Consider the following 57,671-nt stretch of genomic DNA (forward strand, 5'->3'; position numbering starts at 1 on the left):
ATAGTTGCAACAGATGTAATCTGTTCAGGAGATAGTAACGGTACAGTTACAGTAACGGCTTCAAATGGAATCTTGCCTTACCAATATAGAATCGACGGAGGAGTTTTCCAAACTTCTAATGTATTCAAAGGATTGGCAGCAGGTCCACATAATGTTGAAGTTAAAGATGCTAAAGAATGTATTTCAGTGTTAATTCCAGCAGCAGTTGGTACACCGGCAGCATTATCAGCAACTTCAGCAATAACAACCAAATTGTTGTGTACTACTAACAATGCACCAACAAAAGCAGAAGTTACAGTAACAGGATCAGGCGGAACTACACCATACCAATTCAGTTATGATGGAGGAGCTAATTACTCAACTGATAATACTTTTGAAACATACGCAGGAATAAAATTCGATGTTTATGTAATGGATGCCAATGGATGTAAATTCACATTGACAGATGGAGTTAATGTTCCGGCATTAAACGCTCCAACAGCGATGAACATTACAGGAACATTAGTATTCTGTCAACCAGTTGGTAGACAAACGAGTACAGTTACAATTAATTCAGTAACAAACGGAGTTGGTACACTTCAATATGAGATTTTATCTCCAATTGTAAAAGTAAAACAAGGATCAAATGTATTTGCAGGATTGGCACCAAGTGCAGATCCTTATGTATTCCAGGTTACAGATGCAAACGGATGTACTTATCAGGATTCTTATATTGTAAAACCAGCTGTAAACATTACAGTCTCGGGAACAGTAGTTAGCGATGTAACTTGTAACCCAGGTGCTAACGGAGAGGTATTATTTACAGTAGGTAACTTTACAGGAACTTACAGTTATGTACTTAACGGAGGAGCTCCGGTAACAGGACAAACAAGTAAAACAATATCAATTACAGGATTAAGTGCTGCAAGTACACAAAGTATTGTAGTTACTGATGAAGTTACAGGTTGTACAGCTCCTGCTTCAGTAAATGTTATTCAAAACCCGGCATTATCATTGTCAGTTATTGCCAATGTACCGGAGAATTGTGATAATAAAGCTAAAGTTCAAGTATTAGCTTCTGGAGGAGTTGCACCTTATGAATATTCATTTGTACTTGCAACAGCAACAGGACCTGGTACATATACAACGTCAGATACAGCATTTTTAAGTACTGCGGGTTCTTCATTCAATTGGAAAGTTTATGTAAAAGATGCCAATGGTTGTGTAATTACAACACCATTTGCAGTATCAATTACTAAAGATGCCGCGCCAACAATTGCGATGCCAGCATCAATATGTTATGTTGGATCAGATGTTGTAATAGATTTGGCAGCATTATCTACAGTACCTGTAGGTCCGGCTAAATATACACTAGGAGGAGTTACCTTACCAGGTTCTACTTATACAGTTAAAGGTGCGGGAACTTATGTTTTTGGTATCATTGACGGTAACGGATGTATATCAAACCAAGTAAGTTTTGTAGTTAAACCACAAGTATTATTACAAGCAGACTTAGATCAGGATTTAACATGTGCTAAAGATGCTTCTATTAGATTAACTCCAACAGGAGGAACAGGAACATATAACCTTTATGAGGTAAAAATCAATGCAGGTGGATATACTGCATTCACAACATTGCCTTACGTTGCAACAGTTGATGGAACATATACTTTTAGAGTAACAGATTCTCAGGGATGTCCTGCAGTATCTAATGCTGTAATCGTAACTCCTAAAACAGTTCCAACGGCTGGTATAGTTGCAACAGATGTAATCTGTTCAGGAGATAGTAACGGAACAGTTACAGTAACGGCTTCAAACGGAATCTTGCCTTACCAATATAGAATCGACGGAGGAGTTTTCCAAACTTCTAATGTATTCAAAGGATTGGCAGCAGGTCCACATAATGTTGAAGTTAAAGATGCTAAAGAATGTATTTCAGTGTTAATTCCAGCAGCAGTTGGTACACCGGCAGCATTATCAGCAACTTCAGCAATAACAACCAAATTGTTGTGTACTACTAACAATGCACCAACAAAAGCAGAAGTTACAGTAACAGGATCAGGCGGAACTACACCATACCAATTTAGTTATGATGGAGGAGCTAATTACTCAACTGATAATACTTTTGAAACATACGCAGGAATTAAATTCGATGTTTATGTAATGGATGCCAATGGATGTAAATTCACGTTGACAGATGGAGTTAATGTTCCGGCATTGAATGCTCCAACGGATATGGACATTGCAGGAACTCTTGTATTCTGTCAGCCAGTTGGTAGACAAACAAGTACCGTTACAATTAGTAATGTTAAAAATGGAGTTGGTACACTTCAATATGAGATAGTATCTCCAATTGTAGTAGCTAAACAACCATCAAATGTATTTGCAGGATTAGCATCAAATAATGCTCCTTATGTATTCCAGGTAACTGATGCAAACGGATGTAGTTATCAAGAATCATACATTGTAAAACCAGCAGTAATTATTACAGTTTCTGCAGGATCAACGACAGATCCTTCTTGTAATGGTGGAGCAAATGGTTCAGCGAAATTCAATGTTGATAGTTTCACAGGAACTTATTCAGCAGTACTTATTGCAGGAACAGGAACAGTATCTCAGGCTGGTAAAGTAGTTACAGTTACAGGACTTGTTGCGGGAACTTATACATTAGAAGTTACAGACAATGTTACAGGATGTAAAAACACTGCAACAATTAAGATTGGCGAGCCAGCTGTTCTTGATGTTAAACTAATTTCTCAAACTGCAGCAAATTGTTATTCAGGTGCTATAGTTAAAGTACAAGGAATTGGAGGAACACCGGCGTACAAATATGCGTTTGTTGTTTCTGGAACAACACCAGTTGCGGGAGATTATTTTGCTGATGACTTTGCTGTTTTAGATTTTGCAAAAGGTTCTAATTGGGATGTTTATGTACAAGATGCAAACTTAATTTGTACTGGTAAATTAGCAATAACAATTACAAAAGATGACGCACCAACAATAGATGTTATTACAGATAAATATTGTTATACAGGTGGTCCGGTTCCAATTAAAATTAATGGAACTACTGACCCGGATATCGTAAATCCACCAATGTACAGCATTGGAAACGGTTATTATGCAAGTCCTAATTTCACGTTGAATGCACCAGGAACTTACGACTTCTATATTAAAGACGGTAATGGTTGTATTGCACATGCAAAATATACATTAAAACAAGAATTATTATTACAAGCAACACTTGTACAAGATTTGAATTGTACAACAAATGATGCTACAATTACATTATTAGCAACTCAGGGAACAGGAATATATCCTACTTTCCAAGTGTCTAAAGATGGAGCTGCTTATACTACAGTTACTTCGCCTTACAAACCAACAGTAGCAGGAACTTATACGTTCAAAGTTAATGATGGTCAATGTGATGCAGTTTCTATACCAGTAGTTATTACACCAATTACAACTTCAACATTTACAACGACTCAGATTGATGTAAGATGTAAAGGAGATTCTAACGGTAGTATTACTGTTACAGCTTCAAATGGAGTTGCACCTTATGAATATAGTATTGATGGAGCAGCATTTGGTTCATTGAATGTTTTCTCTGGATTAAAAGCAGGTACTTATTCTATCGTAGTTAGAGATGCAAAAAAATGTCCATCGCTTCCGGTTAATGTTATAATCAACGAGCCTGAGACATTGAAAGTATCAAATGTGGTAACACCATTTACATGTAGTACAACAAATACTGCACAAGATGCTTTCATCACACTAACAGCTACTGATGGTACATCGCCATACAGCTATAGTTTTGATAATGGAGTAACTTTTGGAAGTTCTCCGGTTCATACAATGAATACTGCAGGAACAATTAATTATGTAGTAGTAGACATTAATGGTTGTAGAGCGTCAGGATCAGCAACAGTTGTTCCTTATACTCCGCCTACTAAATTTGTTATTGCTGCAACACCAATTTATTGTAAAACTGCAGGTGGTGTGACAACAATTTCTGTAGATCCAACAACTATTGTTGGAGGATTTGCACCATACAAATATGCTATAATTAGTCCGGCTGCTTCAGCAACCGTACCAAGTGCAGTAAATAGTTTTGCTGGTTTATTACCTGATACATATGTAATAGAAGTTACAGATGCTAATGGTTGTAGCACAACAAATTCGATTATTGTTAAAAAAGCAAGTGAAATTAATGTTGAAGCTCAATTATTAAGTGATGTATTATGTAATGCAGGATCAACAGGATCAGTTGCATTTACAGTAAGTAATTACATTACAGCTAATAATTATGATTTCGCATTAAATCCAAATAATGGAACATTTACACAAACTGGTGATGTTATTACATACACTGGACTAACTGCCGGTAAATATACTTTCACAGTAACTGACAGAACTTCAGGATGTACAGACAGTGTAGTTGATTTTGAAATCAAACAACCAAGTGCAGCACTTACATTTACTACTGTTGCAACAAATATTAGTTGTGACAATAAAAATGCGACAATTACTGTAACTGCTACAGGTGGAACACAGGCTTACAGTTATGCAGCGGTTGTTGCAGGTAGACCAGCTCCAACAACTTTCAGTGCAGACAACAAAATTGTGGTAGACACTAATAACGGTACAGATCTGGTTTGGGATGTTTATGTGAAAGATCTTAACGGATGTTCACCAGTTGCACAACAGCAAAGTATTTCAGTAGATCCACTACCAAGTGCTATTACTGCAAATGTTACAAGCCAATGTGCAAGTCCGGCAGGAACATATGAATTTATAGTTTCGGCTTCGGGAGTAGCTCCTTTACAATATAGTATTGGTGGTGATTTCCAAACAGATCCTAAATTTGTTGTAACAGCGGCAGGAACTTATGATATAACAGTAAAAGATGGTAACGGTTGTACAACAACTGCGACAGCTGCTGTTAAAATCGAAGGAGCTTTAGATTTACAATACACGGTGAAAGCATTGCCAAGCTGTGATTTCCAAGACGGACAAATTGTTGTTACAGCAACAGGAGGTTCAGGGAATTATAAATATAGTTCGGCTGCGTTTATTCCAGTTGTTGTGGGAACTACTGCAACATTCAACAATATGCCTGCAGGAACTCATACAATATTAGTAAGAGATCTTACTTATGGTTGTACAGATACTGTAATTGTTGAGTTGAAAAAAGCAACACAAATTACAGGTTTAAGTTTAACTGGTAATGATGTTTCTTGTAATGGAGGTTCTGATGGATTAATTATCGTTAACCTGGATCCGGTTAAAGACGGAGTAAATGACAATCCGGTTTATACCTATACTTTAACAGGAACTACTGTTGGTGGTACTGCAGTAAGTAAAGGTCCTCAGGAATCAAATGTATTTGATAACCTTGAAGCAGGAGATTACACAGTATTGGTTACTTCAGGAAGAGGTTGCCATGCTCAGGTAGATAAACGAATCAAACAGCCTAAAGCGATTGTAGTGAATGCTCCGGTTGTGACAACATTTAAATGTACAACAGGTTCAAACACAGTAAACTTTGCTACAATTACTGTTAATTCAGTTGTTGAAGGTTCTGGAAAATATGTTCGTTATGAGTTTAGTAGAAACGGAGTAGTGGTTCAAAACACTGATTCTAATGTTTATACAGAATTTAATCTTGCTGGTGGTTCTTATACCGTAAGAGTATTTGATGATAAAGGTTGTGAAGGTTCTTGGACAACTCCAATTATTATTGACTCATTCATAACAATGGATAAAGTTAACGTGGCAATTGTTAAACCAATTACTTGTCTTGCAAACGAAACAATTCAGGTTTCTGTTGCGACAACTGGAGGTACACCAACTTCACTAAGCTATACGCTAACTGGAGTAAACGGAACAGTCTTTAATGAAACAAATTCAACAGGATTATTTAAAGATTTAGCAATTGGTAACTATAAAATTACTGTCTTCAATCCAGCGACAGGTTGTACAATAACTGATTTCCATTATATATCTGATCCAAACACTTTCGTGATTGATGTTAAACCATTGAAAAACGGACTATGTTATGGAGATGCAGACGGAAGTGTTAATTTGACTTTTGTTGATAACCAATTAGTTCCAACAAATGACGCAGGACCATTTACTTATGTAATTACAGGTCCGGTACCAAGTACAGGAACAACAACTTCTGCGGGACCAATTTTGGTTTCAGGATTAAAAGCGGGAGTGTATACAGTTACAGCTACATTGATCGATATTAATGGTCCTTCTTGTACAGTAACAAATACATTTACGATAGATCAGGCAGCAGCTCCTTTAGTAGCAACTAAAACGCAATCAGAGATTACTTGTCTTGCAGGTAATAAAGATGGTGTGATAACTGCATCAGCAACAGGAGGATGGCCAGGTGACTATTTATATGAGTTAAGATTAGGTACAGCAATTGTAAAAGCTTATAGTTCTTCACCGGTATTTGAGAATTTAACAGCAGGAGATTATACTGTTTTTGTTAAAGACGGTCATGGTTGTGAAGCATTCGTTGATGCTAAACTAGTAAACCCAACACCGATAAAAATTCAGATAAGTGCAACTCCAATGTTAACTTGTTTTGATAATGAAAACGGAGTTGTGACTATTGACTTAGTAACTGGAGGTTCAGGAAATTATACTTATACATTAAACGGTGTATTAGCTGATGGAACTGTAATCGTTGCACAATCACAAGGAACGAATCAATTTACAGGATTAAAAGCAGGAACTTATACAGTAACTGCAAATGATACCTGGAGTTGTGAGAACATTTCTAACAAAGTAGTAATTGATCAGCCAACAGAAGTAAAACCTTCGTTAACTATATCTAGAAATGAAACTTGTCAATTAGTACCAATCTTGAAACTTACAGTTACAGGTGGAAATGCACCATATTACTATAGTGAAGATGGAACAAATTACTCAGCTTCATTCAATGGAAGTATAGATATTACATTGCCAAAAACAACTGTAAGTAAAGATTACCAATACTTTGTAAAAGACCAAAATGGTTGTGTTAGCACTGTATCAAACATCGTTAACGTTCCGGTAGTGCCAAAATTAGATTTTACAACTCTTGTAGATGTAGATATCAAATGTAAAGGAAGTTCTGAAGGTACAATTACAGCTATCGCAACAGGTGGTTTAGGAAACTATGTTTATACATTGCTAGACGCTGCTGGAGCTAATATTACACCAGCACCAGCACAGGTTACTCCAGGAGTATTTACTGGATTGCCAGTTGGAAAATACATAGTAAAACTAGAAAGTTCTGATTGTTCATTGAACTCAGCAGTAGTTGAAATATCAGAACCTAACGTAGTATTATCAGCAGAAGCAATACCAACAAATGTTACATGTAATGGTTTCAATAATGGAAAAATTACTGTAAACGCGGCAGGTGGAACAGGAGTATATAAATATGCTATCGAACCTGAATTCAGACAGTTCTTTGACAAAAACGTATTTGAAAACTTGAAACCAGGTTTCTATGATGTATTAGTTCAAGACGAAAATGAATGTTATATCTTCATCAAAGATGTTGAAGTAAAAGAACCAGCGCCATTAACAGGTGCATTAGTAGACGGTACTTTATTCCCAGAAACATGTGCTGGTGAGAAAGATGGTGCATTTAGTATTATACTTTCAGGAGGTACATTAGATTATAGTGTAAGTATTGATTCTGAAACTGGACCATTTGTTAAAGGTACTGCAGGTCAGACGACATTTGATTTTGATAATCTGTCAGGAGGTCCTCATATTGTTTACTTCGTAGATGCATCAGGTTGTAACGGTCAGGTAGACATCGCAATGGATAAAGCAGTAACGCTTAACCCAACAAACGAAGTTAACTATGACTGTGTGAACAATGCAGCTTCAAATATGGTGACAGTAGATCCTGGTTATGACGGAGATCATTCTGAGATTGATTACAGTTTAGACGGTGGTCCATGGCAAATGAATAACATCTTTACAGGGATTACTCCGGGTAATCACACAATCAAAGTGAGACATACAAACGGATGTACTGCAGATACAAGTTTTATTATAAAAGTTGTTAATCCATTAGTATTAACTTTATCTGAAGAAAAAGGTGTTTGGAACGTGATCACAGCAACTGCCACTGGCGGAAGCGGAGATTATGAATACAGTATAGATGGTATCAACTTTAGTTCTGAAAATAAATTCACGATCTACAAGACAGATACCTATACAATCATTGTTAGAGATAAAAACGGTTGTACAGATACTAAATCTATTCCGGTTAAATACGTAGATGTATGTATGCCTAATTATTTCACACCAAACGGTACTTATTATACTGGATGGGGTCCTGGATGTACAAACATTTATACAAATTTAATATTCTCAATTTTCGACAGATACGGACGTGAAATCGCTAAATACCACTACGGTCAAAAATGGGATGGTAAGTACAATGGCGAAGAATTACCATCAGGTGATTACTGGTATGTTCTTAAACTAAATGACGAGAAAGATGCAAGAGAGTTTGTTGGACATTTCACTTTATACAGATAACAAAATAATTGCCCCTATGATGTTATCTAAAAAAATTATTACAATGAAAAAATTAATTTTATCCTTAGTACTCATGGCTGTAACAACAAGTTACAGCCAAGAGTTAAACCTACCAGTGTTTACTCAGTATTTAGCTGATAACCCTTTTGTGCTTTCTCCCGCCTACGCAGGTATTGGTGATAATCTTAGAATTAGAGCCAATGGATTAACCCAATGGGTTGGAATTAAGGATGCGCCTGAGAATCAATCGCTATATGTCGATTTTAGAGTTCTGGATCGTTCAGGAGTTGGTATCTCGCTGTATAATGATAAAAACGGATATACCAGACAAACCGGTGCTAAAGTCTCTTTTGCTCATCATATTATTCTGGATTACTATTCAAAGCAATATTTGTCTTTTGGACTTTCGTATAACTTTAATACTTTCAAAATTGATACAGATGAGTTCAATACAGATCCGTACGAACATCCTGTAATCGATCCATCAGTTACAGATAATCGTTATAATGCAAACAATAACTTTGACATTAGTGCTTTGTATCGTAATAAAGACTTCTTTGTAAGTTTTAATGCAAACAACGTTCTAAAGAAAAACACCAATAAGTACAGAGGAGTTGAGCCTAATTTGCTTTCCAACTATCAGGTTTATTCAGGTTTTACTTTTAGAGATAAAGAAAACAGTCGTATTGAATATGAACCATCAGTGTATTTTCAATACTTTGCAAGTGATAAACGATCTTCAACCGATTTAAACTTTAAGTACAGACGTTACAATCGTTATGAAGACTATTATTGGATAGGAGTTTCATATCGTTTCCTTAACGATCAATTCCCAAAACCATTATCAGTTGGACCAATGGCAGGATTCATGAAATCTAAATTCTATTTTGGATATTCATACCAGGTAATGTTCAATGATCTTGGAGCTTACAATACCGGTACACACGTAATAACTATCGGATTTGATTTCCTACAATCGATCAGTAATTGTCCTTGTACACAAGGTCCGGTTCATGATTAATTAGATCTGTAAGCATTTTTAGCAATTTTAAGACTTAATTTGTTTATTTTGATAAATTACAACGTTTTCGTTGTTAAAGGTGTATTATTTTTAGATTTTTCAAATTTATTACTACTTTAAAAGTTCTATATTTGTTTTTCTATCAGAAAAATTAAAAAATTATCAAAATGAAAACTTTAAACGATTTCGATTTTAAAAATAAGAAAGCAATTATCCGTGTTGATTTTAATGTGCCACTGGATGAGAATTTTAATGTAACAGATGCAACGCGTATCGAAGCTGCAAAGCCAACAATTGATGCAATTTTAGCTCAAGGCGGAAGTGTAATTTTAATGTCGCATTTAGGAAGACCAAAAGGTGCTGAAGAAAAATATTCATTAAAGCATATTTTAAAAACAGCTTCTGAAATTTTAGGAGTTCAGGTTAAGTTTGCTGAAAACTGTATTGGAGAAGTAGCTCAAACCGCTGCTAAAAATTTACAACCGGGAGAAGTTTTATTATTAGAAAATTTACGTTTTCATGCAGAAGAGGAAGCTGGAGATGTTGCTTTTGCAAAAGAATTAGCGTCACTTGGAGATATCTACGTAAACGATGCTTTTGGAACAGCACACAGAGCACACGCTTCGACTACAATTATTGCGCAATTTTTTCCAAACGATAAAACATTCGGAACATTATTGGCAAAAGAAATCGAAAGTTTAAATAAAGTTCTTAAAAACAGTGAAAAACCAGTAACAGCAGTTTTAGGAGGATCAAAAGTTTCTTCAAAAATTACAGTTATCGAGAACATACTTGACAAAGTAGATCATATGATCATTGGTGGCGGAATGACTTTTACATTTGTTAAAGCGCTTGGTGGTAAAATTGGAGAGTCTATCTGTGAAGATGACAAACAAGAATTAGCACTTGAAATTTTAAGACTTGCTAAAGAAAAAGGAGTACAAATTCACATTCCGGTTGACGTAATTGCTGCAGATGATTTCTCAAATACGGCAAATACACAAGTAGTTGACGTAAGAGAAATTCCTGACGGATGGCAAGGTCTTGACGCAGGTCCAAAATCTTTAGAGAACTTCAAGAAAGTAATTTTAGAATCAAAAACTATTTTATGGAATGGTCCATTAGGAGTTTTTGAAATGGAAACTTTCTCAAAAGGAACAATTGCATTAGGTGATTATATCGCAGAAGCTACTCAAAATGGAGCATTTTCACTAGTTGGTGGAGGAGATTCAGTTGCAGCAGTAAAACAATTTGGTTTCGAAGACAAAATGAGCTACGTTTCCACTGGTGGCGGGGCGATGCTAGAAATGTTAGAAGGAAGAATTTTACCTGGAATCGCTGCGATTTTAGACTAAAATATCACAATTAACATTTTTTTGCGTATTTTTCATCGTTAATCTGTTTAAGTTTGCAAAAGTAAGGCTTCTGTAATTATTTGAATTATAGGATTTTAAAAAAATGTTATATGATTGTAAAAAAATTATCAATAGTGGTTTCGGCTTTTTTTTCAATGTCGATGTTTGCGCAGGAAGTTTCAACAACATCAACAGTAGAAATTAAACCAGAAGTAAAGTTATCTTATCTGGATTCCGTTAAAAGCACTTTCAAAAAAGACGATATGGCTACTCGCGTAGACAGTCTTTGGATGAAAGAATTAACAAGTTTAGACATTTATGACGATCTGACAAAAGACATTCAAACCATCAACACAGACGTTACTGTCGATGAAGAATTGCCAACAGAGTTGCTAAAACAACGGCTTACGGCAATGAATGAGAAATCACCTTTTGAGATTGAATACAATCAAGGATTAGAAAATATAATAAAGTCATTTCTTAAGAATCGTAAAAAATCGTTTTCTCGATTAATGGCTTTATCAGAATATTATTTCCCAATTTTTGAGGAAGCTTTTGCCAAACAAAATGTTCCTTTAGAAATTAAATATTTAGCCGTTGTAGAATCTGCTTTAAACCCTAAAGCAGTTTCTAAAATGGGCGCCACGGGACTTTGGCAATTCATGTACGGAACCGGAAAACAATACGCACTTAAAATAGATTCCTATATTGACGAACGTAGCGATCCACTTAAAGCTACAGCTGCAGCATCAGAATATATGACCAAAATGTTTAATGTTTTTGGTGACTGGGAGCTGGTTTTAGCATCTTATAATTCAGGACCGGGAAATGTTACTAAAGCAATTCGTCGTTCAGGCGGAAAAACAAGCTACTGGGACATTCGCAATTATCTTCCAAAAGAAACACAAGGTTATGTTCCAGCTTTTTTAGCAACAATGTATCTTTTTGAATACCATAAAGAACATGGCATAAACCCGGAAAGAGCAGTCGTTAAAAACTTTGAAACTGACACAATCAATATCAAAAGAGAAATGACATTCAAGCAAATCGCAGATTTGTTAGACATGCCACAATCTCAAATACAACTTTTAAATCCTTCTTATAAATTAAATGTTGTGCCTTATTATCAGGGAGAACCGCATTTCTTACGTTTACCTAAAGATAAAATTGCCACATTCGTTTCAAATGAAGACAAGATTTATAACTACGTTGCATATCAATCAACAAGAAAGACCTTACCAGCACAATTAGCATTAAAAGTAGCTCCAAAAGCAAGACCTTTTGCAAAAGAGAAACCAGAATTGGCTAAAGATATTCAGTTTTATAAAATCAGAAAAGGGGACAATTTAAGCACCATTGCTGAAAAGTATAATGTAAATGTTACCGATTTAAAAAAGTGGAACAATCTTAAATCAAATGCAGTTGCGTTAGGAAAAACATTAAAAATTAAATCAGACGTTGATCCAATTGCTAAAAATACTGAAGACATAAAATCAAATCCTGTAGTTGAAAAAAATGTTGAAACAGCAGTGGCATCTACTGATGTTAATGAAAAATCAAGTACAGTAAATCAGGAATATGTTGTTGTTGCCGGAGATAATTTAGGAAGCATTGCCAAAAAATTTGGTACGACTGTTGCAGACTTAAAAGATCTGAACAATCTAACATCAAACAACGTTGGATTAGGAAAAACATTAGTTATCTCTAAAATTGTTACTATAACCGAAGGAAACAATGTTTCAACGGCTGTCGTAGTAAATAATATTGATCCGTTTAAGAAAAAAGCAGTTTCTGCAAAAAGCTTAGGAGAAGATTATTACGTTAAAAAAGGAGATTCGTTATATAGTATTTCTAAAAAGTATCCTGGAATAACAATTTCAGATATTAAAAAATGGAATAATATTAAAGATGGAGATATTAAACCCGGAATGAAGCTTAAAATAAACGGATAATAAAAAATCTTATTTAAATTTGGGTTTTATTTCATAAATTAATAAAATGAATAAAACCCATTTTTTTTTGTTGCTATTACCATTCGTGCTGATTTCGTGTTTTAAAAACGAAAGACAATCCCAGCCAGTATCCGGTAAAACAAATACAATTTCCATAATCATAGACGATCAGTTATGGTATGGAGAAGTGGGCGATACCATTAGAAATAAATTTGCCTCGCCGGTTTGGGGACTTACCCAGGAAGAACCGCTATTTACAATCAATCAATATCCTGCCAAATTACTCGAAGGCTTCGTTACAGACAGCCGAAGCATTATTGTAGTAAAAAAAGCCGCCGCAGACAAATTCGAAATCATTCGAAGTAAAGCTTTACCTCACAATACATTTCGCATTTACGGAAAATCAATAGATGATATTATTTGCAGTATAGAAATGAATTCGGCGCAAATAATAAAGATTATTCGGGATTCTGAAATTCAGAAGATCCAGGACGATAACAGCAAATCATTATTGCATCCCGCCATTATCAAAAACAAATTTCATATCGATATACAGATTCCAACAGGATATGAATACATGTTGCACAAAAAGAACTTTATCTGGCTTAAAAAAGATATTATAAGCGGCAACACGAGTTTACTTATTTATCAGATTCCACTTCATGATTTCAAGACAGGTTCAAACGTTGTTGGAAGCATTGTCAAAATGCGGGATTCAGTAGGTTATTATATCAAAGGCCGCGAACCCAATACTCGTATGATCACTGGAGAAGCGTATGCGCCTTATTTTTCAACAACAGAATTAGATGGTAAAAAAGCCTATGAAACCAAAGGAAGTTGGGAATTAAAGAATGATTTTATGGCTGGTCCATTTATAAATTATGCAATTGTCGACAAAACTTACAATAGAATTTTGGTCATAGAAGGATTTTGTTATTCACCATCAAACGAAGAACGAGATTTGATGTTAGATCTCGAAGCGATTATAAAATCCGTAAAAATTGATAAAAGGTAGTTTGTCAATTTTTCATAATTTGGCTTTTTTAAATTAATTTAGGGACTTTAAATGTCAACAATAGATTACAATGGAATTAAAATGGAAAATAAAGCCGTTTGAAGCACTAACGGTTCATGAGTTATATGATTTGCTTAAACTAAGAAGTGAGATCTTTGTATTGGAGCAAAATTGCGTTTATTTAGATCTTGACGGCAAAGACAAGAAAGCATTGCACCTGATAGGAGAATATGATGGTAAAATAGTTGCGTATTCGCGTTTATTTGATGCCGGAATTAGTTTTGATAATAGTTCAATTGGTCGAGTAGTAGTTGATGCCAATTACCGTGATAAAAAATGGGGACACGATTTAATGCGTGAAGCTATTGCCGGAATAAAAACACATTTCGATAAAGAGAAAATAACAATCGGAGCACAATTATATTTGAAGAAATTCTACGAAAGCCACGGTTTTGTTCAATCAAGCGAAATGTATCTTGAAGATGATATTGAGCATATTGAAATGGTAAAACAATAATATCTAATTTTATTATTGTTTTGAAAATTAAAAAAACCTAACAGGTTTCTAAAACCTGTTAGGTTTGATCTTTGTGCGATTCTTCAAGCTCTAATTTAATGTTACGATGTTGCGATAAATAAAATTAAGCACTATTGTTTTTTAAGATAACACATTTTAAAATAGCCGTTTACTAGTTATGGTTAGAGTGAAACTTTAAGTAATTTTTTGCGGAAAAGGATCTAAACTTTTGTAATCACAAACTCAACACGACGATCAAGAGCATCTCCTTTTTTAAGCGGATATTTATTGCCGCAGCCTAAATAAGTCATTCGGCTTTTGGAAACTTTCTTAGAAATCAGATAATAGAAAACGGTTTTGGCGCGATTCCAGGAAAGTCTTCTTTCCTTAGTATCTCTGTCAATTGCGTCGCTGTATATTTCCGGAGTACAGCAAACATGTCCTCTGATTTCAAATTGATAACTTCTTTTCTCAAGTAGTTTTTCGGCAATTTTATCTAATTCTTTTTTAGAATTATTGGTGAGTTTTGCACTTCCAAGATCAAACAAAATGTTTTCAAAATAGATTTTGTCGCCAACCTTTAAATCATTTCTTAAAGAGTTATAAATCCCTTTTCCAAAACTGTTTCGTTTTACAACGATCAAATCCACACGACGGTTTTTGGATCTTGTTTCATGAAGATTTTCGATAGTATCAGGGCGCACAACAACACGTCCTTTTCCTTCCAGAATAACAATTCTACTTTGGTTAAAACCTTTTGAAATCAATAATTCCTGAATTGTATTTACACGATTGTTTGATAAACGAAAATTATATTCGTCGTTACCACGATCATCGCAATAGCCATATATCTGTATCGACTCCACTTTTGAGGTGTCAATAGTTTTAATAAAATTAGTTACAACTTCGGTTTGCTGATCCGTAAGATCATACTTGTCGAAATCAAAATAGATAGTTTCGATAGGTTTTTGCTGCGCCGATAAATTGTAAATAATAAACAGAAATAGGGCTCTACAAATCTTCATTATTTTTTTACATTTTTAAAATCGTCTTATACTCAGTTTGATTATTTAAAACGCTCACTGCTTTCTTAATTTCTGAATTGTTTTTAATGTAATATTGATATAAACCTTCCTGATATTGGTATCTTTTTATAAGCTCTTCCTGAATCAGGTTTCTAATTTCTTTTTGATTTTTGTCTAGCAAAGTCGTTTCGCTTTTTTCAAGAGCGTTTAACAATTGCTGATATTCCGGAGCAATTGTTTCGTCTATCTTTTCAGTTTTGGCTGCAGCCAAAGTATTCTTCAACGCAACCTCAGTTTCTGTATCAAAAGTAATTTTGTTCGTTTTAAGATATTGCTTGAAGCTAGTATAATCAGCATCTGTAACCGCTGGAATCTTATCTCCTAAATTTGGATTTTTGTAGTAATAAGAAGTTGCGTAGTCAAAAATACCGTCGTTTTTAAGCAAAGCAGTTGTAATTGGACTCATTTTAGTTTCATCCAATTCAATATCCGGTAAAACTCCGCCGCCATCATAAACCGTTCTTCCTTTTCTGGTTTTAAAAGCATTGAAATTTTTAGCATCAGTTTTTTGAGCTACACCATTTTTGTCTTTATGAGCATAATCCAAAGCCTGAATACAACGTCCCGAAGGCGTGTAATAACGTGAAATTGTTACTTTTAGCTGAGTTCCGTAAGTCAAATCAACAGAACGCTGAACAAGACCTTTACCAAAACTACGGCTTCCTAAAATCACGGCGCGATCTAAATCCTGCAAAGCTCCGGAAACAATTTCTGACGCAGATGCACTTCGCCCATTCACCAAAATAGCCAACGGAATTTCAGTATCTACAGGTTCTTTAGTCGTTTTATAAGTATTATTATGTTTTTCGATTCGTGATTTTGTAGTTACAATAACCTCATTTTTCGGAACAAATAAATTACAGATATCAATCGCTTCGTTTAGCAAACCACCCGGATTTCCTCTTAAATCAAGTACGATTTGAGTTGCTCCATCAGCTTTTAGTTTTTCAAGAGCATCTTTTACTTCATTTGATGCCTTTCGGCTAAAGTGTGCCAGAACGATATAACCCGTTTTTTCGTCTATTTTTCCATAGAAAGGAACAGATTTAATATCAACTTCGTCCAGAACCAATTCTGTGGTCATAGTTTTACCCTGACGAATGTATTTTATGCTGATTTTTGTGTTTTTTGTTCCCTTCAATAATTGAGAAGCGTCATCTTTAAAATCGGCAATCAAAACATCACCAATCTGAATAATTTCGTCACCCGCTTTAAGTCCGGCTTTGTCAGCAGGATAATTTTTATAAGGTTCTCGAACAATTAAACGATCTTTCTTTCTGGCGATCATAGCACCAATTCCGGTGTATTCGCCCGTATTGTTGATCTTGAAGTTTACAACATCTTGCTCATTAAAGTAAACCGTATAAGGATCTAAACTTCCTAACATACTTTTAATCGCTTTGTCCATCAAATCACCCGGATTTGTTTCATCGACATAATTGGTGTTTACTGCTTTGAATAATGTCGTGAAAATCTCAATTTGTTTGGCGATCTCAAAGAAGTCATCTTTGAAACTGGTTCCAACAAATAAAAATCCAGCTGCAACGGTTGGAATAATGAACTTCTTTTTGAAATAAGGATACATGATTATATTTTTTTTCTTTTAAATCTTTTTCTAATAAAATAGGCAAGCACGCAAAATAAGATAATAAACGGCCAAACACTAATAAGCGACAGTAAAAAATCTGATAAACTAAAAAATCCGGATTGAATTGAGTTCCAAATTTTTGATCCATAAGATATTTTTACGCCTTCTTTTTGAGCAATGGTTTTATAGAATTCAATTGTAACGGTACTTTCAGAAACTCTGCTTTCTAAATATTTAAGCTGACCTTCTTTTGCTTCAATTTCTTCTCTAATCTCCGAAATCTGTTTTTCAATTTCCAGAATCTCGCTGACTTTAGAAGCTTTTTGTAATATTTCGATATAACGTGCTTCGAGTTTGCGTTTTGTCTGTAATCTTGATGTTAAGTCAATATATTGCTCGGTTACATTTTGAGACGAAATGTTCTTTTCATCAAAATAAGAAACGCCTTTGGATATCGATTCCAGAAAAACATCAAAATTCTGACTAGGAATTCTTATCGTTAATCTTCTGGTGATTGTACCATAATCTTTTTCCTGAGAATCATTTTGAATACTTGCTTTATTAGCGGCAATGGCAGTTTTAATTTGATTGTAAGTTTCCTCTAAATCGTTAGTTTCAAATTTAAGAAAAGCTTCTTTGATTATTTTTTGAGGAATTACAATGTTTTTATCTTCATCTGGTTGGCTTGGTGATGAAAGTTTTACAGCAGAAATTGACATGTCTGCAACAGCAGCACTTTCGGTTCTTTTTTCACAACTTATGAAAGTAAGAGCAGCTAGAAATATAAAGAAAAATTGTCGCATAAATATTTCAAATTAAGTCTAAAACTACAATTTTTTTGTAATTTTTCGTATAATTTGATAAATAAAGTTGCTTTTGGGAATTTATGACTCTGTTTTATTTTCAGAATCAGGAGTTTTATTCACCTGAGATAAGAATTTCTCAAACAACTGAATTGTTTTGGTATTGATTTCTTCGTACGATAATCTGTCTTTGGTTTGATAGAAAAACATTAACGAATAAGATTCCTGAATGTTGTCCAAAAGTAAATGTTTATTTAAACGATAGGTTTCTCTCAAAACACGTTTGAAATAATTGCGATCGACAGCTTTTTTGAAGTACTTTTTAGAAACAGAAACGCCAATTTTGATTTTTTCTTGCTGATTAACTTCCGCTTGACGGTAAACCAGACGCAAAGGATATTTAGATACCGATTTTCCTTCAGAAAACAGTAAACCAATTGTCGTCTTGCTCTTTAGGCGTTCATTTTTAGGGTAAGTGAAGTTCATTTAATTCAGAAAAAATTTGCAATTTCAAGGGCAAAGGTACAATTAAACAAGAAAATCGGTTATTGTTTTCAATTTTTATACCGCTAAAAATTTATTTATTACTTTTGGCCTTTAATTTTCAAAGCATGCAAAAAATAATTTCGTATCCCATATCCGTAATTTACTATTTGTTTTTTAGTTCGGTTTTATTGGTATTTCATCCAATACAATGGTTTTGCCTAAATGTTTTTGGATATCAGGCTCATAAAAAAAGCGTCGATTATTTAAATTTTTGCCTTCTAAGATGTACAAATCTGGTAGGAACAACGTATAAAATTGAAAACAGAGAGTCAATTCCAACTGGAGTTCCTTTGATTTTTGTTTCAAATCATCAAAGCATGTACGATATTATAACAATGATTTGGTACTTTAGACGTTTTCATTGTAAATTTGTAAGTAAGAAGGAGTTAGGAAAAGGAATTCCAAGTGTATCGTACAATTTACGCCACGGAGGTTCTGTACTAATTGACCGAAAAGACCCTAAACAAGCGATTCCTGTAATCAAAGGCTTGTCTGAATATATCGAAAAAAACACAAGATCTGCTGTTATTTTTCCTGAAGGCACAAGAAGTAAAACAGGAAAACCTAAAGAATTTGCTCAAAGTGGTTTAAAAATCCTATGCAAATATGCACCTTCGGCATATATTGTACCTGTGAGTATTAATAATTCGTGGAAAATGGTAAAGTATGGCCTTTTCCCGGTAAGCTTAGGAAATCATCTTACCTTTACCGTTCATGAAGCAATGGCGGTAAAAGATTATGATTTTGCCGAGTTAATGAGATTGACTGAAAAGGCAGTTGTAGAAGGAGTAAACGAGTATAAATAGATTTTTGATTCAGAAATAATCTGAAATGAAAATCCCAATCTTAAATAAGTAATGTCTATAAAAAACATTAGATTAGAAGTAATGCAGTTTTTGGAAAAAAACGTGGATAGCTTCGTAGAACAGTATTTAATTCCAGTGGAAAAAATTTGGCAGCCGTCAGACTTTTTGCCTAATTCTGAAGGAGATAACTTCTTTGAGGAGGTAAAAGAGTTGCGTGAAATTGCCAAAGAATTACCATACGATTTCTGGGTAACGCTTGTTGGTGATACAATCACTGAGGAAGCTTTGCCAACATACGAATCGTGGTTGATGGATGTAGAAGGAATAGATCAAATCGAAAATGGTGGAAATGGCTGGTCTAAGTGGATCAGACAATGGACCGGAGAAGAAAATCGTCACGGAGATTTGCTTAATAAATACTTGTATTTGTCAGGTCGTGTGAACATGCGTGAAATCGAAATGACGACACAGCACTTAATCAACGACGGATTTGATATTGGAACCGGAACTGACCCATACAAAAACTTTGTATACACTAGTTTCCAGGAATTAGCAACTTATGTTTCGCACAATAGAGTAGCGCAAATCGCAAAGAAATTTGGCGATAATAAACTATCTAAAATGTGTAAAATGATTGCTGGTGACGAAATGCGTCATCACCACGCTTACAGCGAATTTGTTACACGTATTTTTGCAGTTGATCCAAGCGAAATGATGTTGGCTTTTCAATACATGATGAAACAAAAAATCGTTATGCCGGCGCATTTCCTAAGAGAATCTGGTCAAAAGATAAGTTCTGCTTTCGAACAATTTTCTGATTCTGCCCAACGTATTGGTGTTTACACAGCAAATGATTACGTTGATATCATGCAAAAGTTAATCGATAAATGGGAAATTGACAAGGTTTCTAACTTAACAGATGAAGCTGAAAAAGCACGTGATTATTTAATGAAATTACCGGCTCGTATGGCGAGAATCTCAGAAAGATTAGTAATTCCGCAAGAAGGACATATCTTTAAATGGGTTGAACCTGCAAGATTGTAAATAATTTTAGATTGCAGTCCCGAAGCTTCGGGATAGATTTTAGATTGTTTTGAAACTAAATTTCAGATTTAAAATTGATTTTTGCAATTGTCATTGAAATTTAAAACATATTGTTGATTGTTGAAGCTTTAAAACTTTGACAATCAACATTTTTATTTAAAAGAAATTTTACAAAGAACAAATTAGAATATAATCTGTGTAAACCCGTTTAATCCGTTAGATCCGTGTGCCATTTCTCAATTCAAAAACACAACTATGAATAATACTGAATTAATAAACAAAACAATTGCCTTCGTAAAAGAAAAACTAAACGATGCCGAAGGCGGACACGATTGGTTTCATATCGAAAGAGTTTATAAAAACGCGCTTTTAATAGCAAAAGGAACTGAATGTGATTTGGTTGTTGTGCAATTAGGTGCTTTACTTCATGATATTGCCGACAGTAAATTTCATAACGGAGATGAAACTATCGGACCAAAAACAGCACGTTTGTTTCTGGAATCTGAAAGTGTTTCAGAAGATATTATTAAGCATGTTGTAAATATCATCGAAAACATCTCGTATAAAGGCGGAAATTTCGAAAAGAAGTTTTCTTCTGTAGAATTAGATATCGTTCAGGATGCGGATCGGTTAGACGCAATAGGAGCAATTGGAGTAGCAAGAGCGTTCAATTACGGTGGATTTAAAAATCGTACCTTACATGATCCTGAAATTGCGCCAATAACCAATATGACAAAAGAAGAATATAAAAAGAATAATGCGCCAACGATAAATCATTTTTACGAAAAGCTTTTGCTCTTAAAAGATAAAATGAACACAGAAACCGGTAAACAAATCGCTGCCGAAAGACATCGCTTCATGGAAACGTTTCTTGCTCAATTCTATGCAGAGTGGGAAGGAGTGAAGTAGTTTTTTAGTTTTCTTTTAACTTTAAATAGATTATTACTTTATCCCGTAGGGATTTTATGTCGGTACTAATATATTAAGTGTTATGATCATTTGTCGCGTTAGGGACAAGACAAATCTAAAGGAAAGGTATAGTCCCTAACGGGACAATAGAGCGGGTTTTTGTTCTTTTTACCAATATGTAATCCCTACGGGATTTATAATTTTACTCAGGGTTTTAATGGTTACTGTGACTGAATATTATCAAAAAACGGCTTCATGATTTGAAGCCGTTTTTGTTTTTAAATATATAGGAGTTGATTTTTTGTTTCAAAATCTTCGTATAAACTAGATTCTAATAATCTAAGTCAGTCTAAAAATTAAAGAGAATTAATAAACGCTAATAAATCATCACGATCCGCTTTGGGTAATTTCTTGTATTTATCTTTTGCGTTTTGAGCTTCGCCACCGTGCCATAAAATAGCTTCTTCAACATTTCTTGCTCTTCCGTCGTGTAATAGATTTGTGTGTTTATTTACAATTTGTATCAATCCAATTCCCCAAAGAGGTTGTGTTCTCCACTCAGATCCGGTTGCTTTAAAATCAGTTGCATTATCAGACAAACCTTCTCCCATATCATGTAACAATAAATCCGTATAAGGACGAATAGTCTGATTGCGAAGTGAAGTTATAGAATGCGTATTTCCGGTTTGAATCTTCGGAATATGACACGCTGTACATTGTATCGTTTCAAAAGTCTTTTTTCCTTTAAGAACATTTTGATCTGTAAAGTTTCTGCGAGCCGGAACAGCCAATGTTTGTGCATATAAAGCCATTCGGTTCAGGTTAATTTCTGAAATTTCAGGAGTTCCGCCATTTGGAATTTTTGTTAAATCAACTCCAAAAGGTCCGCTTTCATTTGGAAACAAAGTAGAAGTAATTCCCATATCACCAGACAAAGCTCCAGCAACTTGCTGACGTACATTTGGCTGATTGGCTTTCCATCCAAAACGTCCCATTTGTGTTGTATTGGTTGCAAAATCATGAACATAATTTGGTCTTCCTGAAACGCCATCTTTATTAGAATCGTTTTCATCGGCAAAACCAAGAATAGTGGCTTCAGGAATTGCTTCCAATAAACCTAATCCAATAATCTGATTTGCAATACGAGGTGAAATGTTCACATTTGCCAATGATCCGTAACCAAGATTAGTAACCGTATAAGTTGGTTTTTGTAAAGTAACAATAGTTCCATCAGCCAGAGTTTCTGAAATTTGCTGGTAAGCAATTCTATATTCGCCTTCAGGAGTTAATCCTAAATTCGAATTGTCTTGTAATTGTCCGCCATAAATAGGATCAGGAAAAGCAAGTCCGTTTGCATCTTGTCCGTTTAGCGAAAAGCGTAAAAGTAATCCTTTGCCTAATTCTCCGTCAAAAGCCGGTGGTCTTCCTCTACCATCTTTAAAGTGACAGCTTGAACATGAAATAGCATTAAAAAAGGGACCTAAACCGTCTCTTGCCGTTGTTGACGAAGGCGCAGAAACCCAGCTTTGTCTGAAAAAAGAATTTCCAACTCCAAAATCTGTTTGTTCGTCCAAATTCAAAGATGCTATAGAAAAGCCAAATGCCTCTTCGCTAACATTAAAAACGGTAGCATCTCCTCCAGAAAACTGTTCGCGATCTTCGGCCGTTAGCGGTGTATAATTATCATCATCGTTATTATTACTGCAGCTATAAAAGTTAAGGCTCAGAATAACAAGAAAATAAGTGGTAAAATTCCTCATGATATAATGCTAAAAAAGTGCTCCCGCAAAGGAACACTTTTGGTTTTAATTTTGTCTTACTATTTGATTAACCGTTTACAGTTATTCCAATTTTTGAAGCTCCTTTTAATAAAGTAGCGCCAAAATTAAGTAATTGCTGAACGGCAGTTTTTACTTTTGCACCTTCTGGAGAATCTGGTCCGCCAGAAATAGCCAAGTCAAACGGTGTCAAAATTGCAGCTACTTTTGTAGTAGAAGAATTTAATGAAGTTAAAGTCTCGTCGTAAGTTGCAGCATCAGCTTGTTTTACTAAATCTTCTAAAGATGGTCCTTCAACATTTCCGTATTTTCCTTGATAAACATTGATAACTCCTTGTAAATTCAAAGCAATATCTCTGTGTGTATTATCACTAAAACAAGAATGTTCGTCTTCCTGATCAGCATTTTGTAAAGCAACTTCCATACGCTCAATTGGTAATTCAGCAGTAACAAGAGTTGTAATTCCTAAATAGATATTTTTAATAGCAGTATCTTCTGGCATAGCAAGAAAAGCTTTTCTATAAGAACCGCCAGATTTCCATTGTTGAACTAAACTATCTAAATCATCAATCAATATGCTAGCACATGCCTTTAAGTAATCTGCTCTTCTACCTTGATTTGCAGCAGTTCCGCTTGCACCAGTTACATAATCAGTATAAGGCCTTTGTCCAGGTAATTTTGCAGATGGAGCAGTTAAATCTTGTCCCCACAATAAAAATTCAATAGCGTGATATCCAACACTAATGTTTTTTTCAGGGTTACTTCCTCCTGAATTTGCTTCAATTAAAACAGTTTTGTTGATCAAAGGAAATTCAGTTAAACTATTTATTATTCCTGCATTTGCAGAACCATCAACATAATCAATATAATTTTCGTCTAATGGCCAAGAATTCATATATGCTTCCGGTCCGTCTAATTCTTCATTATCAATTGGTCCATTTGCAAAACGAAAAGCTTCAGTAGTACCATAGCTCTCTCTTGATGCTTTCCAAGCAGTTTTAGCTGCTGTGAAATTTGCATTAGTTGGAGTTGCAGTAAATGTTTTGATAGCAGTTTCTAAAAGTACAGCGTCATCATAAGCTTGTTTGTAGTTAGCGTAAACGATGTTTGAGTAATTTTCAATAACTTGTTTTTTAGTAGCAGGGCTGTTAGAATCATTGTTGTCATTACTGCTGCAAGCAAAAAAAGTAAGTCCTGCGAATAACGCAAAAGCTACCTTTGGATATAGGTTTTTCATATTTCGGTTTATTTAGAATGATTAAATTCAAGCAAAAGTAACTATTTCTTACATTCTCCCAAATTTTATTTAGAATAAATATGCTTAAGTTAATTGCGCTTTTGTATTTTTGTCAAAATTTATATCAAAATGAAAAAAATAATTTTCCTTTTAGCTTTGATAGGAACTGTAATTGCTTGCTCATCAGGTGATAGTGGTGGAGATAATTCAGGTGGAAAAAATTATGATCGCGGTGCTCTTTTAACCAATTGGGCAGACAATATCATTATTCCGAGTTATGAAAATTACCAGTCAAAAGTGGCAACATTGTCAACAGACGCTGCAAATTTTACAGCTTCACCTACTACAACGACATTGCAAACCCTTAGAACAAGTTGGTATGAAGCTTATAAAGCCTATCAATATGTTGCGATTTACGGTTTTGGAAAAGCCTTAGATGTTAACTTGAAAGAAATCGCAAATACTTTTCCAACAAGTAAAACAGGCATCGAAGATAATATCACTTCAGGAACTTACAATTTAAGTCTGCAAGCACAATACGCTAAACAAGGTCTTCCAGCTTTGGATTATTTACTAAATGGTTTAGGTGCCGATGATGCGACAATCGTTACTTTTTATACTACAAATGCAAAAGCATCAAATTATAAAAAATATTTGGTTGATGTAACCGGAAAACTTAAAACCACTATTGACGCAGTTGTTACAGACTGGAAGTCGGGAGGTTACAGAGCAGCATATATTGCCAACACAGGAACTTCTGTAAGTGGTGCAGTAAATGTAACGACGAATAATTTTGTTAAGAATTTAGAGAAAGATATTCGTACGCTAAAACTAGGAATTCCGGCAGGTGTAGATTCAGAAGGAGTTAAATTCCCTGAAAAAACAGAAGCTTTATATAAAGGAAATGCTTCTACAGAATTGCTTAACATCTCACTAAAAGCTTCGCAAGATTTCTTTAATGGAAAGCATTTTAATTCAACGACAACAGGCGAAAGTTTAAAAACATACTTAGATTTTGTAAATGCTACTGCTGACGGGAAAAAATTAAGTGAGATAATCAACACACAATATGCGGCCGTTTTTACTGCAAGTAATAGTTTGAATGCAAGTCTGGCCGATCAGATTAATACAGATAACACCAAAGTTATTACAGCATATAAAGTTTTACAACTAACTGTAGGTTCTACAAAACTGAATATGCTGCAAGCGCTTAACATAACGATTGATTATGTAGATGGCGATGGCGACTAATAATGAAAAATAGCATTACAAAATATTTAGAAACGAATACTCATGCCGCAACGCTAGCTTTTTTTAGGCTGGCGTTTGGTTTTATGATGAGCCTCAGTTTGATTCGTTTTTTGAGTTATAATTGGGTTGAAAAGTTTTATATCGAGCCTGTTTTTCATTTTACCTATTATGGTTTCGAATGGGTGAAGCCTTTCGGGACGCCCACTTACCTGCTTTTTGTGGTAGCAATGCTTTCATCAATTGCTCTCGCAGTTGGTTATCGCTACAAAGTTGCATCAACGTTATTCTTCCTTAGTTTTACTTACGTTGAACTAATGGATAAGACAACTTATCTTAACCATTATTATTTTATTTCGGTGATAAGTTTCGTCCTAATTTTTCTACCGGCTAACGCTTATTTTTCAGTTGATGCTTATCGAAATCCTAAAATCGCCTTTCAAAAGATTCCGCGTTGGACAACTGATATTTTAAAACTGCTTTTAGGAATCGTATATTTTTACGCAGGTTTGGCAAAAATCAATTCCGATTGGCTTTTGAAAGCAATGCCATTAAAAATTTGGCTTCCAACAAATCATACCTTGCCAATAATTGGGAGTTTCTTAAATCAAAACTGGGTACATTTTGCCTTTAGCTGGAGCGGAATGATTTACGATTTAAGCATTCCATTTCTTTTACTTTACAAACGAACACGAACATTTGCCTTTATATTGGTTGTTATATTTCATGTATTAACCAAAATCTTATTCCCAATTGGTATTTTTCCCTATGTAATGATTGTAAGTTCATTGTTGTTTTTTGAAAGTGATTTTCATAAAAAATGGCTGAATTATATCGCCGGACTTTTTCATTTTAGTTTGAATATATTCGAAAACGGAAAAGAAAAAGTAACAGAGTTTACAGGACTTTACAAAGCCAAATTGGCAATTTTAGCTTGTTTTCTTATTTTTCAATTGACATTTCCATTTCGTTATTTATTATATCCCGGAGAATTATTCTGGACCGAAGAAGGTTTTCGTTTTTCATGGCGCGTAATGCTCATGGAAAAAGCGGGTTATACCCAATTTACAGTAAAAGACAGCAAAACCAAAAAACAGATTAAAGTAAACAACGGAAATTTTTTGACCGCTTTTCAGGAAAAACAAATGTCATTTCAACCTGACTTTATTTTAGAATATGCCCATTTTTTACACGATTATTATCAAAAACAGGGCTTTAACGATCCGGAAGTTCACGTAGAAGGCTACGTCGCACTCAACGGAAGATTGAGCAAACTTTATATAGACCAAAACATTAACCTCGCAAAAGAAAATGAATCATTCGATCACAAAACCTGGATCTTACCTTTCAATGATGAAATTAAAGGATTTTAGTTTTATTATATTTTTACTTTTTTCACTAAATGCCATTTCCCAAACCCACATTTCCGGAGTTTTAGTGGGAGAATCCGGTGAGAAATTATCCTATGTTGAAGTTTACAATAAATCAAACGGAAATAAAACTACCACCAACAAAGAAGGAAGTTTTGATATTGTATTGGCTATTCCAGGGATTTATACTTTCGTTTTTTACAAAGATGATTTCTCCGTTTTAGAACAGGAAATTTCAGCTCCAAGTTCTGGTTTGGTAATTACTTTGAACAAGATTACCAATTTGTCTGAAGTTGTTGTTAAGAATGAAAGAGATAAAGTTTTTGCACTTAATAAACTAAAAGACATTGAAGAAACGGCAATTTATGCCGGTAAAAAAACAGAAGTTGTTAAGGTTGATAAACTTACGGCGAATAAAGCGGCAAACAATCCGCGTCAGATTTATGCGCAAGTTGTGGGATTGACCATTAACGAAAGTTCAGATGGAGGTTTGCAATTGAGTATCGGTGGTCGTGGTCTGGATCCAAACCGAAGTGCCAATTTTAATACACGTCAAAACGGTTACGATATTAGCGCCGATGTTTTGGGTTATCCTGAAAGTTATTATGCAACGCCAACAGAAGCTTTGGACGAAATTCAGATTGTTCGTGGAGCGGCTTCTTTACAATATGGAACTCAGTTTGGAGGTTTGATTAATTTTAAAATCAAAAGTCCAAGTACAAAACCAATCGAACTTGTAGAACGCAATACCGTTGGTTCATATGGTTTGTACACCAATTTTACGAGTTTAAGCGGTACAAAAGGGAAGTTTAGTTATTATACGTTTTTCAATTATAAACGCGGAGATGGTTTTCGTCCGAATTCCGGATTTCATAGTACAAACTACTTTGCCAATTTGAATTATCAGTTTACTGAGAAAACATCCGTGCATTTTGATTATACGCGTTTTGATTATGTTGCACAACAAGCCGGTGGTTTAACGGATCAAATGTTTGAGCAGGATCCAACGCAAAGTAACAGAACCCGAAACTGGTTTGCTGTCGATTGGAATTTATTTGCATTGCGTTTCAAACACCATTTTGATAATGATGCCGATTTCTCTCTGCAATTATTTGGTTTGGATGCAAGTCGAAAAACAGTTGGATTCCGTCCAAATCGTGTTGAATTAGCAGATCCGGGTGGAGCGCGTGATTTAATTCTGGGTGATTTCGTCAATTGGGGAGCAGAAGCTCGTTACTTGAAAAAGTACAATATCAACGGAAATTCAAATGCTTTTCTGATTGGAGCTAAATATTATCAAGCGCAAAATACGGGAATTCAAGGTCCGGGAAGTTCAGGAAGTGATGCTAATTTTAATTTGGCTACAGCCGAATTTCCTCAATATGCTAATCAATCCGATTATAAATATCCAAATTTGAATTTTTCGGTTTTTGGAGAAAACATCTTTAAAGTATCTTCAAAATTCTCAATTACACCGGGATTTAGATATGAGAATATAAAAACGAAAGCGAACGGAAGTTATCGAAAAATTAATTTTGACGGCGCTGGAAATGTTATTTTAGATAAAACGGTTGTAGAAAATACTGTTAGAAACCGTGATTTCTTTTTGTTTGGAGTTGGTTTAAGTTACAAACCAAAGAACGGAATTGAGCTTTACGGAAACATTTCGCAAAACTATCGCTCCGTAACTTTTAGTGATCTTAGAACCGTTTATTCAAGTTATGCGATTTCAGACGATATTACCGATGAAAAAGGTTTCACCTCAGATATTGGGATTAGAGGTCAGATAAACTATAAAATCAGGTTTGATTCGAGTGTTTATGCTTTATATTACAATGATAAAATTGGAGATTACTGGACGAAAAGTGCTGCCGGAGTTCCAACTATGTTAAGAGATAATATCGGAACCGCCATTACATACGGTTTCGAAACCATGATTGATTGGAGTTTAAGCAAAACATTCTTTGAGGCAAACACTAATTTAATCTGGAATGTGTTTTCGAATGTTGCAATCACAGACTCTGATTATTTAAAATCTCAGGCTTTTGGTGTTAAAGGAAATAAAGTAGAATTTGTGCCGCTTTTTAATATCAAAACTGGAACAGGAGTTGGTTACAAAAATTTCATGTCGAGTATTCAGCTTACTTATGTAACATCGCAATTTACCGATGCAACCAATCAGACAGAGAGTACAAACTCAATAAGTAGCGGAATCGCAGGAAAAATTCCAACTTATTATGTTGCTGATTTTTCTTCTTCATACAAATGGAGAAATTGGAAGTTAGAAGCGGGAGTAACCAATTTTACAGATAACAAATATTTTACAAGACGTGCCACAGGTTATCCTGGTCCGGGAATTATTCCATCAGATACCAGAACGTTCTACACTACACTAGAATTTATATTTTAAAAGTATAGAGAATTCTAATTTTTACTTTAACGCCTTAATTCTGAAACTTCAGGATTAAGGCGTTAAAATTTTTAAGGGAGATCTTAAATTTAGTGATTTCACACAGAGAAATAAAAAATGATTGAGGCGGAAAAGAAGCCTAACATAAACCATAATAAGCGAGACACTCTGTTGTCACGGATTATCTCCATTTTTTCAAATTGCGGCATTTTTTTGGATTTTAAAGTTTCCTAAAATTATCCTTTATATTGCGTTTTAAGTACCTGTAGAGGCTATTTTTATATCAAAATAAGTCAAGAGTTCTTTTGTGAAATTTTAAGAAACGTTCTTTTTACAGCAAGCATTTTTAGAGCATTCTATAATAATACCACTATTAAATTACATCTTTAAACATAAAATTTTACACATAAAAAAGGACGGATAAAAATCCGTCCCTATAATATAATTGTAGCTTCAAGCTTTTCTGAGTAAAGTTCCGGAGGAACGATTTATTTTGTAGCAACGGATTTTAATCCGTTGAAGAATAATAATGGAATTTATTCCATTTAGTAAAAAGAGAAAAAACTTAGCCCCTTAGAATCTCAGAACCTTAGAACCTCAAAACTACGAACACCCGCAATTTCCGTCGCCGCAATCTTTCTTCTTTTTAGACTTCCAGAAGAACTTTTTTATTAAAAATCCAACGGCAATAAATAATATAGCAAAGGCAATAATTTCTTGTACCATGATTGTTTATTTTAAAAGTTGAAAGGTTATAAGCGCAACAAAATAGGCGAGTCCGCTCATAAGAACAAGTTGCATTGCCGGCCATTTCCAAGAGTTGGTTTCTTTTTTTGTAATCGCAAGTGTACTTGCACATTGCATTGCAAAAGCATAGAAAAGCAGTAATGAAATCCCAGACGCAAAATTAAAGATCTTTTTACCCGTTTGCGGATTTATTTCTTCTTGCATTTTGCTTTTTATAGTCGCTTCGTTATCACTGTTTCCAACGCTGTAAATTGTAGCAAGAGTTCCCACAAAAACCTCACGTGCAGCAAAAGAACTTATAATTGCAATTCCAATTTTCCAGTCGTAACCTAATGGCGCAATCGCAGGTTCGATTACTCGGCCCATAATTCCAATATAAGAGTTTTCCAGTTTTTGAGAAGCAACTTCATTTTCGAATTCTAATTCGGTTAGAGGTTTGTCTACAAAACGTTCTTTTACAATAGTTTCAGCTTCATTAAAGTTTTCTCCTGGACCAAAAGAAGCCAGGAACCATAAAATAACTGATATTGCCAAGATGATTTTACCGGCTCCAACAACAAACGCTTTCGTTTTTTCGACCACATTAATTCCAACATTCTTGAAAAGAGGCAGTTTATAACTTGGCATTTCAACAACGAAATACGTTTTGGCACTTATTTTTAGTATTTTATTTAAGATATAAGCAGAAAGAATTGCAGTTCCAAAACCTAAAAGATACAACAACATCAAAGCCAATCCTTGCATATTTAATATTCCGAAAAGGCGTTCATCCGGTATTACCAAAGAGATAATAATTGTATAAACGGGTAATCTTGCAGAACAAGTTGTAAACGGAGTAACTAAAATTGTGATTAAGCGTTCTTTCCAGTTTTCGATATTTCTTGTCGCCATAATTGCCGGAATTGCACAAGCCGTTCCTGAAATCAAAGGCACAACGCTTTTTCCGGAAAGACCAAACTTGCGCATGATTTTATCCATCAAAAAGACAACACGACTCATATAACCGCTTTCTTCCAGAATAGAAATAAACAGAAACAAGAAGGCAATTTGCGGAATAAAAATTATAACTCCACCAATTCCCGGAATGATTCCTTGCGAAAGTAAATCTGTTAGAATTCCGGTTGGTAATTCCTGAGCAGTCCAACTACTTAAGGATGCAAAAGTACTGTCGATAAAATCCATCGGGATCGTTGACCAGCTAAAAATCGATTGGAAAATCAAAAATAAGATGGCTAAGAAAATTACATAACCCCAAACTTTGTGCGTCAAAACACGATCAAGCTTGGCTCTGATGTCTTTTGCCATTGTTTCATCAACTTGTAAACCTTGTTTTAGAACATCATTTATAAATTGATAACGTTTTATAGTTTCTTTTTGCTGTAAGCGTTTTAATTCAGAATGCGATTTGGTAAAAGTGCTTCTGATTTCATTTCGATCTAAATTCGAAAAATTCACATCTTGCGTAATAACCAACCATAATTTGTATAATAATTGATTTGGAAAAGCATGTTGTAATTTCTCAAAATATTGAGCGTCAATAACCGAAGCATTCAGACATGGTTCATGCGGAATTGTTTTATAAGAGACAATTAGTTCTTTTAAATAATCAATTCCTAAACCTTTACGCGAGCTTACTAAAGCAATTTTGGTTTTTAGTTTTTCTTCCAAAAAAGGAATATCAAGCGTAATTCCTTTGCTTTCCATACGATCAGACATATTAATGACTAAAATCGTCGGAATTTCAAGGTCTTTTATCTGCGTGTAAATCAGTAGGTTTCGTTTCAGATTTTCAACATCTGTAACCACAACTGCCACATCAGGATATAATTTGTCGTTTTTATTTAGCAAAAGCTCGATTACAACACTTTCGTCCATAGAACTGGCATTCAAACTATAAGTTCCCGGTAGATCCAGAATATTAGCTTTGATGTTGTAAGGTAATTTACAGAAACCCATTTTTTTCTCAACAGTAATTCCGGGATAATTCCCCACTTGTTGATTTAATCCTGTAAGTTGATTAAAAACAGACGTTTTTCCAGTATTTGGATTCCCAATAAGGGCAACATTGATATTTTGAATGCTCATTACAAATTGGTTTTGATAAGTTCAACTTCAATTTCACGAGCAGTTTCAACACGAATGGCGACATGCGAACCATTAATATCTAAATATAGTGGATCTCCAAAAGGAGCAACTTGAAGTAATTGAACTAAATTACCCGGCAAACAACCCATCTCAAGTAGTTTTAAGGGAATCAAATCGATATCAAAATCTTTGATAATGGCTTTCTCGCCTTTTTTGAGGGTATGGATTGTATTTTGCAAGCTTATTTAGATTGAATTTAGATTGCAAAAATAGACAATTATTCTTTATTTCAAGGCATTTAACACTTTTGTAAATGCTAAATCTTTCTAAAAATAAGGGATTTTACTCCTGACACAAGAAATTGATGTCTTCTATAAGACGTTTAATTTCTTCTTTATTCGTTCCGTCATAAAAACCACGAACGCGTCTTTTTTGATCTACTAATACAAAATTCTCCGTGTGAACCATATCATACAATTGATCTGGTCGACCTAATTTTACGGCTAAATAAGATTTTCTTGCCATCGTATAAATCTCTTTTTTGTCACCCGTAACCAAGTTCCATTTGCTGTCTACAACATGATGTTTTATCGCGTAAGCTTTTAAAACCGGAATGCTGTCAACTTCAGGAAAAACAGTATGTGAAAGCAACATTACCTTCGGATTGTTTAAAATCTCTTTTTGAACTTCCTCCAGATTCGTTGACATTTTTGGGCAAATTGATCCGCACGTTGTAAAGAAAAAATCAGCTACATAAATCTTTCCTTCGTAGTTTTTCTGCGTAATCGTATCGCCGTTTTGGTTTACAAACTTAAAATCGGCAATTGTATGGTATTTGCTTTTGTATTGAATTGTACTATCTACCAATTCAGGATTTACATCGGCAGGATTGTAAATTGGTAATGTTTTTTGTGGCTTTAAAGCCGAATAAAATAAGGAAATTGTTACAGCAGAAAATACAATTAAAACAATAAAGAATTTTCGGTATTTATATAGAAGGGATTTCATAAATGCAATTTGGCGCAAAAATACGAAAAGAGGTTTTTAAAAAGCTAATTGTGTGTTGTTTTTAACAGAAGGTCCAGAAGACAGGATTGCGAAATGGTACGCGGATGACACGGATTCGCTATCGCGAAGACACGGATTTATGCGGATTTCTTTATTGTATAACTTTAATAAATTGGCGATTTACTTTGTGGGTCTTCGACTTCGCTCAGACTGACAATAGGAGTTTAAAAAACTTTGCGTCTCTGCGACTTTGCGAGATTAAAAAATAAATCCGTAATAAAAAATCCGCGTCTTCGCAAAGCGAATCCGTGTCATCCGCGTGCAATTCCGTAACTACTTCAACTTAGATTTTCGAATAGATTTATTCACCAGATACAATCCCATTAAAGTTACGGCAACGCCAATAATAATTGATTGTGTAAGCGGTTCTCCGAACATGAAAAACGCCAGAATAATTGCAACAATCGGATTCATGTAAGCATAAATACTACTGACTTCTGTGGGAAGATGTTGTAATGTATAAATAAAAGCAACAAAAGTCAGGATAGAACCAATGATTACCAAATAAGCAATTGCCCACCAAGATGTTAGTGGAATTTCGGATAATGAGATATTCATTCCTGCAGTTTCTGTTATTCCGAAAAGGATAAAACTTGAAACTAACATTTGTAATCCTAAACTAAAATACGGATTGAAACTTGCCGCTTTTTTCTTGGTATGCAAAATTCCAAAAGCCCATGTAATAGTGGAAGCGACAGAAAGAAAAATTCCAAATTGAAAATCTGGTCGCAGGAAATCACTAAGATGATCCGCAAAAATTATACAGATTCCGCCAAAGCAGATTAAAAGCCCTGTAACCGCCAATTTTGCAATACGTTCGCCTTTAAAAAAACAAATGATAACAATCCATATTGGGAAAATGGCACCAATTATAGCGCCCAATCCGCTGCTGATATATTTTACTCCCCAAGTACTTAAACCATTACTGCAACAGAAATTCAAGATTGCCAAAATCAGAATTGTGCTCCATTGTTTGCCTTTTGGCCAAGGTTCTTTTTTGATGATGAAATAACCAACATACATTATTCCGCCCAAAAACTGACGAATTGTTGCCAATTGTAAAGCCGGCATATGTTTTACTCCTTCTTTTGAAGCCAACCAGGTTGTTCCCCAAAAAAAGCTAACCCAAAATAAAGCCAGAATCGGAAGTCCGATCGCTTCAACTTTTCCTGAAAAGGCAGTTTGTATCCTAGTTTTCACGGTGTTATTTTTTTTAACAAATATTCTAAAAACAATTCCAATTAAAAAGGAAAACACGAACATATATTCATGAAAATATTAGGTGGTTTCAATGATGTATTTTCATCAAAAATGCGAGAATATTATTGCGGAATTTTAACATATTTTTTAGAATATTAACAATAAGTTTGTATGTACACAAAAAACACACTCGAAAATGAACAAACAGCTTGCTAAACCTTTGTTTTTTGCTTTTTCTGCAATACTTTCCTTTACTGCAGTTCAAGCTCAAAGCACAGCTACAAAAGAACCAGGGATTAATGTTTCGTATATGAATACGAAAATTAGCCCAAGCCAGGATTTTTTCCAATTTGTAAACGGAACCTGGTTGGATAAAACTGAAATTCCAGGTGACAGAACAACTTGGGGAAGTTTTAACGAATTAATCAAAAAAACAGATAAAGATGCAATGGCAATTTTGAAGGAAGCTTCAAAAAATCCAAAGTATAAATCGAATACCGATCAAGGTAAAGCGGTGAACTTATTCAATACAATTTTGGATACAGTTGGAAGAAACAAAAGAGGGATTGCGCCACTTCAGCCTTATTTAAAGAAAATCGATGCTATTAAAAACATCGCTGATCTTCAGAATTATTTGGTTGAAATGGAACCAGAAGGAGGAAATGACTTCTTTGGAATTTATATTGGTGCCGATGATAAAAACAGTTCTAAGAACTCTGTAGCTCTTGGTACAAGCAGATTAGGATTATCTGATAAAGATTACTACAATTCTGAGGATAAAGATTCTAAAGAAAAACGTGCAAAATATGAGGTTCACGTAGCAAGAATGATGCAATTTATTGGAGAAACTCCAGCAAAAGCAAAACAAAGTGCTGCTGAAATTTTAGCATTAGAAACTGCTTTATCAGCTCCAAGATTAGACCGTGTTGAGAGCAGAGACAGCCGTTTACAATACAATCCAATGACAGTTGCTGATCTTCAAAAGTTAACTCCGGCGATTAAGTGGGATGCTTACTTTACAGGTTTAGGTTTGGCAAAATTGGATAGCGTTATTGTAACAGAACCACGTTATATGAAAGCTGTACAAGTTATTCTTACTGAAAACAAAGTTGCACAATGGAAAGAATACCTGAAATGGACTTTATTAAACAGATCAACTTCACAATTAACAACAGATATTGAAACTGCAAATTTTGACTTTTACAGCAAAACTTTAAGAGGAGCGATTAAGCAATTACCTCGTGAAGAAAAAGCGTTATCAGTTGTAAACGGAAGCATTGGAGAAGCTCTTGGTAAATTGTACGTAGAGAAAGTATTTCCTGCTGAAGCAAAAACTAAAGCTTTGGATATGATTCATAATGTGATTTTGGCTTACCAAAACCGTATTAATAATTTAACCTGGATGTCAACTGCAACAAAAGCAAAGGCAATCGAGAAATTAAATAAAATTACCATTAAAGTAGGTTATCCTGATAAATGGAAAGATTACTCTGCTCTTGAAATTAAAAGTGTTGCTGAAGGCGGAAGTTATTTTGAAAACGTACGCAATTTATCAAAATGGACTTTTAAAGAAGACGTAGAGAAATTGAAAAAACCGGTTGATAAAACAGAGTGGGGAATGTCACCACAAACTGTAAATGCTTATTACAATCCATCTTATAACGAAATTGTTTTCCCAGCGGCAATCTTACAATCTCCATTTTACAACTACCAAGCTGACGAAGCTGTAAATTATGGTGGAATTGGAGCTGTAATCGGACATGAGATTTCTCATGGTTTTGATGATTCAGGAGCACGTTACAATGCCGAAGGAAATCTTGTTGATTGGTGGACTGCTGAAGATTTAAAACAATTTACAGCATTAGGAACTGCTCTTGCAGATCAATACAGTGCCTTAGAGCCTTTACCAGGAATTCACGTAGATGGAAAATTTACTTTAGGTGAAAACATTGGTGATTTAGGTGGAATAAATGCTGCATTCGATGGTTTGCAATTGTATTTAAAAGCACACGGAAGACCAGCTTTAATCGACGGATATACTCCTGAGCAACGTTTCTTTATTTCTTGGGCTACAGTTTGGAGAACTAAATCTAGAGACGAAGCGATTAAGAATCAGGTAAAAACAGATCCACATTCTCCTGGAAGGTACAGAGCTTATGTGCCGCTTCAGAATGTTGATGCGTTTTATGATGCTTTCGGAATTAAAGCCGGAGATAAAATGTATGTAAGTCCAGACAAACGAGTTAAAATCTGGTAATCTTTAAAATGATAAAAAAACGGCGCTAATTTTAGCGCCGTTTTTTGTTTAAGAAATTAAAATAGATGCTTTACTTTTATCATAATCTTTCAAATCAATTAGTTAAAATTGTAACATAAATTTTAAATGAATACTAATCGTTTATATATACTAAATACTATAAATAAAAATGATAAAACAGCTTAACAAATCTGTGTTTTGTGCATTTTCAGCAATGCTTTGTTGCATAACTATAGAAGCGCAAAATGCAAAACCTAAAGAACCGGGTATCAATCTTTCTAATATGGATACAAAAGTTAGTCCCGGACAAGATTTTTTCCGTTATGTAAATGGAACTTGGTTAGACAAAACCGAAATTCCAAGCGATCGAAATTCATGGGGAAGTTTCAATGAATTACGTCAAAAGACAGATAACGATGCGCTTGCAATTTTAAAAGAAGCGTCAAAAGATCCTAAGTACAAATCGAATACCGATCAGGGAAAAGCAATCGCTTTATTCAATACGATTATGGATACGGTTGGTCGTAATAAAAATGGAATTAAACCGCTTCAGCCATATTTAAAGAAAATCGATGCGATTAAAAACGTAACCGATTTACAAAACTTCTTTATCGAAATGCAACCTCAGGGAGGAATTGGTTTCTTTGGAGTTTACGTTGGTGCCGATGCAAAAAACAGTAATAAGAACTCCGTTAATTTAAGCCCGGGCGGTTTAGGATTATCGGATAAAGATTATTACAATTCTGATGATAAAGATTCAAAAGAAAAACGTGAAAAATATGAAGTACACGTTGCAAGAATGCTTCAGTTTATTGGAGAATCTCCAGCTAAAGCAAAAGAAAGCGCGAAACAAATCCTGGCTTTAGAAATTGAATTTTCTGCTCCAAGATTAGATCGTGTTGAACGCAGAGATCGCAGAAAACAATATAATCCAACAGCTGTTGCTGATTTAAAAAAGAATACACCTTCAATTCAATGGGAAAAATATTTCGCAGGAATTGGTATGTCAAAACTGGATACGGTAAATGTAGCGCAACCACGTTACATGATCGCTTTAGAGAAAACTTTCACTGAAAAGAAAGTAGAAGCATGGAAAGAGTATTTAAAATGGTCGATATTAAACAGAGCAGCTTCGACTTTATCGACAGATATAGAAAATGCTAATTTCGATTTCTACGGAAAAACATTAACAGGAGCTTTAAAACAACGTCCGCGTGAAGAAGTTGCACTACAAGTAATCAACGGTGCAACCGGAGAAGCTTTAGGAAAATTGTATGTAGAGAAGTTATTTCCTGCTGAAGCAAAAGAAAAAGCAAAGAATATGATTGCTAATGTAATGTTAGCTTACGAAAACAGAATCAATGCTTTGACTTGGATGTCAACTGCAACAAAAGCAAAAGCAATTGAAAAGTTGAAGAAGCTTACCATTAAAATTGGATATCCTGATAAATGGAAAGATTACTCTAAATTAGAACTTAAAAATGTTGCTGAAGGCGGAACTTATTTTGATAATTCAAAGAGTATCGCAAAATGGGCTTATGCTGAAAGTTTAGAAAAATTAGGCAAACCAGTTGATAAAACAGAATGGGGAATGTCGCCACAAACGGTAAACGCTTATTTTAATCCGTCTTATAATGAAATTGTTTTTCCAGCAGCAATTCTGCAACCGCCTTTCTACAATTACCAAGCTGATGAAGCAGTAAATTATGGTGGAATTGGTGCTGTAATCGGGCACGAAATTTCGCATGGATTCGATGATTCAGGTGCGCGTTACAACGCAGATGGAAATCTTGTTGATTGGTGGACACCAGAAGATCTAAAACAATTTACAGCTCTTGGAGCTGCTCTTGCTGCACAATACAGCGCTTTAGAGCCTTTGCATGGAATTCACGTAGATGGTAAATTTACTTTAGGTGAAAACATTGGTGATTTAGGTGGAATTAATGCTGCTTATGATGGATTACAATTGTATTTGAAAGCAAACGGAAATCCTGGTTTAATCGACGGATTTACTCCAGAGCAACGTTTCTTTATTTCATGGGCGACAGTTTGGAGAACTAAATCAAGAGATGAAGCTATCAAAAGTCAAGTAAAAACAGATCCGCATTCACCGGGAATGTACAGAGCGGTTGTGCCTATCCAGAACGTAGATGCTTTTTACCAAGCTTTTTCAATCAAAAAAGGAGATGCAATGTATGTTGAACCTGATAAGAGAGTTAAAATCTGGTAATTTTTTAAATTATAAAAAAACGGCGCTAAGATTATTAGCGCCGTTTTTTGTTTTATCGATTTATTGCGATGAAAATATCAACTTCGGCATTTTCAGGATTCTGAGCTTTTTCTCCGTAAATTTCAAAATCAGAAGTAAAGCTTCTGTCCAGATTTGAATTCCAGATTTTCATCCATTCCTTGTAAACAGCGCCTTCAGTTAGATTTCCTTTTGCAACAAATTTCTCGTAATGAACACCTTCAATTGTTTTACCAGTCATTTCTGCCGGAATTGAATCTAAACCTTCTACCGGACATCCTAAAATGGTTGTATAAGGTTTTGTATGATCCTTTTCGTAATCCGTATAAACGAAAATAATATCGTTGCTTATTTTATTCGGAATCTTTTCAGCAATTCCTTCTCCTATAAATTTCTTCAAAAGCGCAGGAATATCTTGTCCTGATTGCCCGTTTTCGTTAGTTGTTCTAACCGAAATTCCAATAATGTTGAATTTTTGAATATCCATTGTAGCTAAATTATTTATTTGAATTCAAATGTATAATCTGTTGGTGACAACAGTATGTCAGCAGTGAATTTCAAAAGACAATTTAAGTCGGTATTATTTCAAATTACTGTAGATATAAGTTTCAATAGCTTTTAGTTCTTCATCAGACATTGCTTGAGTTATCGGAATATTGGTTTTCATAACCGCAAACTGACTTGGATCAACGATTGGTTCTGCATTTCCTTTTAAGAAAGTAACTAAATCACCTTTTTTGTCTTTGTAGGTTTTTGCAATTTCCTGAATGCTTGGTCCAATTACTTTTTGATCGACTTGATGACACGAAATACAGTTTCCTTGTCCTTCAAAAATTTCTTTTCCTAAAGCTTCCGGAGTTTTGGCTTCCGCCGAATGTCCTTCCGAATAATTTTCTGTTGGGTCTTGAACGGCATCTTCGGTTGCTTCTTTTTTACAAGAGGCAAATGCTAAAACGGCGGATAAGAATAATACGTTTTTCATTTTTATTTATTTAAAATTACTGCCGCTTCTTTTGCAAAATAAGTAGAGATAATACTTGCTCCTGCACGCTTAATGCAATAAAGTTGCTCTATCATAATTTTGTCATGGTCTAACCATCCTCTTTCGGCTGCGGCCTTTACCATAGCGTACTCACCAGATACTTGGTAAACAGCAACAGGCACATGAACGGCATTTTTTACCTCACGAACAATGTCTAAATATGCCATTCCTGGTTTTACCATAACGATATCTGCACCTTCTTCAACGTCTAATAATGCTTCACGGATTCCTTCAATTCGGTTTGCATAATCCATCTGATAAGTCTTTTTATCTTTAGGAATATTTTGAGAATCGACCGGAGCAGAATCTAAAGCATCACGAAATGGTCCATAAAATGCCGAAGCATATTTAGCACTATAACTCATGATTCCCACGTTATGATGTCCGTTTTCTTCCAATGCTTTTCTAATTGCCAAAACTCTTCCGTCCATCATGTCACTTGGCGCAACAAAATCGGCTCCAGCCTCAGCATGACTTAAACTCATTCTTGTCAAAGCGTCAACAGTTGCATCATTTATTAATTGACCGTTTTCGATAATTCCGTCATGACCATAAATTGAATATGGATCAAGCGCCACATCTGGCATAACAATCATTTCCGGAACTGCATCTTTAATCGCACGAATAGTTTGTTGCATTAAACCATCTTTATTCCAGGCTTCAACGCCTTTATTGTCTTTAAGACTGTCGCTAACTTTTACGTAGATATTCACCGCTTTGATTCCTAAATCCCAAGCTTCTTTTACTTCTTTAATGGTATTGTCTAAGGAATGACGATAAATTCCTGGCATTGAAGGAATGGCAACTTTTACATTTTTTCCTTCTGCAACAAACATTGGAAGCATAAAGTCTTGTGGGCTCAAACTAGTTTCACGAACTAATGAGCGAATAGATTCATTGGTTCTTAAACGACGGTTTCTTTGTAATGGGAACATATTCTTGAATTTTAGATTTTAGTCCCGAGGCTTCGGGACAGATTTTAGATTTTTCTGTAATCTTGTTTTTTTGATTTGTAAAGTCCTTTGACTTTAAGACTTTTGACTTTCGACTTATTTATGTTATTGAAGCTTCGTAAATCTCCTTTATTGTTTTGCCTATTTTAGTGTCAAATTCTTCTTCAGATTGATCTGCAAAAAGTCCTTCAGATAATGCTCTTGAAAAACTGGCGATCAATCCGTGATTCTGTGATAGTTTATCATTGGCTTCATTTTGTCCATATCCGCCAGATAAAGCAACAACACGCACAACATGTGGATCTGATATTAACTCTTTGTAAAAGTCATTCACAGTTGGAATAGACAATTTCAGCATTACTTTGACATCTTTGTCTAATAAGCTAAGTTGTTTCTTGATTTCTTCTTTTAGAATTGCTTCCGATTTTTCTTTATTAACGCTGTAAATATCAACTTCAGGTTCAATAATTGGTACAAGTCCTTTTTCGAAGATTTGTAAACCAACCGCAAATTGCTGTTCTACAACTTCGCGAATTCCAGTTGCATTTGCTTCTTTAATAACAGAACGCATTTTGGTTCCAAAAACATTTCTTTCTACAGCTCGTGTCAACAATTCGTCTAAATTAGAGATAGGTTTCATTAGTTGAACACCATTTGCAAGATCGGCAAGTCCTTTATCAACCTTTAGAAAAGGAACTATATTTTTCTTCTCCCACAAATAGTCCGCAGTCCATTGTCCGTCTATTTTGCGATCCATAGTATTTTCAAATAAAATTGCTCCTAAAATATATTCACTATCAAACGCAGGACTTTTGATAATTCGAGTTCTCATTTCATGTACAAGAGTATACATTTCTTCGTCATTCGAAAAACTGCTTTCCTCTATGCCGTATTGTGCTAAAGCTTTTGGAGTGCTTCCGCCACTTTGATCCAGTGCGGCGATAAAACCTTTTCCGGAATGCATACGATCTAATTGTACCGTGTTTATATGTCTCTTTTCCATAACATTTTAGTTTAAATTGTAGAATAAGATTTTAGATGAATTGAAATAATTATAAGCCTATTTTCTGATTTACTTTGTCATAAACTTCTTTTACTTTTTTAGGAGGATCAAATCTATAACCTGCAGAAATTTTCAAAGTAGCAATATTATCATTTAGTCGCGGAGTGATTTTTTCGTCCTGAGCAAAACCTGTTGTATTAATACTTGCAAAAGCAAAGAAACGATCATTATTATACGCTAGTTTTAAATTAAAATCAGCTTGATATAAAGCAGATGAATCTCCGTTAATATCATTAATTCCAACTCCTAAAGCAAGTCCGGCGCCAATTAAAACCCGATCACTAATTACAAAATTATAGAAATAAGATGGAGCTAAAGTAAAAACATAAATGTCTCCAGGTGTTGAATCAGGTGTGTTTAAGTCTATATTCGTGTAGTAAAATGAGAAAGTTGGAATAAAACTTCCGGAACTTTTGGTCTGCCATTCGTTTTGACTTACTAATGTTTTAAAAGAGAATTTATCATTGAAAACATAAGCCGTCGTTCCGCCAATTTTCGTGGTACGCATATTTGGCAATTGTGCCGTTATATTATCATCACTGATATAAAATCCTTTTTGATTGATGAAAGTAAACGATTGCATCCATTTTTTATAATAAAAACGGGTATTAAAATTAAAATGCTTGGAATTTGAATCGCCTTTGTTACCGCCAAGAAATTTTGGTGCGAAACCAACAGAAACATCTATGATTCTATAATTCAGATTAAAACCAATTTGTTCTCTTCTATTCGGAATAAGACTGACAAATGTTTCTGTATTCTGAGCGTCTGAAGCAATCTGAAAACTGTTTGAAGTATCTAAATAATAAATACTCGCGGTAATTTTATCATTATAAGATTTAAAATAGGGATTTTGTAGCGAATCTTTCTGAGAAAAACACCCAAAAACGCCTCCAAAAAACACTATATAAATCAGTTTTAGATCCATTCAACGGGATTTTCTAACACATTTACTAATTTCTCTTCTTCGCTTCCTGCTTCTGCATGATGATCATAAACCCATTGCACGTGCGGAGGTAAACTCATCAAAATACTCTCAATTCTTCCGTTGGTTTTTAAACCAAATAAAGTTCCTTTATCATGAACAAGATTAAACTCAACATAACGGCCACGACGAATTTCCTGCCAATTTCTGTTTTCCGGAGTATATTCTAAATTTTTTCTTCTTTCTACAATTGGAACATAAGCTTCAAGGAAACTATTGCCAACTTCTGTTACAAAATTGTACCAATCATCCATTGACATTGTTTCGCTTGCTTTGCAATAATCAAAGAACAAACCGCCAATTCCGCGGGCTTCGTTTCTATGCGCATTCCAGAAATAAGCGTCACATTGTTTTTTATATTTTGGATAAAACTCCGGATTGTGTTTGTCACAAGCCGTTTTACACGTTTGATGAAAGTGTTTTGCATCTTCTTCAAACAAATAATAAGGTGTCAAATCTTGTCCGCCACCAAACCATTGTTCGATCACTTTTCCAGATTCATCATACATTTCAAAATAACGCCAATTAGCATGAACTGTTGGCGTCATTGGATTTTTAGGATGTAAAACCAAACTTAATCCGCAAGCAAAAAAATCTGCTTCGCCAACGCCAAACATTTTTTGCATCGCTTCCGGAAGTTTTCCATGAACGGCCGAAATGTTTACACCGCCTTTTTCAAAAACAGCACCGTTTTCAATAACACGTGTTCTTCCGCCACCGCCTTCAGGACGTTTCCAAAGATCTTCACGGAATTTTGTAGTTTCGTCAACGGCTTCTAATCCGGCGCAAATCTGATCTTGTAATTTTTGTATGTATGCGTAAAATTGATCTTTCATTGTTATTCTAATTCTTTTTTATTCTCCAAATAATCAATAGCATTTAATTTATTGACTACTTTTTTACCTATTTTTTCTTCAATTTCTTTACGTGTATTTCCGGCAATTGTTCCACCTTGATTAGCAATTATTTTATTTTCTATAAAACTTTCAGGTTTCTTTTCTTTGCTAATTTCTGTTGTGGTAGCTTCAGCCAACATATTGAGTACTAATTCTAAGTTACTCATATTATCACGTAGATTTTCCTTTTTTAAGCTTTTATGATTTTTATATTCTTTTACAGATAAACCACTCCAGGCTTTGGTGATTTCATCCGTAAGAATAGCATATTCTTGTCCTTTTTTTACACCTCGTTTATCCCATTCATCAGTAAGATCTTTTCTTACTTCAATACTTTTTAAACGCTGATTTACCCATTCTTTAGAATATCCTTTCTTTAAATAGGTTTCCATAAGTCTATCAAAACCAAGTTCAGGATCTTCAATTTCGTCAATTCTTTCTCGACCAACTTGAGCCAGCCATAGTTTAAAAGGTTCCGCTTTTTTAGATGGAACCGATTGAATTAGTCTGAATAATTGTTCTGTATCAGCAACATCTGTTTTGTAGAATTTACCATCTTTAGATTCCATTTTCAGTTGGTTACAATCTGTAACCAACTGACTTCCCTCTTTTTTTAGACGATTTTTTAGTACTTTCCAGTAATTATTAGGGTTTTCACTATCTGAAAGAACTCCAACAACATCTACAATAGAAAAAAACCACTTTTCTTCTGCATCGCTCCAAATGGAGCGTATTTGTTTTTGTTCAAATAATTTTATGGCAGTTTCTTTAGTCATGATGTTTTCTAATTCTGATAGAAGGATTTATCTTTCAAGTGTATTATATTCTGATTTAAGCAATCCGAAGTAAACGACATCTTCTAATATTCCATCACCATTTTTGAATTCGTCTCTTAAAATTCCTTCTTGTTTAAAATGATGTTTCAAGGCAATTTGCTGACTTGCTTTATTGATTTTTGAGGTACAAATAAAAACCTTGTTCATTTTTAAAGTATTGAAACAAAAGTCTAAAGTTTCAGAGACTAATTTTGAAGTAATTCCTTTTCCTTGATAATCTTCATCAACAAAATAACCCAATTCACATTTTGCTTTATTATTATCGATGCTTTTTATACATAAATAACCAATCAAATGATTAGTTTTTAAATCTCTGGGATAGAAATAATATCCTTCTTTATAATTTTCTTTATCCTGATTGAAAGCAATAAATTGTTTTGTTTTTTCAAGATCTTCACAATAGGAAAGTGTCACCGGGAAAGTTTTTTCAATGTGTTTTTTATTCTTTTCGATGAGGTTGTAGAACTCTTCGGGAAGAATATTGCTAATTGATTCTATTTTCCAATCGATGCTATCCATTGCTTATTTGTTTTTAGCCGAAGCTATTTTGGTATTTATTCCAAAGGAAAAAACTTTGCTTTCCTGCTGAATATACTGGTAAATGGCTAAAGCTTTGTCTTCAAAATTATAATTTTCTTCTTTTGAGAATTCTATTAAAATATCACCAAATTGTTCTAACTGTTCCCAATCAAAATGAAGACGATTTAATAAGGTAATTAATTCTTCATTGGAGTAATCTATTAATGTTTGAATATTTAGCCCAAACTCTTTTAATTGATTTTCGATATCTGATTTTTGCAAATGGCCCAAAGGATAAGGCACAAAAATGAGTGTTCGCAATGTTTTTAGAACATTGTCAATTCTGATTTTTTCTTCGTCTCTTAAACCTTTATTTAACATGATTGTACGTTTTCTAAATCGGGATGTTTTGGCATTATTCACAAACCCCGGATTAAAATCCGAGGCTATAAAATGAATCGTTCCTCCGGAACTTTATTATTGGTATTTAGTAATAGCTACAGACAAACTGAAAACTGCGACTGAATACTATGTATTAATTCCCGTATTCCTTAACCGCGTCAATAAACGCTTTTGCGTGATCTACAGGTATATTTGGTAAAATTCCGTGACCTAAATTTACAACATATTTATCTTTTCCGAACTCGTCGATCATTTCGTGAACCATTTTCTTGATAGTCGGAATTGGAGAAAGCAATCTTGACGGATCGAAGTTTCCTTGCAAAGTGATGTTTCCACCAGATAAATAACGAGCATTTCTAGCCGAACAAGTCCAGTCTACACCAAGTGCTGAAGCTCTACTTTTACCCATTTCGCCAAGAGCAAACCAACATCCTTTTCCGAAAACGATAACCGGAGCGTGATCAGCCAAAGCTTCAACGATTTGGTTGATGTATTTCCATGAAAATTCCTGATAATCAACTGGAGAAAGCATTCCTCCCCAAGAATCAAAAATCTGAACAGCATCAACACCGGCTTTTACTTTTTCTTTTAAATATAAAATAGTAGTGTCTGTAATTTTTTGTAATAAAGTATGTGCTGCTGCTGGATTTGAAAAACAGAATCCTTTTGCAGTATCAAAACTTTTAGAACCTTTTCCTTCAACAGCATAACAGAAAATTGTCCAAGGCGAACCAGCGAAACCAATTAATGGCACTTCATCGTTCAGCATTTCTTTAGTCAATTTAATCGCATCCATTACATAACCTAAACTTTCCTGAATATCCGGAACGTAAACTCTATGAACATCAGCAAGTGAGCGAATTGGGTTTGGTAAAAACGGACCGAAATTTTCTTTCATTAAAACTTCAATTCCCATTGCTTGCGGAACAACCAGAATATCTGAGAACAAAATAGCTGCATCCGGAGCAATTCTGCGAATTGGCTGAACGGTGATTTCAGCAGCCAATTCCGGAGTTTGACAACGTGTGAAGAAATCGTATTTATCACGCAAAGCGATAAATTCTGGCAAATATCTTCCGGCTTGACGCATCATCCATACTGGCGGACGTTGAACAGTTTCTCCTTTTAATGCTTTTAAAAATAGGTCGTTTTTTAACATGTTTTTTATTTTAGGTGCAAAGTCACAAAGTGACAAAGTTGCAGAGGTTTTTATTTATATTCTTCAATTACATCTTCGATTACGTCTTCAACCGTTGGCTGATCTGCAATGATGATGTTTTTTGTAATTTTATGTAAAGCTTCTGCGGTTGTTTCTCCTATGCAAAAGCACTTTTCTTTCTTAATTGTATTGTCTTTCAAATAACTTTCAACGCCAGAAGGACTGAAAAACAAGATTCCGTCAACTGCATTTTTTATTTTCTGAGGTGTCAATGACGTATCATAAACCTGAATCTCATTAAATTTTACTTCGGCATCTTTTAATGCTTGTGGCAAAGTTTCTCTGCGAAGGTTTCCGCTAAAAAAAGTATAGCTTTCACTGCGGTAAATCAAAGTGATGATTTCTGCTAAATCAGCAGCATATCCTGTATAAGCCACAACATTAAATCCATTTTCAGATAAAAGAATTTTGGTTTTTAAGCCAACGCAAAACACATTTTTGCTTTTTAATTCTTCAATTTTTGGGTCTAATAAAATGCTTTGAACCGCATTCTGACTTGTAAAAATCAGATTTTCGTTGAGGTCTTTTAATTCGAAAGGTTTGTTTTGTGTCTGAATAAAATCAGCTTCGACAACTTCAATATTGGCTTTTACCAATGCTTGTTTTTGTTCGCTCGATAGCTTTTTTGTAGATAATATTTGAATTGATTTACTCATTTATTTTTTTAAAGATTCTTTAATAGATGCCATCAATTCGGCTCCGCCATTGTTCAGAATTTCCTGAGCAGCGAAGAAACCTAGTTTTTTCCATTCAGAAATGTCAACCGTTTTGTCGATTTCCAGTTTTTGTTTTCCATCAACAGAAAGTAAAACTCCCTGAAAATGTAAAGTATCTTCGTCTTCATTATAGTTTACCAAAGCTCCAATTGGCGCTGTACAACCACCTTCCAGCGTTCTCAAAAACTGACGTTCGATATAGGTACAAATTTCAGTTTCGATGTGGTTCAATTGCGAAAGTGCGTCTAAAGTATAATTGTCATTTTCCATCGCCACAACAAGCATTGCGCCTTGTGCCGGTGCAGGAATCATCCAATCTAGATCGATATAGTTTCCGGGTTTTAGGTTAATGCGCTCTAAACCTGCAGCAGCAAAAACAGCTCCGTCCCAATTATTGTCTTGTAGTTTTTGCATGCGCGTATTCACGTTTCCGCGTAAATCAACCACAGTATGATTAGGATATTTGTTAAACCATTGAGCCTGACGACGTAAACTTCCGGTTGCAATCGTACTTGGATTTGCAAAATCTGGATTTCCTTTGTGAACTAAAATGTCTAAAACATTAGCTCTTTCTAAAACCGCAGCCTGAACAATACCTTTTGGTAAAGCTGTTGGAACATCTTTCATGGAATGCACTGCAATGTCAATATCGCCATTGATCATAGCAATATCTAAGGTTTTTGTAAAAATTCCTGTAATGCCAAGTTCATAAAGAGGTTTGTCAAGAATAATATCACCTTGAGATTTTACCGCAACAATTGAAGTTTTATAACCTAAGTCATTTAGTTTTTTCTCGACAGTATGTGCTTGCCAAAGTGCTAGTTCGCTATCGCGAGTTCCAATTCTGATTGTTTTTTCTGCCATTTTGTTGAATTTCACCATATAAGTTATTTAAGTACATTTAAGAAGTTTGGGTAAAAACAGCAGTTTTATAAATGAACTTAAATAACTTATGTGGTTTAAAATTTTATTTTTAAGATGCTTTTATCTTGAAGACTTTTTCGATCCATTCGATGCTTTCATCGACCATGGTATCGTCGTCTTTTAAATGATTTGCAAAGTGTGTAGTGATTTTTTGAATGATTCTGTTGCTGATAATTTCAGCTTGAGCTTCATTAAAATCTGCAATTTTCCTGCTTTGAAAATCTAATTCCGAAACTTTGATCTCGTTTAGTTTTTCTTTTAAAGCATTAATAGTTGGAGCAAATTTTCTTCCTTTTGTCCAGGTAACGAATTCCTCTTTTACTTCTTCGATAATAGCTTCGGCAGCAGGAATGTGTAATTTTCTGTTTTCAAGAGTTTCATCTGTCAATTGCGACAAATAATCCATGTGAATCAAAGTTACGCCTTCTAAATCCTCTACGTTTTCATTAACGTTTTTTGGAATTGATAAATCTAAAATCAATAAAGGTTTTTTTAGATTTAGAATTGCTTTGTCAACTGTTGGGTTTTGGGCACCTGTAGCCACAACCACAACATCAGCTTTTTGAAGTTCCAGATGTAGCTCTGAATAATCTTTAACAATCAGATTTAATTTTCCAGCTAATTTCTCCGCTTTATCTTTTGTTCTGTTTATTAAAGTAATATGTTCGTTTTTGGTATGTTTTACAAGATTTTCACAAGTGTTTCTTCCGATTTTCCCTGTTCCGAAAAGTAAAATATTCTTATTACCAATATCCTCTACATTTTTAATAATGTATTGTACCGATGCAAATGAAACCGAAGTTGCGCCTGAACTGATTTCAGTTTCGTTTTTGATTTTCTTGCTCGCCTGAATTACCGCATTTACTAATCTTTCTAAGAAAGCATTGGCTAAGCCTAAAGATTTTGAATGTGCAAAACAAGTTTTTATTTGAGATATAATTTCAAAGTCACCTAAGATCTGGCTGTCTAAACCGGTTCCTACGCGAAACATATGATTAATTGCTTCCTGATTTTTATAAACGAATCCAACTTTCTGAAAAGCATCAACTGATCCGTTACTATTATCGCAAATTAGCTTTATTAATTGAAAAGGGTGTTCTGCAAAACCGTAGATCTCGGTTCTGTTGCAAGTCGAAGTGACAATTAAACTTTCTATTCCCTCTGTTTTAGCTTGTTCCAGTAAACGAGTTTTCGCAGCTGCATCCAAACTAAATTGACCTCTAACCTCAGCATCAGCTTTTTTATAACTCAATCCAACGGAGTAAAAATATAGGTGTTTCGGTACGTTATTGTTTTCCATAAAATTCACTTTCATAAAAGTGCAACAAAATTATTACTATACTAGCTATAAAAGTAACGCTCAAAGTACTTTTTGTATCGCTACAAAAAAAAATGATTCAAATAAGTAATTTTAGAAGGTATTTTCTCTTACTTATAGTGATATCAGGCATTCGAAAGATTGTTATATATATTTATTCTAAATAACGAGATTGTTTTTTGTTTAAATAATATACCAAAAAATATCGCTTTGAGTTCAGAAAATTGAAATTGAATTTTATGATGTTTCTATTTCTTAACTTAATGAGAATCTATAACTTAAAACGGTTGTGTTTCTAAATAAAAACGCTGCCTTTATTAAGGCAGCGTTTTTTTAAGACAAGAAATTACTTTTGTACAATTGGAGTTCTCAGTGACTCTAAAACAGCAACAATGTCAGTATAAAGTTCTGTATTTGAAGCAACACCATTTGCATTGGCTGCAGCGCCAACATATCCTTCAAATTTTGTGTAGTCAGCAGTACTTGCTTTTGTTCCCATTCTTGGGTTTTTTGCAGGATCATGAGCAGCTACCATATTCAAACCAGAATACGTATTTACGGCATTAGTTCCTCCGGTATTAAAAGAGAAGAAATCAGTTAAATTGTCTGATAATTTTGCAATATTAGTAGCTTGTGTGTTACCAGTTTCTGCTAAAAGCGGAGCAAAATGAGCTTGTAAATTACCAGAAGCGTTTGATTGAATATCAGCAACAATTAATCCGATAGTTGAGTTTACCACTTTACGGAAGCTCAAACGACCTTTTTCAATCATTTGTCCTGAATTATCTGGGTCCGAAACCATAGTAGTTCCTCCTAATCTAGTATAAATACTAGCTTTTTCAACTGGTTTTTCATCATCGCTACTGCAAGAAGCTAAAGTTGCCGATGCAGCAATTAATACACTAAGTGTAATTTTCGAAAAATTTTTCATTGTAAAATATTTAAAGATTAATTAAAAAAACGATTTATTTTTTGAGATAATTTATAGCTAAAGCTATTTTGATCTATAGGACAAACTTCTTTGCTTGCTAAATTTGCAGGTAAAATATAACGTTGAGCTTCATATGTATGTTTACTCATTAATTCGTCATATACTTTTTTAGAATTGGTAATCTTGTTATTGTGGAAATAAACCACAACATTTCTTTTTATAATTATAGAATCAGAAGTTAATCCTTTGATAGACCTTAAGTCGGCACATATTTTTTTAGCAGCAGCTGAATCAATGTTTTCTTTGAAATCAATTCTGCTTACTTGCAAATTTGGACTTTCATAAACGGCAGGTTTTGCAGTAATAATGTGGAAAACTAAAATGGCAAAAAATAACACAAAGGTTATCGTTGTTGCCCAAAGTACTTTTTTTATTGTTTTGTTAATTTTCATGGCGATATCTTAAAAATTAGTTAAGTTTTTTTGATACTTACGAGTACTTTCTAATGTAGGTTTTGTTAAAAAGTGGCAATTCTGCTGTTTAGAATTGTTTTAAATACTTGTGAGTTGGAAGTCAGGATAGTAGCACTAAAAAGAGAAAATGTAGCTATACAAATTAAATTTATAGCTTAATTTACAGGCTTGAGCAGTGTTTTAATGATTATTGATGGTTATTTGGTTTAAAATCAGAGGCTTGCTGAGAAATAACAATGATTCTAAATCCGAATTGGTTTTGAAAGAAGAAATTGGGAAATGATAGCTATAGAAAGCTAAAAACAATAAAGAATTTATAAATTTAGAAGCAAGTAAACGATAAACCATCAAAAAGATTTAATTTTGAAAGGTCAAATTATTCGTTTCCTAAAAAATGATATAGTAACTTGAATAAAGTAAATTAAAAGATGGAGGAAGAAATAAAAATAGAAGATGAGTTTACACTAATCAGGTTTCAAAACGATAGTCCGGAACCTTTCATTGCACAGCATGAAATTGGTACTGGTTTGATACAGTTTCACTTTGGGCTAAAAGGCAATGCCAAACTTTTGTTTAATCAAGGTAATTATGCTTTGGATTTAAAGGAAGAAAAATCATTGCTTTTGTATAATCCGCAGAAAGAATTGCCGCTGAATTTAGAATTATCTCCAAATTCTTGGGTAATCTCCGTAATTGTTTCGATCAAGAAATTTCACGCGTTGTTTTCTGCAGAAGCAGATTACATTACTTTTTTAAGTGCTGATAATAAGGATAAAAAATATTATAATGAAGGAGATATTAGCCCTTCTATGGCTATTGTGTTAAGTCAGTTGTTTCATTATAACCTTCATCCATCGATAAAAAATCTTTATTATAAAGGGAAAGGATACGAATTGTTGAGTTTGTACTTTAACAGAACCGAAGATCCAAATGCAGAACAATGTCCGTTTTTGATCGATGAAGATAATGTCTTGAAAATAAGAAAAGCCAAAGAAATTATTATCGCCAATATGGCTGAACCTCCGGGATTACAAGAATTGGCAGATGAAATAGGTTTGAATTTGAAGAAACTCAAAATGGGTTTCAAACAAATTTATGGTGATACGGTTTACGGTTTTCTATTTGATTACAAAATGGATTTCGCCCGAAAACTACTCGACAGCGGTTCTTATAATGTAAACGAAGTTGGATTGAAAATAGGCTACAGCACAGGAAGTCACTTCATAGCGGCTTTCAAGAAGAAGTTTGCCACAACTCCAAAAAAGTATTTGATGTCAATTAATACGAATGTTTAATAATGAAGAAAACTGTTCTTATAGTATTAATCGTTTTTTTGAGCTGTAAATCTAAAGATAATCCTTTTCTCGTAAAATATAAAAATCAGGCATTTCATGATATCAAAGTAGATAGTGTAAAAACTTTCGGTTTTGGATTAGCACTTCCTCCTCGTGATTCATTAGAATTATTAAAAAATAATAAAATAGAAAATGTCTATCGTAAATACGGTTTGTTTAGAAAAAATCTGGGATGTACAGTAGGCAATGAAGAACTGGATAATGCAATTACAGAATATTATAAAATAACGGCTGTTTATCTTGAAGGCAGAAATGGAAAAGGCTGGAAAGAAAAAATGAAGAAAGAGATAAATAATATCCTCTTAAATGGAGAATGATTTAGTATCAGTTTTATATATCAGAACATAAATAAAAAATAACATTTATCATATTTCTAAAAAGCAACAAGCAATACTTTTGACGAAATTTTAAAAAATAAACAAATGCTTAAAGCCTAAAGCTTAAAGCCCAAAGCAAAAAAAACAATAATGAAAGGCGTATTATTAGTAAACTTAGGATCTCCGGAAAGTCCAACTACAAAAGATGTAAAACCATATTTAGATGAATTTTTAATGGATAAATACGTGATCGATGTTCCGTATTTATTGAGAGCTTTATTAGTTCGTGGTATTATTTTAAGAAAAAGACCTGAAGAATCAGCTCACGCTTATGCGAAAATTTGGTGGGACGAAGGTTCTCCGTTAGTAGTACTTTCAGAAAGAATGCAGAAAAAAGTTCAGCCTTTAGTAAATGTTCCCGTTGCTTTAGCAATGCGTTACGGAAGTATGACAATTGAAAAAGGACTTCAGGAATTACATGATAAAGGGGTTACTGAAGTATTGCTTTTTCCGTTATATCCTCAATATGCAATGGCTTCGACTTTGACTATTTTAGTAAAAGCTGAAGAAATCCGTAAAAAGAAATTCCCTCAAATGACTTTTACAGATGTTTCTGCGTTTTACAATAAACCGGATTACATCAAGAATTTAGCCGATTCAATTCAGAAACATTTAGTTGGTTTTGATTACGATCATTTGTTGTTTTCATATCACGGAATTCCGGAGCGTCACATTCGCAAAACCGATGTAACGAAGTCACATTGTAAAATTGACGGTTCTTGTTGTAATACACCATCGCCAGCGCATGATTTCTGTTACCGTCACCAATGTTACGAAACAACCAGACAAGTCGTAAAACTATTAGGACTTCCAGAAGATAAATACAGTCTGACTTTTCAATCGCGTTTGGCGGGAGATAAATGGTTAGAACCATATACTGATGTTGAAATTGACAAAATGCCAGCAAAAGGAATCAAGAATCTTGCGGTTGTTACGCCTGCTTTCGTTTCGGATTGTCTAGAAACTCTGGAAGAAATCGCGATGCGCGCCAAAGAAGATTTTGAAGCAAATGGAGGAGAAGAGTTCTTGGCGATTCCATGTTTGAACGACGATGACGAATGGTGTGAAACTGTTGGAAATTGGATTAATGATTGGGCTAAATAGAAAATAGAATAAAGAGTATAGAACAAAGACTTTATACTGGACGCAAGTTGTGACCAAAATCATAAATATAGTAATGGAATATTATAACTACTTAAAATCACTTCATCTTATTTTTGTAATAACCTGGTTCGCTGGGTTGTTTTATATTGTAAGATTGTTTGTCTACCAAATTGAAGCCAGCGAAAAACCTTCGCCTGAAAAGGAAATTCTACAAGCGCAATACAAAATTATGACATATCGTTTGTGGTATATTATTACTTGGCCGTCGGCAATTTTGGCGAGTATTTTTGCCTTTTGGATGTTGCTTTTTACAGATTTAGGAAACGCCTGGCTCAAAATGCCTTGGATGCACGTAAAATTGTGTTTTGTTTTCTTGCTGTATTTATATCATGCAAAATGCCATCAAATATTCAGACAATTACAAAATGATGAGGTAAAATATTCCAATAATTTCATGCGTTTATGGAATGAAGGCGCAACAATTATACTATTTGCAGTTGTGTTTTTAGTAGTTTTAAAAAGTGCTATTAACTGGATTTTCGGTGTGATCGGAATCTTTTTATTCTCGATTATTATAATGCTTGGATTCCGTTTTTATAAGCGCATTCGAGAGAAAAAATAAAAAAAGTTGCCACGAATTTCACAAATTAGCACGAATGATTTGGATGATTTTTTTAAACGTAATCTCTAAATTCTGTCAATCATTTTAATCTGAGGCAAAAAATAATTAGCGTAAATTCGTGTAATTCGTGGCAAAAAATATAAAACATGTTTAACAACTTCAAAATGTCGATGCTTTCATTGCGCGTTAGGATATTCCTTTCGATGATTGTATTGATTGTTGTGGCATCTTTTTTATTGGCTTCGATTTCGATTATTCAGTTTAAGAATGAAGCCAAAGAATATCATCAGGAACGTCTTGAGCGAAAAGAAAATGCAGTAAAGGAACACATCAATTATGTGCTTTCGACTACAACATATCCCTTAAAAACGGCTAACTTGGATTTAATCTTCAAAGATAAAATCCACGAATTAGCGCAGATTCACAAAATCGAAATCAATATTTACAGTCTTGACGGAAAACTGCTAAAATCATCCAAAGAATCCTTTGCAGTTGATAAAGTAGCGCCGCCAGTTCCGGATTATATTCTGAAATTAGTGCGTTCTTCAATCGAAAAGCGTTTTGTTGATATTAAAACTATCGACGGAGTTAAAAACCGATCTTCTTATAGTTTGATTAAAGACGAGAAATTCAAACCACTCGGAATCTTAAATCTTCCTTATTTAGAAGATGATGGATATTATGATAACGAGCTGAATACTTTCCTGATTCGCCTTAGTCAGGTGTATTCCTTTATGTTGGTTGTGGCTTTTGCACTGGCATATTTTCTTTCGACCTATATCACAAAATCACTAAAAACCATTTCAGACAGATTAGAAGAAACCAATCTGGATCAGAAAAACGAAAAAATCGTTTTGGAAGCCAATAGTAAAGAAGTGAACTTTCTGATAAAGGCATATAATGGAATGGTCGATAAATTGGAAACCAGTGCTATAAAATTGGCCCAAAGTGAGCGTGAAGAAGCCTGGCGCGAAATGGCGAAACAAGTAGCGCACGAAATCAAAAATCCTCTTACGCCGATGAGGTTAACCGTGCAGAGTTTTCAGCGTAAGTTTGATCCAACGGCTCCAGATGTAAAACAGAAATTAAACGATTATTCTGAAACTTTAATTCAGCAAATTGATACGATGACCGCTGTAGCTTCGGCATTTTCGAATTTTGCCTCGATGCCCGCCCAACAAAATGAAACTTTAAATGTGGTTGAAGTTGTCGAATTAGCTTTGGATATTTTTAACGAAGATTATATTGTTTTTGAAAGTGAAGAAGAAGAAATCATTTCAAAAATGGATCGTACGCAATTAATTCGTGTCATTACCAATTTGGTTAAAAATGCAACACAGGCAATTCCGGAAAGTCAATTTCATAAATCTATTTTGGTAAAGGTAAAACGTAGAAATAACAATGTAGAAATTGCCGTAAAAGACAACGGAATTGGAATTCAAAAACAAGATATCAGCCGAATCTTCGAACCAAAATTCACGACTAAAACAAGTGGAATGGGACTTGGACTAGGAATTATAAAAAACATCATAGAAAATTACAAAGGAACAATTACCTTTGAATCAACTTACGGAAAAGGAACTACGTTTAGAGTTTCTTTGCCTATCACAAACTCATAAAACCAACGTCATGAACTACGAAAATCTTTTAATCTCGATTGAAGAAAAAATTGCAACCGTAACAATTAATCGTCCTACAAAACTAAATGCTTTGAACAAGGCTACGATTAGCGACTTGAGTAAAGCAGTTAAATTATTAAGCAAAAATGATGATGTTCGCGTAATCGTAATTACCGGAAGTGGCGAGAAAGCATTTGTGGCTGGAGCCGATATTTCAGAATTTGCCAATTATACTATAATAGAAGGTGCGCAATTAGCTGAAGAAGGACAAGAATCACTTTTTGATTTCATAGAAAATTTAAAGAAACCTGTAATTGCTGCCGTAAATGGTTTTGCCCTTGGCGGAGGATTAGAGTTGGCGATGGCGTGTCATTTTAGAGTAGCGTCAGACAATGCCAAAATGGGATTGCCGGAAGTAACTTTGGGATTAATTCCGGGTTATGGAGGAACGCAGCGTTTGCCACAATTAGTAGGTAAAGGTCGTGCAATGGAAATGATTATGACAGCAGCGATGATTTCTGCCGAAGAAGCAAAACAATTCGGTCTTGTTAATCATGTTGTACCTCAAGCAGAACTTCTTGAATTTGCAAACGGAATTGCTCAAAAAATTATCAAAAATGCTCCTTTTGCTATTAGTAAAGCAATAAAAGCAATTAATGCTAATTATACAGACGGTAAAAATGGTTTTGATACCGAAATAAAATCATTCGGAAAATGCTTCGGAACCCAGGATTTTAAAGAAGGAACAACAGCATTCTTAGAAAAACGTAAAGCTGAATTTACAGGAAAATAATATTCTCTAACCGCAATCCCGATAGCTATCGGGAGCTAAGATTTACGCAAGGTTCGCAAAGTTTTTAATTTCTTTGTGTCCTTTGCGAAAAACCTTTGCGAACTTTGCGGTTAAATTTTAAACACATTACAATGTCCTACGAACCAATATTTGCTCTTTTTTGCGAACGCGTTAAAGAAAGCATCAAAGCCGGAACTTTTGCCAAATTAACTCTGGCAAAAACCATGGGCGATACCGAGATTAAAAACATCTATTTCCGTTTAGCGATAAACGAAGATAATACCTATTCAATTGCATTAACAACGCGCTACAAAACCGAAGAAATAGAAAGTACTCATTCTCTAGACGAAGCTTTAATGGTTTTAGGAACTTATATTAAAAATCCATTTTTGACTGCGCTTTTGTTCACAACAGATAATGACGTGACTTTTAAAGTAAACAAAAAGAATGCAGGAAGTATTATCGAGCAAGAACCTACTTTCAAACATGCTTCGCCAGTAATGTTAGAAATGATCGAGAAGGGAATTGTTTAATATTTGGGATTGGTTTTAGGAGCTAATCCCGCACCCGAGCCTGAAAGTGCGAACTGGCGAAGCAATCCGTTCCAATCTTTTGTTTTTTAAAGAAAAAAGCAAAAGGATTTCCACTTCTATCGGGGCTAGAAATCGGCGCTGATGTAGCTTTTTTGAATCATAAT

Annotated in this window: 47 protein-coding genes (1 of these 47 running past the window's edge); 21 read left to right on the forward strand and 26 right to left on the reverse strand. The window is 34.4% G+C overall.

Annotated features, from left to right (window positions below; translation table 11 throughout):
* The 6 genes from C8C83_RS09315 to C8C83_RS09340 form a co-directional block, all read left to right on the forward strand.
* Positions 1-8,538 carry the end of a T9SS type B sorting domain-containing protein gene (locus C8C83_RS09315; protein ID WP_121328057.1) on the forward strand. Its footprint begins 16,167 nt before the window's first position, so 8,538 of the gene's 24,705 nt are visible here — the last part of the coding sequence; its start codon lies off the left edge, out of view; the stop codon is at positions 8,536-8,538.
* 43 nt (positions 8,539-8,581) lie between these two features.
* A complete protein-coding gene (locus C8C83_RS09320) occupies positions 8,582-9,559 on the forward strand; it encodes a type IX secretion system membrane protein PorP/SprF (protein WP_233566039.1) in 978 nt (325 codons plus the stop codon).
* 167 nt (positions 9,560-9,726) lie between these two features.
* A complete protein-coding gene (locus tag C8C83_RS09325; RefSeq protein ID WP_121328059.1) occupies positions 9,727-10,914 on the forward strand; it encodes a phosphoglycerate kinase in 1,188 nt (395 codons plus the stop codon).
* Positions 10,915-11,024: 110 nt separating this feature from the next.
* Complete coding sequence (locus C8C83_RS09330) at positions 11,025-12,866, forward strand: lytic transglycosylase domain-containing protein (RefSeq protein WP_121328061.1); 1,842 nt, start codon at positions 11,025-11,027, stop codon at positions 12,864-12,866.
* Positions 12,867-12,912: 46 nt separating this feature from the next.
* Positions 12,913-13,881, forward strand: coding sequence for a DUF4837 family protein (locus C8C83_RS09335; protein WP_121328063.1), 969 nt, complete (start codon positions 12,913-12,915; stop codon positions 13,879-13,881).
* A gap of 70 nt (positions 13,882-13,951) precedes the next feature.
* Positions 13,952-14,398, forward strand: a complete 447-nt coding sequence (locus C8C83_RS09340) for a GNAT family N-acetyltransferase (protein WP_121328065.1) — start codon at positions 13,952-13,954, stop codon at positions 14,396-14,398.
* A gap of 221 nt (positions 14,399-14,619) precedes the next feature.
* On the opposite strand, the gene C8C83_RS09345 is transcribed toward C8C83_RS09340, so the two are convergent.
* The 4 genes from C8C83_RS09345 to rnpA all read right to left on the reverse strand — a co-directional run bounded on the left by C8C83_RS09345 (position 14,620) and on the right by rnpA (position 18,360).
* Positions 14,620-15,423, reverse strand: coding sequence for an OmpA family protein (locus C8C83_RS09345; protein WP_121328067.1), 804 nt, complete (start codon positions 15,421-15,423; stop codon positions 14,620-14,622).
* A 7-nt stretch (positions 15,424-15,430) separates the two neighbouring features.
* Positions 15,431-17,068 (reverse strand): S41 family peptidase, encoded by a 1,638-nt coding sequence (locus C8C83_RS09350; RefSeq protein ID WP_132011736.1) that lies wholly within the window; start codon positions 17,066-17,068, stop codon positions 15,431-15,433.
* A gap of 2 nt (positions 17,069-17,070) precedes the next feature.
* Entirely contained in the window at positions 17,071-17,874 is an 804-nt protein-coding gene (locus C8C83_RS09355; RefSeq protein WP_121328069.1) for a DUF4349 domain-containing protein, read from the reverse strand.
* Positions 17,875-17,955: 81 nt separating this feature from the next.
* On the reverse strand, positions 17,956-18,360 hold the full coding sequence (gene rnpA, locus C8C83_RS09360; protein WP_121328071.1) for a ribonuclease P protein component: 405 nt from the start codon (positions 18,358-18,360) through the stop codon (positions 17,956-17,958).
* 125 nt (positions 18,361-18,485) lie between these two features.
* Here rnpA and C8C83_RS09365 point away from each other — a divergent pair, with 125 nt between their 5' ends.
* From C8C83_RS09365 to C8C83_RS09375, 3 genes are all read left to right on the forward strand, one after another.
* Positions 18,486-19,226, forward strand: a complete 741-nt coding sequence (locus tag C8C83_RS09365) for a lysophospholipid acyltransferase family protein (protein WP_121328073.1) — start codon at positions 18,486-18,488, stop codon at positions 19,224-19,226.
* Between the two features lie 51 nt (positions 19,227-19,277).
* Entirely contained in the window at positions 19,278-20,270 is a 993-nt protein-coding gene (locus tag C8C83_RS09370) for an acyl-ACP desaturase (protein ID WP_121328075.1), read from the forward strand.
* 255 nt (positions 20,271-20,525) lie between these two features.
* A complete protein-coding gene (locus C8C83_RS09375; protein WP_121328078.1) occupies positions 20,526-21,179 on the forward strand; it encodes an HD domain-containing protein in 654 nt (217 codons plus the stop codon).
* A gap of 356 nt (positions 21,180-21,535) precedes the next feature.
* Here C8C83_RS09375 and C8C83_RS09380 read toward each other — a convergent pair whose 3' ends face one another.
* Both C8C83_RS09380 and C8C83_RS09385 read right to left on the reverse strand, forming a co-directional pair.
* Positions 21,536-22,939 carry a di-heme oxidoredictase family protein gene (locus tag C8C83_RS09380; RefSeq protein WP_121328080.1) on the reverse strand — a complete coding sequence of 468 codons (1,404 nt, stop codon included), beginning with the start codon at positions 22,937-22,939 and terminating at the stop codon, positions 21,536-21,538.
* 67 nt (positions 22,940-23,006) lie between these two features.
* The gene (locus C8C83_RS09385) at positions 23,007-24,194 is read right to left on the reverse strand and encodes an imelysin family protein (RefSeq protein ID WP_121328083.1); all 1,188 of its coding nucleotides are present in this window, start codon (positions 24,192-24,194) and stop codon (positions 23,007-23,009) included.
* 129 nt (positions 24,195-24,323) lie between these two features.
* On the opposite strand from C8C83_RS09385, the gene C8C83_RS09390 reads away from it, so the two are divergent.
* The 3 genes from C8C83_RS09390 to C8C83_RS09400 are packed head-to-tail and all read left to right on the forward strand — an operon-like array spanning position 24,324 to position 29,222.
* On the forward strand, positions 24,324-25,445 hold the full coding sequence (locus tag C8C83_RS09390; protein ID WP_121328085.1) for an imelysin family protein: 1,122 nt from the start codon (positions 24,324-24,326) through the stop codon (positions 25,443-25,445).
* A gap of 2 nt (positions 25,446-25,447) precedes the next feature.
* Positions 25,448-26,815, forward strand: a complete 1,368-nt coding sequence (locus tag C8C83_RS09395; RefSeq protein WP_121328087.1) for an HTTM domain-containing protein — start codon at positions 25,448-25,450, stop codon at positions 26,813-26,815.
* Positions 26,754-29,222 (forward strand): TonB-dependent receptor, encoded by a 2,469-nt coding sequence (locus C8C83_RS09400; protein ID WP_347812781.1) that lies wholly within the window; start codon positions 26,754-26,756, stop codon positions 29,220-29,222. Before C8C83_RS09395 ends, C8C83_RS09400 begins: the two co-directional genes overlap by 62 nt.
* 603 nt (positions 29,223-29,825) lie before the next feature.
* Here C8C83_RS09400 and C8C83_RS09405 read toward each other — a convergent pair.
* The 5 genes from C8C83_RS09405 to C8C83_RS09425 form a co-directional block, all read right to left on the reverse strand.
* Positions 29,826-29,948, reverse strand: a complete 123-nt coding sequence (locus C8C83_RS09405) for a FeoB-associated Cys-rich membrane protein (protein ID WP_338140824.1) — start codon at positions 29,946-29,948, stop codon at positions 29,826-29,828.
* 6 nt (positions 29,949-29,954) lie between these two features.
* On the reverse strand, positions 29,955-32,054 hold the full coding sequence (gene feoB / locus C8C83_RS09410) for a ferrous iron transport protein B (RefSeq protein ID WP_121328090.1): 2,100 nt from the start codon (positions 32,052-32,054) through the stop codon (positions 29,955-29,957).
* Positions 32,054-32,293, reverse strand: coding sequence for a FeoA family protein (locus C8C83_RS09415; protein ID WP_121328092.1), 240 nt, complete (start codon positions 32,291-32,293; stop codon positions 32,054-32,056). The genes feoB and C8C83_RS09415 overlap by 1 nt, the downstream gene beginning before the upstream one ends.
* Before the next feature lie 103 nt (positions 32,294-32,396).
* Positions 32,397-33,062 carry an SCO family protein gene (locus C8C83_RS09420; protein WP_121328094.1) on the reverse strand — a complete coding sequence of 222 codons (666 nt, stop codon included), beginning with the start codon at positions 33,060-33,062 and terminating at the stop codon, positions 32,397-32,399.
* A gap of 333 nt (positions 33,063-33,395) precedes the next feature.
* Positions 33,396-34,322: an EamA family transporter gene (locus tag C8C83_RS09425; protein ID WP_121330004.1), complete on the reverse strand. Its 927-nt coding sequence runs from the start codon at positions 34,320-34,322 to the stop codon at positions 33,396-33,398.
* 196 nt (positions 34,323-34,518) lie between these two features.
* Here C8C83_RS09425 and C8C83_RS09430 point away from each other — a divergent pair, with 196 nt between their 5' ends.
* Positions 34,519-36,579, forward strand: a complete 2,061-nt coding sequence (locus tag C8C83_RS09430; protein ID WP_121328096.1) for a M13 family metallopeptidase — start codon at positions 34,519-34,521, stop codon at positions 36,577-36,579.
* A gap of 169 nt (positions 36,580-36,748) precedes the next feature.
* Positions 36,749-38,809: a M13 family metallopeptidase gene (locus C8C83_RS09435; protein ID WP_121328098.1), complete on the forward strand. Its 2,061-nt coding sequence runs from the start codon at positions 36,749-36,751 to the stop codon at positions 38,807-38,809.
* Between the two features lie 52 nt (positions 38,810-38,861).
* On the opposite strand, the gene C8C83_RS09440 is transcribed toward C8C83_RS09435, so the two are convergent.
* The 15 genes from C8C83_RS09440 to C8C83_RS09510 all read right to left on the reverse strand — a co-directional run bounded on the left by C8C83_RS09440 (position 38,862) and on the right by C8C83_RS09510 (position 51,083).
* The gene (locus tag C8C83_RS09440) at positions 38,862-39,314 is read right to left on the reverse strand and encodes an effector binding domain-containing protein (RefSeq protein ID WP_121328100.1); all 453 of its coding nucleotides are present in this window, start codon (positions 39,312-39,314) and stop codon (positions 38,862-38,864) included.
* Between the two features lie 93 nt (positions 39,315-39,407).
* Entirely contained in the window at positions 39,408-39,809 is a 402-nt protein-coding gene (locus C8C83_RS09445; RefSeq protein WP_121328101.1) for a c-type cytochrome, read from the reverse strand.
* A 2-nt stretch (positions 39,810-39,811) separates the two neighbouring features.
* Positions 39,812-40,804, reverse strand: coding sequence for a porphobilinogen synthase (hemB, locus tag C8C83_RS09450; RefSeq protein ID WP_121328103.1), 993 nt, complete (start codon positions 40,802-40,804; stop codon positions 39,812-39,814).
* Between the two features lie 118 nt (positions 40,805-40,922).
* Positions 40,923-41,825, reverse strand: coding sequence for a fructose bisphosphate aldolase (locus C8C83_RS09455; protein ID WP_347812782.1), 903 nt, complete (start codon positions 41,823-41,825; stop codon positions 40,923-40,925).
* 49 nt (positions 41,826-41,874) lie between these two features.
* Positions 41,875-42,813 carry a DUF4421 family protein gene (locus tag C8C83_RS09460; protein WP_121328105.1) on the reverse strand — a complete coding sequence of 313 codons (939 nt, stop codon included), beginning with the start codon at positions 42,811-42,813 and terminating at the stop codon, positions 41,875-41,877.
* Positions 42,804-43,706, reverse strand: a complete 903-nt coding sequence (hemF, locus tag C8C83_RS09465; RefSeq protein WP_121328107.1) for an oxygen-dependent coproporphyrinogen oxidase — start codon at positions 43,704-43,706, stop codon at positions 42,804-42,806. Before hemF ends, C8C83_RS09460 begins: the two co-directional genes overlap by 10 nt.
* 2 nt (positions 43,707-43,708) lie before the next feature.
* Positions 43,709-44,542 (reverse strand): Bro-N domain-containing protein, encoded by an 834-nt coding sequence (locus tag C8C83_RS09470; RefSeq protein ID WP_121328109.1) that lies wholly within the window; start codon positions 44,540-44,542, stop codon positions 43,709-43,711.
* A 27-nt stretch (positions 44,543-44,569) separates the two neighbouring features.
* Positions 44,570-45,121 carry a GNAT family protein gene (locus C8C83_RS09475; protein WP_121328111.1) on the reverse strand — a complete coding sequence of 184 codons (552 nt, stop codon included), beginning with the start codon at positions 45,119-45,121 and terminating at the stop codon, positions 44,570-44,572.
* A 3-nt stretch (positions 45,122-45,124) separates the two neighbouring features.
* Positions 45,125-45,502 carry a hypothetical protein gene (locus C8C83_RS09480; protein ID WP_121328113.1) on the reverse strand — a complete coding sequence of 126 codons (378 nt, stop codon included), beginning with the start codon at positions 45,500-45,502 and terminating at the stop codon, positions 45,125-45,127.
* A gap of 154 nt (positions 45,503-45,656) precedes the next feature.
* Positions 45,657-46,682: a uroporphyrinogen decarboxylase gene (gene hemE, locus C8C83_RS09485; protein WP_041520396.1), complete on the reverse strand. Its 1,026-nt coding sequence runs from the start codon at positions 46,680-46,682 to the stop codon at positions 45,657-45,659.
* A 50-nt stretch (positions 46,683-46,732) separates the two neighbouring features.
* Entirely contained in the window at positions 46,733-47,398 is a 666-nt protein-coding gene (locus C8C83_RS09490) for a uroporphyrinogen-III synthase (RefSeq protein ID WP_121328115.1), read from the reverse strand.
* Entirely contained in the window at positions 47,399-48,322 is a 924-nt protein-coding gene (gene hemC, locus C8C83_RS09495; protein WP_121330006.1) for a hydroxymethylbilane synthase, read from the reverse strand.
* 109 nt (positions 48,323-48,431) lie between these two features.
* Positions 48,432-49,682 carry a glutamyl-tRNA reductase gene (gene hemA / locus C8C83_RS09500; RefSeq protein ID WP_121328117.1) on the reverse strand — a complete coding sequence of 417 codons (1,251 nt, stop codon included), beginning with the start codon at positions 49,680-49,682 and terminating at the stop codon, positions 48,432-48,434.
* Positions 49,683-50,046: 364 nt separating this feature from the next.
* Positions 50,047-50,631, reverse strand: coding sequence for a hypothetical protein (locus C8C83_RS09505; protein ID WP_121328119.1), 585 nt, complete (start codon positions 50,629-50,631; stop codon positions 50,047-50,049).
* Positions 50,632-50,648: 17 nt separating this feature from the next.
* Positions 50,649-51,083, reverse strand: coding sequence for a hypothetical protein (locus C8C83_RS09510; protein ID WP_121328121.1), 435 nt, complete (start codon positions 51,081-51,083; stop codon positions 50,649-50,651).
* A 449-nt stretch (positions 51,084-51,532) separates the two neighbouring features.
* On the opposite strand from C8C83_RS09510, the gene C8C83_RS09515 reads away from it, so the two are divergent.
* From C8C83_RS09515 to C8C83_RS09545, 7 genes are all read left to right on the forward strand, one after another.
* Positions 51,533-52,399: an AraC family transcriptional regulator gene (locus tag C8C83_RS09515; RefSeq protein ID WP_121328123.1), complete on the forward strand. Its 867-nt coding sequence runs from the start codon at positions 51,533-51,535 to the stop codon at positions 52,397-52,399.
* A 2-nt stretch (positions 52,400-52,401) separates the two neighbouring features.
* Positions 52,402-52,776 (forward strand): hypothetical protein, encoded by a 375-nt coding sequence (locus tag C8C83_RS09520; RefSeq protein ID WP_121328125.1) that lies wholly within the window; start codon positions 52,402-52,404, stop codon positions 52,774-52,776.
* 150 nt (positions 52,777-52,926) lie between these two features.
* A complete protein-coding gene (hemH, locus tag C8C83_RS09525) occupies positions 52,927-53,940 on the forward strand; it encodes a ferrochelatase (RefSeq protein WP_121328127.1) in 1,014 nt (337 codons plus the stop codon).
* Between the two features lie 73 nt (positions 53,941-54,013).
* Positions 54,014-54,562: a CopD family protein gene (locus C8C83_RS09530; protein WP_121328129.1), complete on the forward strand. Its 549-nt coding sequence runs from the start codon at positions 54,014-54,016 to the stop codon at positions 54,560-54,562.
* Positions 54,563-54,765: 203 nt separating this feature from the next.
* Positions 54,766-56,181 carry a HAMP domain-containing sensor histidine kinase gene (locus tag C8C83_RS09535; RefSeq protein ID WP_121328131.1) on the forward strand — a complete coding sequence of 472 codons (1,416 nt, stop codon included), beginning with the start codon at positions 54,766-54,768 and terminating at the stop codon, positions 56,179-56,181.
* Between the two features lie 10 nt (positions 56,182-56,191).
* The gene (locus C8C83_RS09540; RefSeq protein ID WP_121328133.1) at positions 56,192-56,974 is read left to right on the forward strand and encodes an enoyl-CoA hydratase-related protein; all 783 of its coding nucleotides are present in this window, start codon (positions 56,192-56,194) and stop codon (positions 56,972-56,974) included.
* A 131-nt stretch (positions 56,975-57,105) separates the two neighbouring features.
* On the forward strand, positions 57,106-57,507 hold the full coding sequence (locus tag C8C83_RS09545) for a hypothetical protein (protein WP_121328135.1): 402 nt from the start codon (positions 57,106-57,108) through the stop codon (positions 57,505-57,507).
* The last annotated feature ends 164 nt before the right edge of the window (positions 57,508-57,671 follow it).

The sequence above is a fragment of the Flavobacterium sp. 90 genome, assembly GCF_004339525.1.
Classification (GTDB): Bacteria; Bacteroidota; Bacteroidia; order Flavobacteriales; family Flavobacteriaceae; genus Flavobacterium.

Excerpts from the sequence above, each read along its gene's own strand:
- C8C83_RS09320 (WP_233566039.1), top strand. The coding sequence starts at position 8,582 with ATGAAAAAATTAATTTTATCCTTAGTACTCATGGCTGTAACAACAAGT.
- C8C83_RS09325 (WP_121328059.1), top strand. The coding sequence starts at position 9,727 with ATGAAAACTTTAAACGATTTCGATTTTAAAAATAAGAAAGCAATTATC.
- C8C83_RS09330 (WP_121328061.1), top strand. The coding sequence starts at position 11,025 with ATGATTGTAAAAAAATTATCAATAGTGGTTTCGGCTTTTTTTTCAATG.
- C8C83_RS09335 (WP_121328063.1), top strand. The coding sequence starts at position 12,913 with ATGAATAAAACCCATTTTTTTTTGTTGCTATTACCATTCGTGCTGATT.
- C8C83_RS09340 (WP_121328065.1), top strand. The coding sequence starts at position 13,952 with ATGGAATTAAAATGGAAAATAAAGCCGTTTGAAGCACTAACGGTTCAT.
- C8C83_RS09345 (WP_121328067.1), bottom strand. The coding sequence starts at position 15,423 with ATGAAGATTTGTAGAGCCCTATTTCTGTTTATTATTTACAATTTATCG.
- C8C83_RS09350 (WP_132011736.1), bottom strand. The coding sequence starts at position 17,068 with ATGTATCCTTATTTCAAAAAGAAGTTCATTATTCCAACCGTTGCAGCT.
- C8C83_RS09355 (WP_121328069.1), bottom strand. The coding sequence starts at position 17,874 with ATGCGACAATTTTTCTTTATATTTCTAGCTGCTCTTACTTTCATAAGT.
- rnpA (WP_121328071.1), bottom strand. The coding sequence starts at position 18,360 with ATGAACTTCACTTACCCTAAAAATGAACGCCTAAAGAGCAAGACGACA.
- C8C83_RS09365 (WP_121328073.1), top strand. The coding sequence starts at position 18,486 with ATGCAAAAAATAATTTCGTATCCCATATCCGTAATTTACTATTTGTTT.
- C8C83_RS09370 (WP_121328075.1), top strand. The coding sequence starts at position 19,278 with ATGTCTATAAAAAACATTAGATTAGAAGTAATGCAGTTTTTGGAAAAA.
- C8C83_RS09375 (WP_121328078.1), top strand. The coding sequence starts at position 20,526 with ATGAATAATACTGAATTAATAAACAAAACAATTGCCTTCGTAAAAGAA.
- C8C83_RS09380 (WP_121328080.1), bottom strand. The coding sequence starts at position 22,939 with ATGAGGAATTTTACCACTTATTTTCTTGTTATTCTGAGCCTTAACTTT.
- C8C83_RS09385 (WP_121328083.1), bottom strand. The coding sequence starts at position 24,194 with ATGAAAAACCTATATCCAAAGGTAGCTTTTGCGTTATTCGCAGGACTT.
- C8C83_RS09390 (WP_121328085.1), top strand. The coding sequence starts at position 24,324 with ATGAAAAAAATAATTTTCCTTTTAGCTTTGATAGGAACTGTAATTGCT.
- C8C83_RS09395 (WP_121328087.1), top strand. The coding sequence starts at position 25,448 with ATGAAAAATAGCATTACAAAATATTTAGAAACGAATACTCATGCCGCA.
- C8C83_RS09400 (WP_347812781.1), top strand. The coding sequence starts at position 26,754 with ATGAATCATTCGATCACAAAACCTGGATCTTACCTTTCAATGATGAAA.
- C8C83_RS09405 (WP_338140824.1), bottom strand. The coding sequence starts at position 29,948 with ATGGTACAAGAAATTATTGCCTTTGCTATATTATTTATTGCCGTTGGA.
- feoB (WP_121328090.1), bottom strand. The coding sequence starts at position 32,054 with ATGAGCATTCAAAATATCAATGTTGCCCTTATTGGGAATCCAAATACT.
- C8C83_RS09420 (WP_121328094.1), bottom strand. The coding sequence starts at position 33,062 with ATGAAATCCCTTCTATATAAATACCGAAAATTCTTTATTGTTTTAATT.
- C8C83_RS09430 (WP_121328096.1), top strand. The coding sequence starts at position 34,519 with ATGAACAAACAGCTTGCTAAACCTTTGTTTTTTGCTTTTTCTGCAATA.
- C8C83_RS09435 (WP_121328098.1), top strand. The coding sequence starts at position 36,749 with ATGATAAAACAGCTTAACAAATCTGTGTTTTGTGCATTTTCAGCAATG.
- C8C83_RS09440 (WP_121328100.1), bottom strand. The coding sequence starts at position 39,314 with ATGGATATTCAAAAATTCAACATTATTGGAATTTCGGTTAGAACAACT.
- C8C83_RS09445 (WP_121328101.1), bottom strand. The coding sequence starts at position 39,809 with ATGAAAAACGTATTATTCTTATCCGCCGTTTTAGCATTTGCCTCTTGT.
- hemB (WP_121328103.1), bottom strand. The coding sequence starts at position 40,804 with ATGTTCCCATTACAAAGAAACCGTCGTTTAAGAACCAATGAATCTATT.
- C8C83_RS09455 (WP_347812782.1), bottom strand. The coding sequence starts at position 41,825 with ATGGAAAAGAGACATATAAACACGGTACAATTAGATCGTATGCATTCC.
- C8C83_RS09460 (WP_121328105.1), bottom strand. The coding sequence starts at position 42,813 with ATGGATCTAAAACTGATTTATATAGTGTTTTTTGGAGGCGTTTTTGGG.
- hemF (WP_121328107.1), bottom strand. The coding sequence starts at position 43,706 with ATGAAAGATCAATTTTACGCATACATACAAAAATTACAAGATCAGATT.
- C8C83_RS09470 (WP_121328109.1), bottom strand. The coding sequence starts at position 44,542 with ATGACTAAAGAAACTGCCATAAAATTATTTGAACAAAAACAAATACGC.
- C8C83_RS09475 (WP_121328111.1), bottom strand. The coding sequence starts at position 45,121 with ATGGATAGCATCGATTGGAAAATAGAATCAATTAGCAATATTCTTCCC.
- C8C83_RS09480 (WP_121328113.1), bottom strand. The coding sequence starts at position 45,502 with ATGTTAAATAAAGGTTTAAGAGACGAAGAAAAAATCAGAATTGACAAT.
- hemE (WP_041520396.1), bottom strand. The coding sequence starts at position 46,682 with ATGTTAAAAAACGACCTATTTTTAAAAGCATTAAAAGGAGAAACTGTT.
- C8C83_RS09490 (WP_121328115.1), bottom strand. The coding sequence starts at position 47,398 with ATGAGTAAATCAATTCAAATATTATCTACAAAAAAGCTATCGAGCGAA.
- hemC (WP_121330006.1), bottom strand. The coding sequence starts at position 48,322 with ATGGCAGAAAAAACAATCAGAATTGGAACTCGCGATAGCGAACTAGCA.
- hemA (WP_121328117.1), bottom strand. The coding sequence starts at position 49,682 with ATGGAAAACAATAACGTACCGAAACACCTATATTTTTACTCCGTTGGA.
- C8C83_RS09505 (WP_121328119.1), bottom strand. The coding sequence starts at position 50,631 with ATGAAAAATTTTTCGAAAATTACACTTAGTGTATTAATTGCTGCATCG.
- C8C83_RS09510 (WP_121328121.1), bottom strand. The coding sequence starts at position 51,083 with ATGAAAATTAACAAAACAATAAAAAAAGTACTTTGGGCAACAACGATA.
- C8C83_RS09515 (WP_121328123.1), top strand. The coding sequence starts at position 51,533 with ATGGAGGAAGAAATAAAAATAGAAGATGAGTTTACACTAATCAGGTTT.
- C8C83_RS09520 (WP_121328125.1), top strand. The coding sequence starts at position 52,402 with ATGAAGAAAACTGTTCTTATAGTATTAATCGTTTTTTTGAGCTGTAAA.
- hemH (WP_121328127.1), top strand. The coding sequence starts at position 52,927 with ATGAAAGGCGTATTATTAGTAAACTTAGGATCTCCGGAAAGTCCAACT.
- C8C83_RS09530 (WP_121328129.1), top strand. The coding sequence starts at position 54,014 with ATGGAATATTATAACTACTTAAAATCACTTCATCTTATTTTTGTAATA.
- C8C83_RS09535 (WP_121328131.1), top strand. The coding sequence starts at position 54,766 with ATGATTGTATTGATTGTTGTGGCATCTTTTTTATTGGCTTCGATTTCG.
- C8C83_RS09540 (WP_121328133.1), top strand. The coding sequence starts at position 56,192 with ATGAACTACGAAAATCTTTTAATCTCGATTGAAGAAAAAATTGCAACC.
- C8C83_RS09545 (WP_121328135.1), top strand. The coding sequence starts at position 57,106 with ATGTCCTACGAACCAATATTTGCTCTTTTTTGCGAACGCGTTAAAGAA.